The sequence below is a fragment of the Vibrio sp. CAU 1672 genome, assembly GCF_029223195.1.
Classification (GTDB): Bacteria; Pseudomonadota; Gammaproteobacteria; order Enterobacterales; family Vibrionaceae; genus Vibrio.
On sequence record NZ_JARHUF010000008.1, the window covers coordinates 57672 to 115342 of the forward strand.

A 57671-nucleotide genomic window follows, 5' to 3' on the forward strand; every position below is an offset into this window, starting at 1 on the left:
ATCCAGGTCTGCCGGGGTGGAGCCAGCCTTGAGCGGGTCAGTTTTGAGGCGGGTTTCATCGCTGTCTGACCAGCCGTCATTATCGTCATCCAGGTCGACGTGGTTACCGATACCGTCACCATCGGTATCGATGCTTTCCGCCTGGTTGTCCGGGAACGCGTCGCGATCGTTCGCCACTCCATCGCCGTCACGGTCGTCATCTTCGCTGTCGGCGATGTGGTCACCGTCTAAGTCTGTCGGCTTAGAAGCTGCCTTGAGCGGATCGCTGTTCAAGCGGGTTTCATCGCTGTCTGACCAGCCGTCATTATCGTCATCCAGGTCGACGTGGTTACCGATACCGTCACCATCGGTATCGATGCTTTCCGCCTGGTTGTCCGGGAACGCGTCGCGATCGTTCGCCACTCCATCGCCGTCACGGTCGTCATCTTCGCTGTCGGCGATGTGGTCACCGTCTAAGTCTGTCGGCTTAGAGCCTGCCTTGAGCGGGTCAGTCTTGAGGCGGCTTTCTTCGCTGTCTGACCAGCCGTCATTATCGTCATCCGTATCGGCGTGGTTACCGATACCGTCACCATCGGTATCGAGGCTTTCCGCCTGGTTATCCGGGAAAGCGTCGCGATCGTTCGCCACACCATCACCGTCACGGTCATCATCTTCACTGTCGGCGATGTGGTCGCCATCCAGATCGGCTGGCTTGGAACCTGCCTTGAGCGGATCGCTGTTCAGGCGCACTTCGTCGCTGTCTGACCAACCGTCGTTATCATCATCGCTATCAGCGTTATTACCGATACCGTCGCCATCCGTATCGATACTTTCCGCTTTATCGTCCGGGAAGGCATCCAGATCATCTGCAACACCATCACCATCGCTGTCCTGGGTCAGAGTAACCTGGCCGTCGGTTGTCACAATCACAACCTTATCCAGCGTGACCGGCTGTCCTGATGCCTCCTGCCGGCGAACCTCATTCCCGAGCAGTTCAGCCCCCTGATTGAGCACCTGACTGGCATCCGACACACTCACTTCATCGGCTTCCTCGGGCAACAGTTTTACCAATGCGCGCGCGCTTTCAGCCAACAGTGTATTCCCCGATTCAAGGTAATCACCGGCCAAGTCGGTATCCGGCTGAGCAAGCAACTGACTGACCTCAGTCAATGCATCCGCTTCCCCCTTACCCTCATCCATTTTCATGTTAATAAGCGTGGTCACTGGGGTAACAACGTCCGTCCCCGGGGGCGCAGACATCAGGTAACCACGGCTAAGCGTCACGTCCGGGTTATCCTCGTCAATGGTTTGACCGGCGATGGCCTGGGCCACAACTGGATAAGAACTTGGATCACCATCAAGCCCGGTGGTGTCCAGCACAGCTAAACCGCCCTCGCCAGACATAGCAAAAGGTTCACCAGGATCTTTCAGGTAGTTACGATTTAGGTCCAGCCAGACTTGCGCATTACGCAGATAGCCGTCAATGGCTTTAACCTGTAGTGATTGTTGAGGTGGTGGTGGTTTGGTTCCTTCAGTCTGGCTACTGTTGTCGTGACAGCCAGACATTAAAGTCACCAGCGGCATTGTCACCAATGCCAACTTGGAAACTTTAAACTTCATGCGCATACTCCATAAACATCTAAACGCTTCATCTACACACCTAAGTAAGCTCTAGATATTTATGCTGGCGGGGACCTTTTACATCCCGGCGATGCGCGAATTTACAGACGCACAGTTGGTTACTGAGAATCGATAACGCAGCATTGATGTCAACAAAAATCACCCCCTGAGGGTTCATCTTGAGATCACTTGGGTATATTGGCGCAGAGTTTATGAATTATCGATTTCTAAGGGAAATAGGCTTTATTACAGGGGGTATAGATAATTTCTATGGCAGATATAACTTCTGTGACCCATCACTCACAATTATGCTTTTAGAGTAATAATTCAAATTAAACCGCTGCGATATAAGTGTGTAAAAATGTGACGCTGCCTGAGTTTTATGTGAATTACTATCATCATTTCTATCATCATTCCCACTCAACCACCTACTTAACATATGAGGTCAGTCACATTCGGCGACCTAAGAAGGGAATGCCTGTGCTTTGCTCAGCCAGTATATAGTATTGAGTTATCGCATTATGCAGATAAAAAACGCCCCTCAAGGTGAGGAGCGCTGTAACACGATTAAGCCTTCGGCGCAGCTACGCCACCTGTCGCTTTTTTTCAGCCTGTCTTTTCTTCTTGCGATATTTAGGGTGGGTGATCGGGATCGCCGACAGCAGTTTCTTGGTGTAGTCGTTCTGCGGGTTAGCGTAGATCTCTTTCGCGCTGCCCGCCTCGACCACCTTACCAAAGTACATCACGGCCACTTTATCCGACACGTGTTTCACCACCGACAAGTCGTGGGAAATAAAGATGATCGCCAGATTCATTTCCTGCTGCAGTTGCAGCAACAAGTTGAGGATTTGCGCCTGCACCGACACATCAAGTGCCGAAACCGATTCATCACAAATCAGCAGCTTGGGCTTAAGGGCTATCGCGCGGGCAATACCAATACGCTGGCGCTGACCACCAGAGAACTCGTGTGGGTAACGGTTCACCGCCGTTTCAGGCAGGCCGACTTTAACCAGCAGTTCCTTGACCCACTGCTTACGCTCTGCCGGCGTACCGACTTTATGGATCACGAACGGCTCTTCCAGGATCATGCCGATGGTATGGCGCTGGTTGAGCGATTCCATCGGATCCTGAAACACGATCTGCATCTCTTTACGCAGCGCGCGCATCTCTTTGACCGAATAATCGGTAATATCCTTACCCTCAAAGAAAATCTGCCCTTCGGTCGGCTCATAAAGCTTTAAAATCGTCCGCCCCAGGGTACTTTTACCACAGCCGGACTCACCAACCAGGCCAAGGGTTTCCCCTTCACCGACCGATAAAGACACCCCATCGACCGCTTTAATGGTATAGCCTTTCTTAAACAGCCCCTTCCCTGACACAAAGTGCTGCTTAAGATTTTCAATTCTTAATACTTCTTTTGCCATAACATCCTCTTTTATGACGCGTTCACTTTGCCATGGTTAGTTGGCAAACATGCTGGCATCAATCGGCTTAATGTCGATCATCTGCTTCGGTTCATTGTCTAAGCTTGGCATCAGGCCCATCAGACGCTCGGTATAAGGGTGTTTGGGATGATCAAACAGTTCAAAAATTTCTGCATTTTCTACGATCCGCCCACCGTACATCACCGCAACATCATCACACACCTCTGCCACGACACCGAGATCGTGGGTGATGAAAATCATCGCCATCCCGGTTTCTTGCTGAAGTTCATTCATAAGCTCAAGAATAGATGCTTGTACCGTAACATCAAGCGCAGTGGTTGGCTCGTCACAGATCAGAATATCCGGTTTGCACGCCAGGGCCATGGCGATCATCACCCGTTGGCGCATCCCGCCGGACAAATTATGCGGGTATTCATTAAGGCGTTTTTCCGGCATCGGGATTTTGACTTTCGCCAGCATCTCTATCGAATAGGCATCACGCTCTTTCTTGTCCAAATCCGGTCGGTGCAGTTCAAGCACCTCGTTAATTTGACGGCCAATAGTGTGCACCGGGTTCAAGGCCGTCATCGGATCCTGGAAAATGATCGAAATACGGTTACCGCGCATGGCATACATTTCCCGGGCCGGCAGAGACACCAAATCGGTACCGCGATACAGCACCTGGCCATTAACAATGTTACCGTACGGTCTGGGTAACAGCCCCATGATCGACATCGAGGTGACACTTTTACCACTGCCCGACTCGCCCACCAGGCCAAGCGTGCGCCCGGCACGAACATCGAAGTTCACGCCATGCAGGACTTTTACCGGGCCATCATCGGTGGTGAACTCCACCTCAAGATCTCTAACACTAAGAATTACATCGTTTTCCATAACACCGCCTTACAACTTATAGGTGTCGTCGATAACCACGACAGGCTCGAACGTCTTACCTGACTTCATCGCTTTTAGGGTTTCTTTTTTCACATCGGGATCAATCCAGTACAAGCCCAGCCCCGGAGCCACGGAAGAAAACAGCGCTGCCGAACGTTTGGTCATCGCCTGTTTCGGGTATTTCAACCAGCGCCAATGCCCCTCACGGGTATAAGGCACCATGTAACCCGGTACAATCACCGCAGCCTGATTGACGATGGTTTGGATCTGGCGGGAGATAGCGCGTTTCTTATCAAGGTCAAATTCGTGCTTGAACGCCATGATCAGCTTATCCAGCTCAGGGGTGCTGTAGTTGGTGAAGTTATTGGTTTGGGGTTTATTGGCATTCACGGAGTGGAAATAGCCCCAGTACTGCGGCACTTCAAAGGTGCCCATGGTCAGGAACGCCACTTCATGCTTTTTCTCCAGCATGTACTTGAATGCCGATGAGCCATCGACCAGGTTGAGGGTAAACTCCAGTCCGGCCAGCTTGGCCTGCTCTTTCAGGAAGGACATCCGCGGTGTATGCACCGCAAAGCTGTAGGTGATGGCAAAGCTCAGGCGCTGGCCTTGGTCGTTGACCCGGATACCCTCTGCATCCAGCTTATCAAACCCGGCCTTGGCAAAGTATTCAGCCGCTTGCCCGGGATCGAACTTCGGCGGCACCGCATCACTCAGATCATACTCACCATGCCCCACACCCAGCGCATTCGGCTGGCGCACGTAATCCCCGCGGGTGATTTTTTCGATCATGCCGTCAAAGTCGGTGGCCAGGGCGACCCCTTTGCGCACATTCAGATCACTCAATAGTGGATTGGCGGTATTCAGCCACAGGCCACCAGCCCCTTGCGGGTACTGGTTATACCCCCAGAACTTGGCGATATAGCCTTTCTGGTAGGGTTCGCTATTCGACTTGTCGTGCCATAAACTCGGCATCACCAGAGCAAACGAATCCAGTTTGCCTTTCTCAAAATGCTTCATAGCGATGTCGTGATCGCGGATCACGGTCATGCGCACTTTTTCCACATTGTAGCGATGCTGATAGTAGCGGTTACTGTAACCCCACCAGTCCTCACCCACGTGCTTAAAGGTGACACTTTTGCCTTTTTTGACGTCATCCAGGTAATAAGCGAACGTGGTCGGCTCACTCTTAAAATTGTATTTGCGCACAAAGTTATCATCAATGCCGTCGCCATTTTCATCCTTGGAAGGATTGGCATAGAAGTGCGCTGGCCGAGGCGTCAGCCCGCCCAGCGAATAAAGCAAATCATCTTTATTTTTTTCGCTCCCGGCCACAAATGCCAGCGTATGCTGATCAAACTTGATCACATCGGCAACTTGCTTGCTGTAATACTCGTTGTACCAGGGGGCGACGATGTCTTTCGAACGGTAAAACTTGAGCATAAAGACAAAATCATCGGCCGTCACCGGCTTGCCGTCTGACCACTTTGCTTGTGGATTAAGCTTGAAATAGACGGTTTTATTGTCGTCACCAAATGCCCACTCGTTGGCCAGATCAGGGATCCATTCCAGCGTGTTGGGATGCATACTGACCAGGTTCGGTACATCATCGGCAAACCACGAGCGCAAACCGGAATTAGAATCGGGCCCGACACTGCGTAGGGTCTGCGGGAAGCTGGACAAATACGTGCGGTAGGTCCCGCCAAACTGAGCCTGTTCCGAAGCAAACAACGGCGCATCCCAGTTGCTCTGCCATTCCAGATCTGCCGGCAGAGTTGCCGACATAACGCCCATACTGATCGCCGTTAGGGTCGATGCCAACAGTAATCTTTTCATAAAATTCCCTTTTTATTGTTCGCTCACAGTGACTGTGTATTAAACATAGCGCGTGAACTTTTTCGGGTCGAATGCCGCCCGAATCGCTTCACCGATAAAGGTCACCATCACCAGGACCAACACGATAGAAGAAACCACCGATGCCACGATCCACGGCGAGTCGAGGTTCGACTTACCCTGTTGCAACAATTCCCCCCAACTAGGGGTCGGCGGCATCAGGCCCAGTCCCAGGTAATCCAGGGCGGTCAGTGCGGTAATGTTGGCTGCGATGGTAAACGGCGCGAGGGTGACGATCATCACCATGGTATTGGGCAGAATATGGTTAAACAGAATGCGCGGAGTGGATGCCCCCAGCGCACGGGCCGCCATCACGTATTCACGCGCGGACTCTTTATAAGTCATGGTGCGCATATACCAGGTCATCCCCATCCAGCCAAACAGCACGTTAATCGCAACAAACAGGCTGAAGGTCGGCTGAACGATTGAGACCAGGATCATGATCACGTACAAGAACGGCACCATCGACCAGATTTCGATCAGGCGCTGGACAAACAGGTCGAACTTACCCCCCCAGAACCCCATCGCACAGCCAACCGCGGTACCGATGGCGTACGAAATCGCCATGGTCATCAAGGCAAAGCCCATCGCGGTACGGAAGCCATACACCAGACGCGCCAGAATGTCGCGGCCAATCACGTCCGTACCCAGATAATGCTGACTTTCGGCACTCGGGGCGGTCGGAGGAAAATCACCGCTGAAATCCTGCTCATACGGATTCCACGGCACGATGGGCAGGATCACGTAGTTATCACCGCCTTCGGCAGCAAATGCCTGCTGGAGCTGGCGGTAATCTGCCTCACTGGATGACGCCTGACCAAACTCACTGCCAAGACGCACGTCACTGACTACCGGGAAAAAATATTCGCCTTCGTATTTCACCACCAGCGCTTTGCTGTTGATCAGCAACTCGGCGAACAAAGAGAGCACCAACATGGTGGTCAGAATAATAAACGACCAGTAACCACGTTTGATCTCTTTGAAGTGACGGAATTTCTTTTGCGTTAACGGGCTGACTTTGATCATGTTACGCTCCAAACTTCACTCGTGGGTCGACTAAAGCGACACAGATGTCAGAAATGATGTTACCTATCAGCAGCAACATCGCATTGATTGCGACAATGCCCATCACCACCGGATAATCCCGCTCCATAATCGACTCATAGCCCAGCAGGCCTATCCCGTCGATATTAAAAATCACCTCAATCAGAAACGCACCGGTCATAAAGAACAGCAGTGAGTTACCAAAGTGGCTGGCAATCGGGATCAGGCTGTTACGCAACGCGTGCTTGCGTACCGCTTTTTTAAACGGCAGGCCTTTGGCGATCGCGGTGCGGATATAATCGGATGACAGGTTTTCCATCAGGTTGTTCTTCATCGTCATCGTCAGCGTGGCGAAATCGCCGATCAGATAACAGATCAACGGCAATACCGCATGCCACATGATGTCCTTCACCTGCTCAAACAGGGTTTCAAAATCATCAAAGTCATCCCCGACAAAGCCCCCCATCGGGAACCACTCAAGGTGATAGCTGAACAACGTGATCAGCAACACCCCAACCACATAGCCTGGCAGGGCGTAACCGACAAAAATCAGGATCGAGGACGCCGAATCAAACACCGAGCCATGTTTAAGCGCCTTGTAATACCCCAGCGGGATCGAGATAAAATAGCTGATGAAAAAAGTCATGCCGCCATAAAACAGCGACACCGGTAATCGCTCGGCAATCATATCCGAGACCGGCTCGTAGTAACGGGTCGACTCACCGAAATCGAGCACCACCAGGCGGCTTAGCCAGTCGATGTACGCTTCGGTCACCGGCTTGTCCAGACCATAAAACGCATTCAGTTCGGCAATCTGGTCTTCAGACAGCGCCGTGTTCCCTCCCGCCGACGTCATGGCCGCCGCACCATCGCCTTGCGACTGCATTTGCGACAGCATACGTTCAACCGGGCCACCGGGTACAAAACGGGTAATGGCGAAGATCAGGATGGTAATCCCCAAGAAGGTGGGTACGACCAACGCGAGTCGGCGTAAAAAATATGACAGCATATACAACTTACTCCATGTCCACTGTCCATTTATCAGGCAGATTGAGAGGATAATTTCCGGCCTAAAATGGCGCATACTTATACAGCGGTAACCAAAGCTATTGAAACGCGCTCCCTTCGCTTCAGTACGCAGTTTTTTCTACTACCGCAATAATCTCAGCGTCATATTTATCTCGAAACTCGATTTGCTTCAAGTATTTGCTGCCAAAACATGACAAACTCCCTCCGACATAAAAAAAAATGGAACTTTTATAAAAAAAGATAAAAACCCGCAAAAACCATTCATACAGCAGATCAATCTGGGCATATTAGAGTCAAAGGCCTAAATAAAAATGCAATATGGCAACATATTTAGACACCTCCAGTGTCGGCAATTTGGACACTAAAACGCCAATGAGCCCTTTAAGCACAAAGGGTATCAATATCTGATACCAACAGACAAAACTGGGTTAACATGCGCTGCATGGATGAAAAAAACCACCTCAGAACTTTATGCTAATAATTTCCTATTTTACAGAGGCGTCCCCCCCATTGGAAAGCAGACACAATATAAGTCATTAAACTTTACAACAAACACAAAATACGGTGTTTTATTAAGATTTGATCTCGATTAAGCAATAGATTTCAGAAAATTATTCTATGATTCAGGTCACATTTGGTCATTTACATCTTTTTTACATTTCTTTATCTCTGTTTACCACTGGTTTGACTTCCTCTTTTCTTCTCAGGTATACATTGCCGCAGCGTTAACGAAATATTAACGTCACAAACGGTCAATTAATGACCGCGCATAGGAAATAATAATAATCGGAGCAACAAGGATGTATAAAAACACAACCGCTTTATCTGTTGCGATCAGCCTGGCATTGGGCACGGTAGCAGTGGCACCATTCGCAGCTCAGGCAGAAGAGCAACAAGTCGAAAAACTCCAGAAGATGAAAGTAACCGGTTCGCGTATCTCAACGACGGACATGGAAGGGCCTTCCCCTGTTACCGTAATCAACAGCAAAGATATTGAATCAAAAGGTTTCAATAGTGCGCAGGATATCTTAAACAGTTTGACTCAGAACACCGGTGGTGTAATGGCGCAAACGAACTCCTTCTCATTTACTCCTGCGGCGCAATCGGTCAACCTCCGTGGCCTGGGTGCATCCCGTACCCTAATTTTGATTGATGGCCGTCGTCTTCCTCAATACCCACTGGCAGCAGGTGGCACGTCTAACTTCCAAGATATTGGTCAGATTCCGGTCGCGGCGATCGAGCGCGTAGAAGTGATGACTGACTCTGGTTCTGCGATCTACGGTTCTGATGCAATCGGTGGTGTCGTTAACTTCATCCTGAAAAAAGACTTTGATGGCGTGTCTGTTAAAGTTCGTGCCGGTGATGCGACCGATGGCGGTTATAAAAATGGCCGACTAGACATCGTTGCGGGTAAAGACTACGACGACAAACGCATTTTGTTCGTTGGTCAGTTCGCTGGCAACGAAATGCTTAAGCAAAGCGACCGTGACTGGGCGGGGAATGACAACTCAAACCGTTCACACATCAGCGGTTACTCTAGCTACGGTGCGAACTTCTATGGTCAAGACGGATCGCATTTAACCCCAGCGGATGAAGGCTCTTCCTGTAAAGAGGTCGTGGGTGAACACGGCGTAGACCGCGCTGATGGCAAATGTGGGTTCAACCGCTCGGCATACCGCACGCTGAAACCTGAAAACAAACAATTTGATTTATTGCTTCGTGGTGAAATGGACGTTAATGACGATCTCACGGCGATGGCAGAAGCACGTTTGGGCTACAAATCAACTGAGTCAGAGTTCGAACCAAATCCGTACAACGTCGAAGTAGATGAAAACCATTTCCGTGGTGCGGGTGAATACACACGTCGTATGGTGGAGTTTGGCCCACGAGAAAGCAACACTGAAGCAAACTCATTTGGCCTGACGGTTGGTTTGAACGGCCTGTTGGCTGATGCCTACGACTGGGATCTGTATGCGAGCTACTCAGAGCAAAATGTTGACACGGATAATCCGGCTATCTACAACACGCTAGACCAGGCAGTACAAGATGGTGATGTAGATCTACTGGGGCCAATTTCTCAAGAAACCGTTGATAAATATACGGGTAAATCTGAAAAAGAGGCTTACTCTAAACTTTACTCACTGAATGGCTCTATCGCTGGTGACCTTGTTGAACTTCCTGCCGGCACTTCAGGCTTCGCGGTTTACGGTGAGTGGAACCGTACGGATTACAACGAAAGCATTGATGCAACCACAGCGGCGGGCGGTTTCTCTGGCCTGGGCGGCACCTCTGGTGGTGGTGAGCGTGATCAGATTGGTCTTGGTGCGGAAGCGCTAATCCCGATCATCGAAGATCTAGAAATGACAATCGCTGGCCGTTACGACCACTACTTCGATGACTCAGCCACAGGTGGTGCATTTACACCGAAGGTGTCTCTAGCCTACCGTCCAACCGATACTTTACTACTGCGTGGTAGTTACGGCCTGGGCTTCCGTGCCCCAGACTTGAAGCGTCTGTTTGGTCAAGAGACACGAGGCTTTGGCTCAGGTTTCGACCCGGTACTGTGTGCTCAAGCTGGCGGTAGTGGCCCACAAGATGCGGATCAATACCCAGAGTGTGATACCCAATACTTTGACACGGTCAACGGCCCTAACTCAGAGCTGAAAGAAGAAACAAGTGAAAACATCAACTTAGGTATTGCATGGGAGCCTGTTGATGATCTTGGCGTGACGGTTGACTGGTACCACATCAAGATGGAAGACGTGGTAACCGCACCTAGCTACCAAGACGTTATCAATGATCCAGGTAAATACCCAGGTACGGAAGTGGTACGTAACGCAGACGGTACGATTAAATCTGTCTCTTACGGTCCGGTAAACCAATCGTTTGAAAAACGTTCTGGTATTGACCTGGCTGTACGTTACGCATACGACACCAACTCGATGGGTTCATTCAGCTCTCGTCTGGCTGTAACCAAAGTCCTAATTGCGGAATATCAAGAAAATGATCGTGAACCAGTTATCGACGAAACAGACTTCATGCCTGAATACACCGCAACACTAAACCTGGGCTGGGTATACGAAGACGTATCTCTGAACCTGTTCGGTAAATACCGTGACCGCATGTGTTCTAGCTACGCTAACCAATACTACTTTGACAACTGTCAAGAAGCCAAAGATGCAGGTTACCGCGCTGAAATCGCCAGCATGACGACTTGGAACCTAACCGCGTCTTACCAGTTCAATGAAAGTGGTCGTGTAACGCTTGGTGCCATCAACCTGTTTGATAAAGCGCCACCAGCAGATCCACTTAACGATACTTCACCATTCTACGCTGACGAGTACGACGATCCAGTCGGCCGCCAGGTATACATCGAAGCAGCATACGACTTCTAATAATAACTTTGGCGCGGAAATTTCCGCGCCCTTTTCGACTGACTTAAACACTGACAAGGATGCAACATGAAATTCAAGGAATTTGGCCTTAGTGCTATCGCCGCAGCATTGCTCTCTATCAGCAGTGCTTCTATTGCGGCAGACTCAGGTACTGTTGTCTCAAAGCAAGCAAAAGCAAACAAGTCTTCTGAAGCATCTCAGCTAAAAATTGATGACTACGCTGAAAGCACCGAAGGCATGCTGGCTGAATACAAAGGCTTACTGCGTCAAATCGACAGCATGAAAGTCTACAATGAGCAAATCAACCGTATGGTTCAATCTCAGCAGGGTGAACTGGACTCATTAAATAACCAGATCGCACAAATCGATCAGACGGCCACTGAGGTGGTACCGCTAACGCTGAAGATGATCGATGCCCTGGATGAGTTCGTCATGCTGGATCTGCCGTTTCAGACTAAAGAGCGTAACAAGCGGGTTGCTGAACTGCGCCGCCTGATGGATCGCGCCGACGTTACCACTTCAGAAAAATTCCGCAAAGTGATGGAAGCGTATCAAATCGAAGAAGGCTTCTCGCGCTCGATCGAGTCTTACAAAGCCAGCCTCGACCGCGATGGTAAGATCGTCACCTACGACTTCCTGCGACTTGGCCGTTCCGCGCTGCTGTTCCAATCTCCGGATGGCAAGGAAACCGGTATGTGGAACCAACAAACCCGTCAATGGGAATCACTACCAGAAAGCTACCGTATCGCTGTACAGCAAGGCATTCGCATCGCTAAGAAACAGGCGCCACCAGCGCTGATCAAATTGCCTGTATTTGCTGGGGAGAAATAAGACATGAAAGGATTCAAAACACTAGCTGCTGGCCTGCTGGCCAGCCTCTTTATGCTTTCCGGCGCACATGCCGAAACACCACAATCGCTGAATGAACTACTGAAAAGCGTCAAATCAGAAAGCATTATTGAATCAAAAGAAAACAAAGCCCGTGAGGCCGAGTTCAGACAAAACCGCAATCAGCAAGCGGCGCTGCTTAAGCAAGCCCGCGCCGAATTGGCAGCCGAGCAAAAACTTGGTGACCAGCTCAAGGCCACCTTTGATGGCAACGATAAAAAGCTGACCGAGCTGACCGAAACCCTGCGTGTGCGCTCCGGCACACTGGGCGAAATGTTTGGTGTGGTTCGCCAGTACGCCAGCGAGTTCAAAGGGCTATTCGCGGCATCGCAAAATGCGGTTCAGTTCCCCGAGCGCGATGCACTGCTGACCAAACTGGCTGAGAGTAAAGAACTGCCTTCGACCCAGGAGCTTGAAGCGTTCTGGCATACGATTCTACAGCAAGTGGTGGCCTCAGGTGAAACCAGCACCACCCAGGCGACGGTTGTCTATGGTGAAGGTAATGAAGCCGTGACTGACGTGACCCTGATCGGTGAGTTCAACGCCATTGCCGATGGCAAATACGTTACTTACGTGCCTCAAACCGCCAAGTTTGAAGAACTGTCGCGCCAGCCATCAAAAAACATTACCCGTCACGTTGCGGGATTCGAAAATGCCTCGGGCACCTATGAGCCTCTGTTCCTTGACCCGTCTCGCGGGGTGATTCTTTCCCTGCTAGTACAAAGCCCGACCGTTCAGGAACGGATTGATCAGGGTGGTATTGTCGGTTACGTGATCCTGAGTATGGGTGCCGTCGGTGCATTGGTTGCCCTGTTCTGTTACCTGCGCCTGCTGGTGATCGGTGGCAAGATGCGCAAACAAGCCAAGAGCGATACGGTTATCCCTGGCAACCCATTGGGTGAAGTGATCCAAGCTTATCAGGATCACAAAGGTGACAACCTGGAGGATCTGGAAGCGAAACTGGATGAGATTATCCTGCGTAACGCCCCAAGCATTGAGCGTTTCATTAGTTCAATCAAACTGTTTGCCTCCGTTGCGCCGCTACTTGGCCTGCTTGGTACGGTAATGGGGATGATCGGCACCTTCCAGGCAATCACCCTGTTTGGTACCGGTGACCCGAAACTGATGGCCGGCGGCATCTCGGAAGCTCTGGTGACGACGATGTTAGGTCTGGTTGTCGCAATTCCTCTGCTGTTCCTGTACACCCTCGTACACAGCAAAGGCCGCCGTTTGGTTCAAACTCTTGAAGAACAGAGTGCAGGTTTCATCGCTCGCTATCAGGAAAAACTGCATAAAGCCGAAAGTTAAGGAGGCGCTATGTGGTGGTTAATTGGAGAACTTGAATCGATTAGACGCTTCTTGGGCATGGGTGGCGAGGTACTCGTCGCCATCTTTATCCTCAGCCTCATGTTATGGGCCGTATTGTTAGAGCGCTGGTTTTACTTTGTGGCCGTTGCGCCCAAAGCAAGAAAAAAAGCCGTGAGCCTCTGGCAGCAGCGACCAGAACACCAAAGCTGGAATGCCAAAATGATCCGACAAGAAATCGTTTCTCGCCAGGACATGGAAAACCGAAAAGGGTTGCCGATCGTGAAAGTACTGATCGCACTTTGCCCGCTCCTTGGCCTGCTCGGCACGGTGGTCGGTATGATCCAGGTGTTTGATATTTTGGCTGTAACCGGAACAGGAAGCCCTCGAGCTATGGCCTCGGGGATCTCAAAGGCAACAATCCCCACGCTTGCGGGAATGGTGGCATCATTATCAGGACTGTTTTTTAGCTCACGTCTTGATCATTTAGCCAAAGTTACCACGCAAAAGCTGGAAGATAAGCTTAAGCACATTGCCTGATGTAAATGGAATTAGAGGTATAGGTCATGAAAAGACGCTATAGCAGCGATAGCAACGACGAAACCGCTATCGACATGACACCGATGCTCGACATCGTATTTATCATGCTGATCTTCTTTATCGTAACAACATCGTTTGTTAAAGAAGCCGGTATTGATGTAAACCGCCCCAGTGCCAGCACCGCACAGACCGTGAAAAAGGGCAACATTATGGTTGCGGTCGGCGCAGCCGGTGACGTATGGGTAGATAAACGCCGCATTGAAGTGGATGCCGTGCGCGCCAACATCGAACGCCTGCGGGCAGAAAGCCCGGATGGCGCTGTGGTTATCCAGGCCGATCAAGAAGCCAATGCCGGTGTCGTCGTCAAGGTGATGGACCAGATCCGAATGGCAGGTGTCCAAAGCATCTCCATTGCCGCTACCAATAAGGATTAAGCCTATGCGGTATCTGGCCTCACTTGCACTGGCGCTCGTTGTCTCTCTCGGATTGTTCTGGGGGATGGACAAGCTGGTAAACAAAGAGCGCCACGAACTCACATCGAATGAAGACCTACGTATGGTGGACTTCATTCGCGTGAAACCGGACGAAAAAGTACAGGAAAAGAAACGCGAACTACCAAAACTGCCACCGCCGAAACGCCCGCCGCCGCCACCGGAAATGAAGGTGACGTCAACGGTCAAACCGGTAATGGAACAAGTTCCGATGGACATGCCTGATTTGGATCTGCCTGTCAACGTTACCGGCGGTTCCGTGCTTGGTCACTACTCTCAGGGTGGAAGCGCACAATTGGCCGGTAACGGAGGTCCAACACCGTTGGCAACCTTCCAACCGCAGATGCCAAGAAAAGCCGCTAAAGCAGGGATTGAAAAAGGCGTTGTCTTACTTGAGTTTACCGTTAATCAGCGGGGTTCTGTGGAAGACATCAAAATCGTCAAAGAAGATCCACGTCGCCTCGGACTGGGTAAAGCCGCCAAAAAAACGGTTTCAAAATGGACCTTTAAACCTAAGCTGGTTGATGGGAAGCCCGTCAGTGCTCGTCTAGCACAAGAGATTGAATTTTCAATCAACTAAGGAGTCACGATGAAAAAGTTATGGAAAAACAGAGTGGCTTCTTTAATTCTCCTTGCAGGTGTGGCGTTAGCCACGCCTGCAATGGCGAAAGAAGCCCCTCAGCTATCAGACCGCACATTTCGTACCGTCAATAAAGTCCAGGAGCTGATTGCAACAGAAAAGTACGCCGCAGCGGCCGAAAAGCTAACCAGCGCCTTGGAAAGTACCACGTCAAAGAAATATGATCGTGCGGTCTTATTACAGCAGATGGGTTTTTTGTACTCTCTGCAAGACAATTACGCCAAGGCATCCCAGTACTTTGCAAAATCGTTAAAGCAAGATGCGCTCCCGGTTCCTGTCGCGCAGCAAGTGCGCTACAGCCTGGCTCAGCTTTACCTGGCGGAAGAGGAGTTCCAGTTATCCGTTGATACCATGAATAAGTGGTTCAAAATAGCTGAAACAACAGACGAGAAACCACAAGCTCACGCTTACATCACCCTGGCCAGTGCCTACGTCCAAATGGAAGATTACAGAAAAGCAATCCCGCCAACCAAAAAGGCGATTGCAATGAGTAAGAATCCAAGTGAATCGTGGTACTTAATTTTAATGGCTTCCCATTATGAATTAGGTCAGTTGAAAAGTGTCGCTAGCGTATTAAAGACATTGACATCGAAATACCCGAGTAAAAAACGTTACTGGATGCAGCTTTCCGGCGTATACATGGAGCTAAACCAGGAACGTAACTCTCTGGCGGCCCTGGAAGTGGTTTACAAAATGGGCAAATTGGAAGGGGAAAAAGAGTATCTTCGCTTCGTGAACTTTTTGGCCTATCAGGGCATTCCATATAAAGCCGCGAAAGTACTGCAACTGGAAATTGCCAACGGAAATATAGAAGCCACGAAGGAGAACTACGAAAGGCTGGCCAGTTTCTGGCAGCAAGCGAAAGAGCTTGACGAGTCTATTGTGGCTTATACAAAAGCCTTTGACTTAAAACCAACAGCCGGAACCCAAATTCAGATTGCACGTTTGATGATTCAAGCCAAAAAGTACTCTGATGCAACGGTGTTTGTCAGTACCTCGGCACCCGACGCCTCAAAAGAGCAAAAAGCAGAGTTAGCGTACATTCGTGGTATGGCTTTCTTTGAGCTAAAACAGCCGAACAGAGCGCTGCAAGCCATGCGAAGTGCCGCTCAGTCTCCGAATATGAAAACGGTCGTCAGACCGTGGATCAATTTCCTGGAGACGCAAGGATAACCTGACTAACTAAGCCGCTGGCTTGATGATGGAAGGTTTAAGTGTGAGTCAGTCGCACGCCTGGGGAAGTGAAAGCTTCCCCTTTTTTCGTGACCACGCAAACGCCCCCGGCAGCAAAAGCGCCAGAAGATCATCTGGCAACCCGGCAAAGATCGTGATACTCTTCGCCTCCATTTTTCTGGCGGGATAATCACCAACCAACCGATCACATCGGGGCGTAGTCCTGGCCAGTTCGAACGTAATTCACCATGTCGGGCATCTCCTTCGACATGCACCAATCCAACCAAAGTGGAACAGTACAATGGGCAAAGGTACTCTCTATATCGTATCTGCACCAAGCGGCGCAGGTAAATCCAGCTTAATCTCAGCGATGTTGGAACGTAACCCGACGTATGCGATGAAAGTGTCAGTATCACACACCACTCGTGATAAACGCCCGGGTGAAGAGAACGGAGTCCACTACCATTTTGTCGCCAAGCATGAGTTTGAAGCTCTGATCGGACAAGGTGACTTCCTGGAATACGCTGAAGTATTTGGTAACTACTACGGCACCTCCCGGGCCTGGATTGAAGAAACGTTAGAAAAAGGCATCGATGTCTTTCTGGACATCGACTGGCAGGGTGCACGCCAGATCCGTACGCAAATGCCACAAGCCAAAAGTATCTTCATCCTGCCACCATCCAATGGTGAACTGGAGCGCCGTCTGAATACCCGCGGCCAGGATAGTGATGAAGTGATTGCCAAACGTATGGCCGAAGCCAAATCGGAAATCTCTCACTATAACGAGTACGACTACGTGATCGTCAATGATGATTTTGATACAGCATTAGTCGACTTTAAAGCCATCCTGCGCGCGGAAAGATTGAAGGAAGAAAAACAGGCTGCCAAATATAAAGGTATGCTTGACGCACTGCTGGCAGACTAGTTCTGGATAGGGGCCGAAATAACCCTGCAGTTGGAAGTTATTTGGCCTCGATACAAATTTTCGCTTCTTTATTCCGCTAAGGAAGCTTATATTGCTTATATAGGTTACATGTCTTATCGCTAGTAAATAACTCGCTGAGACTGTATACTTTCTCGTCATTAAAAATTTAGTTAACTATTTGGAGTCCTCATGGCACGCGTAACTGTTCAAGACGCTGTTGAAAAAGTTGGCAACCGTTTCGACCTAGTACTGATTGCGGCTCGCCGCGCTCGTCAAATGCAAACTGGCGGTAAAGATGCACTAGTGCCAGAAGAGAACGATAAGCCGACGGTTATCGCTCTGCGCGAAATCGAAGAAGGTTTGATCACAAAAGAAGTTCTGGATGCTCGCGAGCGTCAGGAACAGCAAGAGCAAGAAGCAGCAGAATTGGCGGCAGTAAGCAGCATCGCTCACAACCGTTAATTCCGACTTTAGCCATCCACAACTTCCCGGGCCTATAATTTGTATCTATTCGATAGCCTCAAAGACGTTGTCCAAGAATACCTAACAGAGCCTCAAATTGAGGCTCTGCGTCAATCTTATATTGTCGCGCGCGATGCCCATGACGGGCAAACCCGCTCCAGCGGTGAACCTTATATCATCCACCCCGTTGCCGTTGCCCGGATCCTGGCCGAAATGCGCCTGGATATCGAAACGCTGCAAGCGGCGCTGCTGCACGATGTAATCGAAGACTGCGACGTCAGCAAAGAAGACCTTGAAGGCCAGTTTGGTCTCACCGTCGCTGAACTGGTGGACGGTGTGTCTAAGCTGGATAAGCTCAAGTTCCGCGATCGCAAAGAAGCGCAAGCAGAGAACTTTCGCAAAATGGTTCTCGCCATGGTGCAGGACATTCGCGTGATTCTGATCAAACTGGCTGACCGCACGCACAACATGCGTACGCTTGGCGCGTTGCGTCCAGATAAGAAACGCCGTATTGCACGTGAAACGTTAGAAATCTACTCTCCCCTCGCTCACCGCCTTGGTATTCATAACATCAAAACCGAACTGGAAGAGCTTGGCTTTGAGGCCCTCTACCCGAACCGCTACCGAGTACTGAAAGAAGTGGTCCGTACCGCGCGGGGCAACCGTAAAGAGATGATCCAGCGCATCCACAGTGAAATTGAAGGCCGATTGCAAGACTTTGGCCTCAATGCCCGGGTGCTCGGACGGGAGAAAAACCTGTTCTCCATCTATAACAAGATGAAAACCAAAGAGCAGCGCTTTCACACCATCATGGACATCTACGCGTTCCGCGTGGTGGTCGACACCGCCGACAGCTGTTATCGCGTACTAGGGCAAGTGCACAGTTTGTACAAGCCGCGGCCGAGCAGAATGAAAGATTACATTGCGGTACCGAAAGCCAACGGTTATCAGTCACTGCACACCTCGATGGTCGGCCCACATGGCGTTCCGGTTGAAGTTCAGATCCGAACCGAAGACATGGACCAAATGGCCGACAAAGGGGTCGCCGCCCACTGGTCGTATAAAGACAGAGGCGATACCTCCGGTACCACCGCCCAGGTCAAGGCACAGCGCTGGATGCAAAGCCTGCTTGAGTTGCAGCAAAGCGCGGGCAACTCATTTGAATTCATTGAAAACGTCAAATCAGATCTGTTCCCGGATGAGATTTACGTCTTCACACCAAAAGGGCGGATTGTGGAACTGCCGCTCGGCGCGACGGCGGTCGACTTCGCCTATGCGGTACACACCGATGTAGGTAACTCTTGTGTTGGCGCCCGCGTTGACCGCAACCCTTACCCACTGAGTAAAGCGCTGAAAAACGGTCAAACGGTCGAAATCATCAGTGCACCAGGGGCACGGCCGAATGCCGCCTGGCTGAACTATGTCGTCACCTCGCGTGCCCGGACTAAAATCCGTCAGGTGCTGAAGACCATGCGTCGTGAAGAGTCGATCACCTTAGGTCGCCGCCTGCTCAATCACGCGCTCGGCCGCCATAACATTGATTCGATTTACCCGGAAAACATCCAGGAAGTCCTGACGGATCTGCGTTTAGACACGGTTGATGACCTGCTGGCTGCGATCGGGCTGGGTGAACTGATGAGTATCGTGATCGCCCGCCGTCTGCTGGGTGATACCGATGAGCTGACCACCACCAGCTCAATCCCAAGCGACTCAAGCAAGAAGTTGCCGATCCGCGGGTCGGAAGGCCTGCTGCTGACCTTTGCCAATTGCTGCCATCCAATCCCGGATGATCACATCATCGCCCATGTATCTCCAGGGCGTGGCCTGGTCGTACACCGTGAAACCTGCCCGAATGTACGCGGTTACCAGCGAGAACCCGAGAGATACATGGCGGTCGCCTGGTCAAATGAGTACGACAAAGAGTTTATCGCCGAGCTGAAAGTCGACATGCTCAACCACCAGGGTGCGCTGGCAGAACTGACCAACGTAATTTCCAAAACCGGGTCAAACATCCATGGCCTGTCGACCGAAGAACGTGATGGCCGTTTGTACACGGTAACCGTGTTGCTGACCACCAAAGACCGTGTCCATCTTGCTGGCATCATGCGTAAGATTAAAGCAATGCCGCATGCGATCCGAGTCCGGCGCAGAAAGAACTAACCCGCCTCTCGCCACCCAATCACATTGGGTGGCGATTTTTTTGTTTGCTTGATAATTGTTATGAACCTAGAACGCTACCACCGTATTCACCACGTCCTGGCAGCTCGCCAGCCCGATCTCACCCTGTGCCTCGAAGAAGTACATAAACCAAATAACGTCTCTGCTGTCGTGCGTACCGCCGACGCTACCGGCCTGCATAGAATTCATGCCATCTGGCCTGACAAAATGCGCACCCTGGGCCATACATCGGCTGGCGCACGCAATTGGGTAGAAGTGGAAACCCATGAGACCATTGACGCTGCAATTAGTGAGCTGAAAGCGCAAGGCATGCAGGTACTGGTAACCAATTTGTCAGAGACCGCAGTGGATTTTCGCCAAATCGACTACACCAAGCCAACTGCAATCATTCTCGGCAGCGAAAAAACCGGCGCTTCTGAGCAGGCGAAAAAACTGGCCGATCAGGACATCATCATTCCGATGATAGGCATGGTGCAGTCGCTGAACGTATCGGTCGCCAGTGCAGTGATCCTGTATGAAGCGCAGCGTCAGCGCGAGGCTGCAGGCATGTACGATCGCACCGAAAGTGCCCTGCCGGCAGAGACTATCCAGCGCATTCTGTTTGAGCGCGGCCACCCGGTGCTGGCCAAAGTCGCCAAACGCAAAGGGCTGGCTTACCCACAACTCGATAACGAAGGCCAGATCATCGCCGACGAGGCATGGTGGCAGGAGATGCAAAAAGCCTAGTCCAACCTGACTCGCTTATCTCCTGTTTGCCTTCAGTTTTTCCTGTACAAAAACACAGCTCAATGGTTAACATACTGCTATGTTAACCATTTTCTTGAGCCTGCTATGTCTGCCCAACTGTTGTCTGCTGTCCCTTTAACCTCCCTGTCCGGTGTTGGGGCGAAAGTCGCAGAGAAACTCGCCAAAATCGGCTTACTGTCGGTTCAAGATCTGCTGTTCCACTTACCACTGCGTTACGAAGACCGCACGCGCGTTTACCCGATCGTCAAATTGCATGCCGGTTTATGGGCCGCCGTGCAAGGCAAAGTCATGGCGGTGGACACCATCTTTGGCAAACGTAAAATGCTGACGGTTAAGATCAGCGACGGCAACGGCAGCATTACCCTGCGTTTTTTCAATTTTACCGCAGCAATGAAGAACAATTTTGCCCAGGGTAAGTCAGTACACGCTTACGGGGAAATCAAGCGCGGCAACATGGGGCTGGAAATCGTCCATCCTGACTACAAATTTTACACCAGTGAGCAACAACCCGCGGTAGAACAAAATCTAACCCCGGTTTACCCGACCACTGACGGCCTGCGCCAAATTACCCTGCGTAACCTCACCGAGCAAGCGCTGGGATTACTGGATAAAGCCGCCGTTCAGGAGCTGCTGCCGTCTGGTTTGTATCACCACCAAATCACAATGACGCAGGCACTGCATACCATTCATCGCCCGCCGCCAAGCATCAATCTGGATGAGTTTGATCAGGGTCGTCATCCGGCACAAATCCGCCTGATCATCGAAGAGTTGCTCGCACAAAACCTGTCGATGCTGGCCGTGCGCAGTAAAAGCCAGCAAGATGCAGCCCTGCCATTAGCTCCCTGCGTGAAGCTCAAACAGCAACTTCTGGCCCAGTTGCCTTTTTCCCCCACCGGCGCACAAACTCGCGTGGTAAGCGAAATTGAAACAGATCTCAAAAATCCGCACCCGATGATGCGCCTGGTACAGGGCGACGTCGGCTCAGGAAAAACCCTGGTTGCCGCACTCGCCGCCGTCACAGCGATAGAACATGGCTATCAGGTGGCGCTGATGGCACCAACCGAACTGCTGGCCGAGCAGCACGCAATTAACTTCGCTAACTGGTTTGAAAGCATGGGCATTCAGGTCGGCTGGCTCGCTGGCAAATTAAAGGGTAAAGCCAAAGAGGCTCAACTCGCGCGCATCGCCAACGGTGAAGCACAGATGGTAGTGGGTACTCACGCCTTGTTTCAGGAACACGTCTCTTTTCACCATCTGGCATTAGTGATCATTGATGAACAACACCGCTTTGGCGTCCACCAGCGGTTAGAGCTGCGTGAAAAAGGGGCCAGACAAGGTGCATATCCACATCAACTGATCATGACGGCGACCCCAATCCCGCGCACGCTGGCAATGACCGCGTACGCGGATCTGGAAACCTCGGTGATTGATGAACTGCCACCCGGGCGAACCCCGATCCAAACCGTCGCGATTCCCGACACCAAACGCAATGACATTATCGAACGGGTACGCCATGCCTGCCTGAATGAAGGCAAACAGGCCTACTGGGTGTGTACGCTGATTGATGAATCCGAAGTGCTGGAGGCACAAGCGGCCGCCGATACCGCCGAGGAGCTACAGCGCAAGCTGCCGAAGGTCAAGATTGGTCTGGTACATGGCCGGATGAAGCCAGCAGAAAAGCAAGCCGTAATGCAGGACTTCAAAGACAACAAGCTACACCTGTTGGTGGCAACGACCGTCATTGAAGTGGGGGTGGATGTGCCTAACGCCAGTTTAATGATCATTGAAAACCCGGAAAGGCTCGGTCTTGCCCAGCTCCACCAGTTGCGCGGCCGGGTTGGCCGCGGCTCAGTGGCCAGCCACTGTGTGCTGCTGTACCACTCGCCACTGTCCAAAACCGCACAAAAACGCCTTGCGGTGCTGCGCGAAAGTAACGACGGGTTTGTGATCGCCCAGAAAGATCTCGAAATCCGCGGACCGGGAGAATTACTCGGCACCAAGCAAACCGGCCTGGCGGATTTCAAAATCGCCGATCTGGTGCGCGATCAGCGCCTGATCCCCGAAGTGCAGCGCATCGCCCGTCACGTTCACGACAACTACCCGGCCAACGCCAGCGCGATCATCGACCGCTGGCTCGGAGAGCGGGATATTTACTCCAAAGCGTAAATACACGGCGGTTCATGCAATTGTTCGGCTGACGCCGCCACCAATAGCAAACGTTTGCTTTTTAACAAAAACTGTCTATAATGCCGCACAAAATTGATGGTGTGGCCCTTGTCACACTTCACCAACCTGAGCTGACACTGATTAACAGCAATCACAGGTGATGACGTCAGCTCCACCCAGCCCTCCCATTCAGCGAGTTCTGGGACGACTACTATTGCGACTAGCGAGACAAACCATGACAACTTCAAACCGAACTTCGGAACTGGTGTATCAATTACACGATCGTCCACCCCTACCCCAAACCCTGTTTGCCGCCGTACAGCACTTACTGGCGATGTTTGTTGCGGTGATCACCCCGTCGCTGATCATCTGCCAGTCTCTGGGCGTGCCTGCGGATCAAACCAACACCATTATCAGTATGTCACTGTTTGCCTCTGGGGTGTCTTCGTTCATTCAGATTCGCACTTTTGGCCCTGTTGGCTCTGGTTTGCTCTCAGTTCAAGGCACCAGCTTTAACTTTCTTGGCCCGATCATCGGTGCCGGCCTGTCGCTCAAAGCCGGAGGGGCAGATATCAGCAGCATGATGGCGGCGATTTTCGGCACCATTTTGGTGGCGTCTTTTGCCGAGATCCTGCTGTCTCGCGTGCTGGAACATGCCCGCCGGGTGATCACCCCGCTGGTATCAGGCATTGTGGTCACCCTGATCGGTTTAACCCTGATCCAGGTCGGGCTGGTATCAATGGGTGGCGGCTACGCGGCGATGGGGAATGGTACCTTCGGCAGCCTGGAGAATCTGGCGCTGGCCGGTACTGTGCTTGGCCTGATCGTGGTATTGAACCGCTCGAACAACCCTTATATCCGTGTTGCCTCGATAGTGATCGCCATGCTGGTCGGTTATGTGCTGGCGTATTTGCTCGGCATGGTCGACACCAGTCAAATGAATGATACCGCTCTGGTCGCCCTGCCGATCCCGATGCAGTACGGCCTGAGCTTCGACTGGTCACTGTTCATTCCGCTGGTATTGATTTTCCTTATCACCGCACTGGAAGCGATTGGTGACATCACCGCCACATCGGAAGTCTCCGGAGAGCCGGTCAAAGGCCCGGTGTATATGCAGCGGATTAAAGGTGGTGTGTTGGCGGACGGCCTCAACTCAGCGATTGCCGCCGTATTCAACAGCTTCCCCAACTCCACCTTCAGCCAGAATAACGGCATTATCATGCTGACCGGTGTGGCCAGCCGCTACGTCGGTTACTTCATTGCCGCCATGTTAGTGTTATTGGGCCTGTTCCCGGGTGTGGCGGGCTTTGTCCAACTCATTCCTGAGCCGGTCCTGGGCGGTGCAACCTTAGTGATGTTTGGCACCATCGCGGCCGCTGGCATCCGGATCATTTCGCGCGTTGACCTCGACCGCCGTGCTATCCTGATCATGGCACTGTCTTTCTCAATGGGACTGGGGATTGCACAAAAACCGGAAATTCTTCAGTTTATGCCAGAATTTATCAAAAGCATCTTCTCCACCGGCGTAGCCGCTGGGGGCATCACGGCGATTCTCCTCAACCTACTTCTGCCGGAAACCCAGCCAGAGCCTGCAGCAACGCTCCCAGAGCAGGAAGTTGAACCTTCTTAATCACGCCTGCCTCTGCGGCTGAACACTGGTTAACCCAAGCCGGACGCGGAAAACCGCCAAGCCCAACCTTATGGTTGGGCTATATAGGTGATACTCCAGAGCGGATTATTGGGTAGGAAAACTGATCTGTGCTTTAAGCCCGCCTGCGCTGCGGTTGCACACCACCACGGATCCGGAGTGCTGGCTGACAATCCGTTTGACGATCGCCAGCCCGAGGCCGGTGCCTTCACTGCCACGCGCGGTATCTCCCCGGGTAAACGGTTCAAACAGTTTGCCAATCTGGGAGGGCTCAATGCCAGGGCCGTTATCTTCGACACACACCCAGACTAACTGATTGTCAGCGGTCACCCCGGTGCTGACTTTAACCCAGCCATTACCATAACGCAGGGCATTGACCACCAGGTTGGTGACCGCACGCTTGATGGCTATCGGGCTGCCAGAGGCGGCTGGGATATCCGGATGCAGCTCGGCGTCAATTTTGACTTCATAACCTCCCTCCGAGGTCACCACATCACTGGCTATCGCATTGACATCTACCGCCTGAAACGACGCTTTATTGACCGGTTTAAGGTAGTCCATAAACTGGCTGATGATTTCATTGCACTCTTCGGTATCACTGATGATCCCCTCAGCCAGATAACTGTCTTCCGGCGACATCATTTCCGTCGCCAGGCGAATCCGCGTCAGCGGGGTGCGTAAATCGTGACTGATCCCGGCCATCAACAACGCCCGATCTTCTTCCAGTTCCTGAATACCTTGCGCCATCTGGTTAAACGCCCGCGTCACCGAACGGATTTCCGAGGCGCCTTTTTCCGCCAATGGCGGCGGGATCTCACCCCGACCTACCCCTTTGGCCGCCCGCTCTAAAGCCAGCAGCGGGCGATTTTGCAAGCGGATAAACAGCCAACCACCGATGATGATCAGCACGGCCATCAACAAACTGTTACGAAACAGCGGAGCAAAGTCCTCTTCCTGAAGTTCAGACAGCGGAATACGGATAATAGAATCTGGCAACTGGTCAATTTTCATCCACAGGATGTAACTCTCTCTGCCGAGCAATAAACGCACTTCAGTCGGAGAACCAAGCTCCTGGCTCATCTCTTCCGACATCAGGTCGATGCTCATCGCATGGTTGAACTCTTCCATCATCTCACTGCCGGTGCTGTGAACCGTCACGCCGAGCCGCTCCAGTAACTGATGGCGTAGCGGCGCATCAGCTTCCAGTAACCCGTCATCGCCCAGGACCAGATTGAGTTCATGCGCCAGGATCTTGTTGAACTGCTGCAAGCTCGGCATCAGTGCGTAGTTAAACACCGCGTAGTAAGAGAAAACCTGGCTGGCTAACAAAAGGGAGATGAATAGCAGAATGGACTGGGTTAAAGAACTGCGGATTCGCATACAAAGCCTCTGATCACACCTGCCCGCCCCCGCTGGCCATCTGCCTGGCGGGGATGCGGGCGAAAAAACCGGGAAAACTAGGCCTGTTTACCGTCCGGAACAAAGACGTAGCCCAAGCCCCACACCGTCTGAATATAACGTGGCTTACTCGGATCCTCTTCCAGCATCCGGCGCAGACGCGAAATCTGTACATCAATCGAGCGCTCCATGGCCGAATACTCGCGCCCGCGTGCCATGTTCATCAGCTTATCACGCGACATCGGTTCACGTGCATTGGTGACCAGCGCTTTGAGGACCGCAAATTCCCCGGAGGTCAGCGGCATCGGCTCGTCACCACGGAACATCTCGCGCGTACCGAGGTTAAGGCGAAACTCGCCAAACTCGACCACCTTTTCTTCGGTGCTCGGCGCGCCGGGCAACTCGACCGTCTGGCGGCGCAATACCGCTTTGATCCGCGCCAGCAACTCGCGAGGGTTGAACGGCTTGGGCAGGTAATCGTCAGCACCGACTTCCAGCCCGACAATGCGATCGACTTCATCACCCTTGGCAGTCAGCATTAAGATCGGCAGCATGTTGTTGGCATTGCGCAACCGGCGGCAAATCGAAAGACCATCTTCACCCGGCAACATCAAATCCAACACCATCAAATGGAAAGTTTCACGGGTCAGCAAGCGATCCATCTGTTCACCGTTAGCGACACTGCGCACCTGAAACCCCTGCTCAGAAAGGTAACGCTCCAACAGCGCGCGCAAACGAGCATCGTCATCCACCACCAAAATTTTATGATTTTCCTGCATTGAAACACCCTTCATAAGCATCTGTTAACGAAAATGTATCACTGTTTATGCCAACGTGCTTGTGCAAATTGTTACTCTTTTTATCTTCGTCTTAGTTTGATGTGACGTTTGTCCCACCACAAAGGATTTACAGCGCCTTCGGCTCAGCGCTAAACTGCCAAACCTGAACCCACAACGATTTTGCCAGTCACCATGAAAACCAATTTAATCACCCGAGAAGGTTTTAACCGTCTGAAAACCGAACTCGACTTTCTGTGGAAAGAAGAGCGCCCGGAAGTGACCAAAAAAGTGGCCTGGGCGGCCAGCTTAGGCGATCGCAGCGAAAACGCCGATTACCAGTACAACAAAAAGCGCTTACGCGAGATCGACCGGCGGGTCCGCTACTTGCGCAAACGTCTCGAGCAGGTCAAAGTGGTTGACTACTCCCCGCAGCAGCAAGGCAAAGTGTTCTTCGGCGCCTGGGTCGAAATCGAAAACGACGCCGGTGAAGTGAAAAAATTCCGCATTGTCGGCCCGGACGAGATCTACGGAGATGCCAGAGGCTATATCTCGATTGACTCCCCGATGGCGCGCGCCCTGTTGAAAAAACAAGTAGATGACGAGTTTACCGTCAGGACACCGGAAGGCGAAAAAGAGTGGTTCGTCAACAGCATTGACTACCAAACTGACGCCTGAGAAGCAAAAATAAGCCACGCGCTGGCGTGGCTTATGGCTATCACTTACGGCTCGTAATCCGGTTTGTCGGTCAAGATATAGTTGGTTTCGCTGGCCACCAGCGCACCATATTTAAGAAAATTTTTACCCAAAATCATGCTGTAATGGAAATGCCCGCGATCTTGCAGGTTAACCCGGATTTTTTTCTCTAGTTCACCTAATTTGACGTGCATTTCCACCACAGGGCGCGAGTTGGCTTTTTCACCCTGCTTGGCTGTAATGCGCATCGTATCGACCACTTCACGGGTAAAGGTTTTTTCCATTCCCAGATCATTTTGGTAGGTGAAGGTCACCATTGACTTGCCATCCTGAGTGAAGGTTTTGATGTTTTGCGCATTGATGGAGCTGACATCCGCGCCGGTATCGAGTTTCACCGGGAACGCCATCCCCTCGACCTCAGCCAGTTCAATATGCCCGGCTTTAAACAGCGGACGAGGCGCTAACAGGTGTTCGGTGCGGGTGTTGAGTAATACCCCGCCCGAAGCCATCTCCTGGCCGATGACAAACCGGGGCTGAACTTGCCCTTCTGGCAACATATCGATGGCAAACTCCATATTGCGGTTCTGGTTGCCAAAGGTAAACTCCCCTTCTACCACCGGCCGGATCACATCGCCGACCTTGAGCTTTCTGCGTAGCGGTTTGGTCAGCTTTTCTTCCTGTCCTTGCTGATTGAGCAGATAGAAGGTTACCTGTTCCGTATCCTCCTGCTCGCTTACCTCAAAGCCATTCACCCGCAACAGCGGGGTTCTGACGGTAAAGCTCGGGGATGCGGGCAGGACATACCCATCCAGGGTGATCGACTCCTGCGGCGAGACCACCAGGGGCTGCTGTTTCAGCGCCTTAGTATACGAATGCTTGACCCCGCCCAGCAGATTTTCTTTACCGGTATCGATGACAAAATGCTGACTGGCCACCTCTTTGCCTAATCGGATCTGGCTGCTGAAGCGGCTGCGGTCACGCAGGTAGACCAGCCAGTACTGGACTTCCCCCTCTCTGACTGTCACCGGCAGATACACCAGTGGGCGCTCACCCTTACTGGTTCTTAGCATCCGTACCAGCGGCAATCTCATTGGCTGGCGTTTACCATCCTGCCCTTCGAGGATAAACGCCACTTGCTGTTGCTCGTCATCCACCCGGATGTCGAGGGCGTGGACGTTGGTATAGCGGCTGGTGGTCGAGATACTGACCTGATAGGGAATACCCGCCACGTCAACGGCCTCCTTTTTACCGATCAGCTGCGCACTTGGCTGCTGTTGCAGATAATCATAACCCGCCAGCACCCAGGCGTTATTTTCCAAAAAACTTTTACCGATCAGAACCGGCGCGGAAAACTGGCTGCGCTCGGTCAGATTGACGTCGGTATCGACCGTACGTCCGGCAATGGTCAGTGGCAGGTTGACCGTCGGGCGTAAAATCGGCTGGGTGCTGCTGCGACTGCGGATGGCACTGATGCGTTCCAGTTGGTCGGTGATCTCAACCGGCGTGCCGTTGTATGGGTGAGGAAGCGTAAAACGCACGCTGACCTGATACGGCTTGAACGTGTCTGCATCCCACTTCGCCTTGGTCCCGCCTAGATCATCGACAATCGCCCACAGCAATTTATCATCCTGCAGGTGTTGGTAATCAGGATGAGCACTGCTGACGTGGATGTTTTCAGCGTGCATCGATGTGGTATCGGCACCGGTATCGATCTTACCCGGGAAAGGCACGCCTTTCAGCGCTGGGATGCCATGGTAATAAACACTTTCCAGACGCCCCAGCACCAGTTTGTTGTCCAGCTGATACAAGGGAGCCTGGGTGGTGGCAGAAAGCGGGACCGACCACGCCGACGGGACGACTAATAAGGCCCAGACTAATGCCCAGGCCAAGGAGAGTTTTTTCATACTAAGTATTCCGAGTCAGCTGAGATAGTAAAATTAGATAACGTTCAAACACATAAGTTTCGAATTTAATTACAGTTTTGACATAAATCTGACCAATGTCCACCAGGCAAAGGTAATTTAAGCGCAATTTTTCGGGCGCATTGGGTAAAACATTGCAAATGGCATCAACAACCCCAATGTTCTATACATCACTCATATCAAGATCCAATGAAGAGAACCCACGGATGAGCCAAGCTATCTGTCAACTGATTGCTCAGGAACTGAATGTTCGCCCCGAGCAAGTCAACGCTGCTGTCACCCTGATTGATGATGGTAACACAGTGCCATTTATCGCCCGTTACCGGAAAGAAGTCACCGGAGGGTTAGACGATACCCAACTGCGCACACTGGACAGCCGCCTGGCTTACCTGCGAGAACTGGATGACCGCCGCCAAACGATCCTCAAATCGATTCAGGAGCAAGGCAAACTGACCGCAGAACTGGCACAAGCCATTGAACAGGCGGATAGCAAAACACGTCTGGAAGATTTGTACCTGCCGTACAAGCCCAAACGCCGCACCAAAGGCCAGATCGCCATCGAGGCGGGCCTGGAGCCACTGGCAGACACCCTGTGGCAACAGCCTGAGACCGAACCGGACAACGAAGCCGCCAAGTATATCGATAGTGATAAAGGGGTGGCCGATGTCAAAGCGGCGCTGGATGGTGCCCGGGCGATCATCATGGAGCGCATTGCCGAAGACGCCAATTTGCTGGAAAAAATCCGTGCTCACCTCAGCCGCCATGCGGTGTTATCCGCCCGGGTTGTCGAAGGCAAAGAACAGGCCGGAGAGAAGTTTAAAGACTACTTCGACCATAATGAGCCATTAAGCAAAGTGCCGTCCCACCGTGCCCTGGCCATGCTGCGCGGACGCAATGAAGGCTTTTTAACCCTGTCAATGAATGCCGATCCTGAGCAGGAAGCCGGTGTTCGCCAGTCTTACTGTGAAACCATTATCGCTGACCACTACGGGGTGACGCTCAGCAACGCCCCTGCAGACGGGTGGCGCAAACAGGTGATCAGCTGGGCCTGGCGGATCAAGGTCTCGATGCATATGGAAACCGAACTGATGGGCGCCATGAAAGAGCGCGCAGAAATCGAAGCGATTGATGTGTTCGCCACCAACCTGAAAGATCTGTTGATGGCCGCCCCGGCCGGTCCTCGCGCCACCCTCGGCCTGGATCCGGGTTTGCGTACCGGTTCGAAAATCGCCGTCGTGGACTCTACCGGCAAAGTGCTGGCCACCGAGACCATTTACCCGCACCCACCACAGAAACAGTACGATAAGTCGGCGCAAGTCGTAGACCAGTTGGTGCGCAAGTACCATGTCGACTTGATTGCCATTGGTAACGGCACCGCTTCACGTGAAACAGACAGTTTTGTCGCCGAGGTCATCAAACGTGGCAATCTGAAAGTACAGAAGATCATGGTCAGTGAAGCCGGGGCATCGGTGTACTCGGCATCAGAGCTGGCCGCGAAAGAGTTCCCCGATATGGATGTCTCGCTGCGTGGCGCGGTGTCGATTGCACGCCGCCTGCAGGATCCCCTCGCCGAGCTGGTTAAAATCGATCCCAAATCGATCGGTGTCGGCCAGTACCAGCACGATGTCAGCCAGCCGATGCTGGCCAAACGGCTCGACGCCGTGGTCGAGGACTGTGTTAACGCCGTCGGTGTGGATGTCAACACCGCCTCCGCGGCATTACTGACCCGGGTGGCGGGCCTGTCGACCACCATCGCACAGAATATTGTCAGCTACCGCGATGAAAATGGCCGCTTTAACGCGCGCACCACGCTGAAAAAAGTGCCTCGTTTAGGGCCAAAAGCCTTTGAGCAGTGTGCCGGCTTCCTGCGGATCATGGATGGAAAAAACCCATTGGATGCTTCGGCGGTACACCCGGAAGCGTACCCGGTCGTCAAAGCCATCTCGGAGAAAAACCACAAAGACATCAAAGCGCTGATTGGTGATTCGGCTTTCCTTAAAGGCCTGCACGCCCTGGATTACACCGACGACAACTTTGGTGTACCGACCGTGACGGACATCATTAAAGAGCTCGATAAACCAGGACGTGACCCCCGACCTGAATTCAAAACGGCCACCTTTGCTGACGGGGTAAACTCGGTTTCTGATCTGGAGCCGGGCATGGTGCTGGAAGGCGTGGTATCAAACGTGGCCAACTTTGGCGCATTTGTCGATATCGGCGTACACCAGGACGGCCTGGTGCATATTTCTGCCCTGACCGATCGCTTTGTCTCTGATCCGCGCGAGGTGGTCAAAGCAGGCGATATCGTCAAAGTCAAAGTGATGGAAGTGGACGTGCAACGTAAACGCATCGCGTTATCGATGCGCTTGAACGATGAACCGGGCCAGGATAACCACAGCCAGCGCAGTGGCTCGCCTCGCTCTCAGCAGCGCCAGGCCCCGCAGCAGAAAGCAGGCCAGCGTCGCCGTGAAGCACCACAAAACAGTGCGATGGGCGGGGCATTTGCGGCGGCGTTTGCCAAAGCCAAAAAATAACCTCCGTCACCCACGCAAATAAAAACGCGCCACCAAGCAAAGCTCAGTGGCGCGTTGTTATTAAGGCAGGATATTGATTCGTCATAATACTGCTATCACTTCTGACGGTGTATGGGGAGCCACCGAATGGCCATAGTGAAACTTAATGACCATTCTGCGCTTTTCCATCAATCCCTCTTTGACCACAGCATCCAAAATGCGCTTAGGTAAACGAAACCGGATCGCATAACCTCTTCCCTGCGCTTCACTGTAAGAGTCTAAAGCCAGCAAACCAAACAGACGCGCCAGCGTGTCCTTGGGTGCCTCGTGATAGCGGGCGTCAATCTCATGTTCGCTCTCCATCTCGTAACCAGGGTGGTCGGATGGATCCCAAGAGGATTGGCGACGCCGTTTTTCATCACTTTTGACTTTTCGTTCAGCATTGGTTTTGGCCAGTGCGACAGTAGGTGTAACAGGCTCACGCGCTCGGTTTTCACGCGCAGCCTGCTCCGTTTGCACATTCACAGATGGGGCGATCAGTGGCACACTCACATTGGTCGGTGACACAATCATTGCGAATCCTCCTCAAAGAATCGCCCTACTCGTCAATATGGCTGAATGGCCGGCGGTGATGCTACCTGTCGACTTCAGCTGCCTTTATATCGGCCAATTTTTCACCAACTTTAGTGCTTTATGCACCGGAAGGCGATTACGCGGCAAACAGCCGGACTTGTTGGCAAAACGCTTCATGTTCCGTCATAAACGGGGCATGGGAAGAGTGAGGAAAGACAAACTGCTCGGTATCCGGCAACAGGCTGTCGAGATCTTGGGCAACTTTGAGCGGAACCAACCCATCTAAGCGGCCATACAGGCGCAGCATCGGCATTTTCAGCTCCGCCAGTTGCGCGCGCAGATCCGCTTGTGCCAGGATCTTCAACCCCACCAGTAACGAATCTGGGTTGGGCTGTGGCCGCGACAATACCGCTCGCTTAAGCTGCTTAACATCCTGGCGTGCCGAAGGACTGCCCATTGCCTGCAGGGCCATAAACCGCTCCACTGTCTGCGCAAAGTCATCCATCAGCTGTTCGGTGAAGGTGTTCAGGACATCAGGCTGGATACCACGCCAGGGGCGCTCAGCGGCGAATTTCGGCGAGCTGGCGACGGTGATCAGCTTGGTGACCCGCTGCGGAGCATGCAGTGCGATCTGCGTCGCAACCAGGCCACCCAGCGACCAGCCAAGCCACACCGCTTGCTGCGGCGCGCCCTCCAGCACCAGTTCCGCAATATGAGCCAAATCTTCACCATGAAGCTCCGCACTGAAACCATAACCGGGCAAGTCAACAATATGCAGGCGAAACTGAGCCTGCAACGAATCCACCGTTTGTTGCCAAACCGCACCATTCATCCCCCAGCCATGGAGTAACACCAAATCCGGTCCCTGGCCAAACGACTGCCAGTGCAAACTTGTGCTCATGCTCTCAATTTCTCCCACTTATTTTATGCCCGCTCTCGCTACCTGCCGGGTAGTCTAACCGAATCCTCCACTCAGGAATGGCTGTATGTTATCTCATCAGTGGCAAAACATCATGCACCAATTGTTCAGCAGTCAGTGCGGCCTGTGCCACTTCCCGTTGCCGGCCAAAGCCACACCATCCAACCCGCTGCGCTGGTGCCGCAGCTGTTATGCCTTGCTCGCTCCTCAGCCGCGCTGCATACGCTGCGGCATCGCCCTGCCCGGCACAGTAAGCCCCCAGACCTGTTGTGGTGGGTGCCTGACCAGCCCGCCGCCCTGGCAGAGGCTATATACCCTGGGTGATTACCGCTTCCCCCTCGCCAATGAGGTGCAACGTTTGAAAGACAGCGGCCATCTGTGGCATGTACCGGCATTGGCCCAGCTACTGGCCAGCCGGATCCCCGCCCCCGCCCCGCTGCTCACCTGTGTACCGCTGCATTGGCGGCGCTACTTAACCCGCGGTTTTAACCAGAGTGACCTGCTCGCCAGGCATCTGGCCCGCCGGCTTGGCAGCACTTATGACCATCGGCTGTTCCGGCGCTCCCTTCACACCACCGCTCAGCGCGGGCAGGACAAAAACCAGCGGATGCACAACCTCGCCCACGCCTTTTCCCTGCGGCATCAGCCCCGGGGGCGCCATCTTGCGATTGTCGATGATGTGGTCACCACAGGCAGCACCGTCCGACAATTATGTCATTTACTGCTTGAAGCCGGGGTAGAAAGCATTGATATTTACTGCATCTGCCGGACTCCTGAGCCAAATGCTGACTGAAGCATTGGGTTATGTCTTAATAGCAAAAAGACTAGACCATGGCGTAAACTGGGGTAGAATAGCAGCAATAGCCTACAAAATTACTCAGGTATTCGTCGTGTCAAATATTACTATTACAGAAGCAGCGCAAAACCACTTTGCCAACCTGTTGGGCCAGCAGCCCGAAGGAACCAACATCCGAGTTTTCGTCGTCAATCCAGGTACGCCTAACGCAGAATGTGGCGTTTCTTACTGCCCGCCAGAAGCCGTAGAAGCAACCGATACGGAGATCCCGTACAACGGCTTTTCGGCTTATGTGGATGAGCTCAGCCTGCCATTCCTGGAAGATGCGGAAATTGACTACGTCACTGACAAAATGGGTTCTCAACTGACGCTGAAAGCACCGAACGCCAAAATGCGCAAAGTTGCCGACGATGCCCCGCTGGTTGAACGGGTCGAGTATGTGATTCAAACTCAGGTTAACCCGCAACTTGCCGGTCACGGCGGACATGTCAACTTAGTCGAAATCACCGAACAAGGGGTCGCAATCGTGGCCTTTGGTGGCGGCTGTAACGGTTGTTCCATGGTTGATGTCACCCTGAAAGAAGGCATTGAGAAAGAACTGCTTAACCAGTTCTCCGGTGAACTGACGGCCGTACGCGATGCCACTGAGCATGATCGGGGCGATCACTCTTACTACTGATGGCAGGCATGACAGGATAAAAGCAAAATGGGAGGCGCTTTTCGCCTCCCATTTTTTATATTCTGAACATCAATTGATAGAAGTCGCGTTTCGATGCTAGAAACTCAGCCGCTCTTCTCATATATTAGGAAATCTTATCCTCCTCAACGGGCGAACCAGACTAAGGAGCCAGCGTTATGCCAAAAAGGACCCCGCCAGAGATTCTTGCCTGCAAGACAGTCGCACAATCAAAACTGTTCTCTGTGGAAGCCCTCGACTTGCGCTTCTCTAACGGGGAACACCGCACCTATGAACGCATGAAACCCAGCGGTCGTGATGCGGTATTGGTGGTACCGGTGACTGAACAGGGCGATTTACTGCTGATTCGCGAATATGCGGCCGGCACCGAGCGTTATGAGCTAGGCTTTCCCAAAGGGTTGATTGATCCCGGAGAAACCGCCGCTCAAGCTGCGGATCGGGAACTCAAAGAGGAAATCGGTTTTGGTGCCAGCTCTCTGACTCCGTTAAAACGGGTGGTTTTGGCCCCTTCGTACTTCTCGAGCAAAATGACGCTGTTTTTAGGCCAGGCCCTGTACCCTGAAACGCTGCAAGGGGATGAGCCTGAACCGCTGGAAGTCGTGCGCTGGCCACTCGCACAGGCCGAAGAGCTGCTGACCCACCTCGATTTCTGTGAAGCAAGAAGCATCACCGCATTGATGCTTGCCCTGAGACATTTAAATAATGCGACTCACAGCGACAATCAATAACGACCATCAGGTCACAGCATCAATGTGAGTAAGGACCATCACCGATGACAATGACAAAAGATCTCTCTCACCTACTGCCCCAAGTGATCGAAATCGCCCGTAGCGCCGGGCAATTGATTCTGGATATCTACGAAAAAAAGCAGTATGACGCGTTTACCAAAAGTGACGAAACCCCGGTCACCAGCGCCGACATCGCCGCACATAAACTGATCACCCAGCGACTGCGCGAACTGACCCCCGATATTCCGGTGCTCTCGGAAGAAGATGCGGACATCAGCCTGGAACAACGCGCCCAGTGGCAACGCTACTGGCTGGTTGACCCGCTCGACGGCACGCAGGAATTTATTGCCCGCAGTGGCGATTTTGCCACCATCATCGCCCTGGTCGACCACCACCAGCCCACCATGGGCGTGGTATATGCGCCGGTTTCCGGAGTCACCTATTATGCCTACCAGGGAAAAGGGGCATGGAAAATCCCGGACATGTCGGACAGCGTGAAAATCTGTACCCACAAACATGAACACCCCGGGCAGAGCATTGCCATCGCCATCAGTCGCCGGCAAGACATCAACCGTATCACCAGCCGGATGAGCAGTGCCTGGAATTATGATCTGGTTCCACTCGGCTCGGCCGCACTGAAAGCCTGCTTAGTGGCGGAGGGCGCTGTCGACTGCTATCTGCGCCTCGGCCCGACAGGTGAATGGGACACAGCCGCCACTCAGTGCATCGTCGAAGAGGCGGGCGGACGCATTCTCAGCACCCAGCTCGAGCCACTGTCTTATAACCAGCGTGAGACGCTGGAGAACCCTAACTTCATCGTATTGGGGGATAACGAGTTACCCTGGGACTGTATTTTGCAAATCAAAGACTGACCCGTCAGAACCAGAGAAAGCCCCGCGGGGCCGCACTGCCAAATCACGGAGTGATTCAGGTCTTTTGCTACAATTCAAAAAAAGAGCGGCACTCTCGCCGCTCTTTTTATTCATCAGCGCTTAAAAACGCCCTTTATAATCAAACTCATATTGTCCCTGCGTGTTGGGCTTACCCAACCATTTGAGCTGTTCACTCATACTGGAGGGAAACTCCGCGCCCGGCTTAAACCACGCCTTGGCCGAATAACGCTGATTGGGCTTCACCTCAGCGGAAAACGCTGACGACACTTGGCTGCTTTGCTGCTCTCCCGAAGCGGTAAGGATGCTGTCCTGGCAGTTCACTTCTGCAATAACCGGCCCCAGAGCCAGGCTCCCTACCGGGCTTTGGATCCCACTGGCGCTCCACACCAGGGTACCGTCACCACTCTGACACCATGGCGAAGCATACACTGCATGGTGAATATTTAACTCAAGTTGCCCTTCCACCGCGATTGGAACCGGAAGGCGTGCCTGCTCGACCGCTTTGGCCGCCGGCATAGAGGCAACCAGGTTCTCCGCATAAGCTCCGGCAGACAGGCTATAACCCACCACTCCGCGACCGCGGATCTGCATCTCGCTGCCACGGCCGAAACGAATGGCATAAGCGGCGTTACCACTGAGCAAGGATGCCCACTGAAAATCCCAGGCAACATGACCCAAACTCTGGCCTTGCCAGCTCACCTCACCGGCCTGGCCTTGCCACACTGAGCCCTGTGGATCTGAAATCACCAAACCTCGCACACTCGGCGCTTGTTGTAATGCCCATGAGGCCGGAAGTCCCATAATCAGGCTGATTGAAAAACCAGCCATAAAAATCAAGACATACAGAAAGACTCGTTTCACCTTACCCTCGCTTGAACTGCAACCGGTTAATTTCAACCATACCCATCTGCTCGGCCCGGTCGATGTCCAAAAACTCCACGTCAATACCCTGTTGTTCTTTCAGGTAACGCAGCCAGTCGACAAACTGACTGAATGCCAGTGGCTTAATCCACACTTGCACGCTGTCATTGCGCGGCTGCATGCGGATCAACTCGACTTTATATCGTCGTGCTGATGATGAGACGATCTGGTTAAGCGGCTGGTTAGAGTACGTCGCACCAGTACTTTTTCTTAACGCGACAATACTGTCAGCTTTGTCGCTCACCCAGGCAAGCAGCTGCTTTTCATTCTGGATACGTGTCTGCGCCTGCTCTGCCCGCTGGCTGAGCGGCCGAAGAAGGCCCCAATAAAGCATGCCAAGTACGACCAGGGCTCCGCAGCCCATCAGTAAGCGTTGCTCACGCTGTGAGATGCCATCCCACCAACTCTGAATCTGAGTCATTACCTTGTTCATTGTCACCTCACATACGCTTTAACACAAAGCTGCCCATCACCACATCGCCGTTGCGGTTGAGCTGGCCCTGCTGCACATCAAACTTCTCCGCCAGCTTGACGCGTGCCTGTTCAAAATGCTGGAAGTTAGAGCTACGGGCGTGCACACGCACCTCTTTGCGCTGACCATCGTACTTAAAGCTGGTGATCTCCAGATCTTTCACCTGGCCTAATGTAGCCGGCAATGCCCCCAACCAAGTGAGCATGGTTTCCTCGCCCGCACCTCCCGCCAAGCGGCGCTCTTCGTCGGTCATCTGACGCTTGAGGTAGCTCACAGTCGGGATCTTACGTTTACCGGGAAAAACCTGGCGGAAGATACGTTCACTCTCAGCACGGTACGCTTGTGCCTGTGCCTCGGCCTGCTGCACCTGCAACAACTGCTGGCCGACCAAAACCACGAGTAACACGCCGGCGGCAATCGTTGCCTTTTGCCACACTTTCCAGTATTTGCCCCATGAGGACTTAGGCTTGAACTCACCAGAGAGTAAGTTACATGGGGTGTCTGCGACCCCTTTAGCCAACAGGGCCATGGTCATTTCTGCCGGTTGTGCATGCCAGATGGCCTCATGCTGGCTGGCGGGCAGGGAACTGTAGCTTTCCAGCTTTAGATCATCATGGCTCTGCTGATACGCGGTCAGATATAAATCCAGCCACGCACTATCAACTGCCACCCCGAGAAACTCACCGTGGCGCAGTAACCAGTGCTCACCCAGTTGTGCTGCGGTGCTTGCGTCATCACTCTGCGGCATTGCCAGTACATCAGGCAGGACGCGCTTGACAATCAGTCCCTGGGCGGCAAAACGGTGCAGAATACTCTGCAGGAACGCGCGCTCGACCCCACATACCTGCGCTTTATCGGCTTGTTTGTGCAATACGGTAAAATGCAGGCTATCGACATCCTGCGCTACTTCTTCTTCAACTAAATACGGCAACATAGTGTCGAACTGACGCGCCGCACCCGGTGGAATATTCACCTCGCTCAGCACCACGTCACTGCTGGCCAGCAAAACGATCACCGGGCGTGAGTTGGCGTAAGCCACCAGATCTTCCAGATGCTCCCAGCCCGCCAGCTCACCGCTGGCGATCACTTCTTGCTGTTGCGTCGACCAAACCAGCCAAGGAATGGGACTTTGTTGTTCGCTACTCAGCCGAACGGTCAGAAACTCGCTCACTGATTCCTCCAAAACGACGGCGTATGACCGTCATTGTTTCTCTGTTGGTGCTTTGTAAAAGGCTACGGATACGCACTCTCGACTCATCCACCAAAACCTGCGCATCCAGTTCAAAAAAGGCACTATCGACCCCTAGGTAACCTTTGGCTTTTTTCTTTATATCTTCACTGATGCCAGCTATCTCTGACTCAGCTAAAAATTCGTCCACACTGTCCCAGCCGTCAAATGGCCGCTTCTCAATCAGTTGCCTGGCTTCACTGCTGCCGAGGCGGGGCGAGAACATCGCCACTAATATCGGTGCCTGTTCTGGCAGGAGAGTATTCACATTCAGGCGCCAGTCATCACTGGGAATGGCGCACACCAGTGGTGCGACTTTTTGATACACCTCACCACTGACCTGATGCACTGAACGCAGTTCACTGCTGTCGGCCATCCTGCCATTGGCAGCCAGATATGCTGGCTGCATCGCCTCATAGGTACTGTCTTCCACCCCACTCGTCGAGCGCACCGAGTCATCCGTGTCGATGTATTCCCAGGTTGAATCGGCGATCACCTCTGCCTGGTAGGGATCGACATCCATCTCCTCCAGCAGGTGCAACCAAACCTGGACGAGATAAGGGCGCGTCGTTTGCTCGCCCGTCGGCTGGACCCGGGCCAGCGCATTAAGATTGAAGCAGGCCTGCATATCACGGATTTGCCCGGACGCCTGACCGTAATCCAGCGGATACACCTGCTCCTTAATCGCCCACGGCTGGCTGAGGTTGATGGTATCGCTGTCTTTATAACTTTGCTCTATCCCGATCACTGCTAACGCTTCCACACCCAAGCTATACCAATAAGCTTGCTGGTAATGCAGCTGATTTGCACCACGCTGGAACTGAAGAAACAGCCGTTCAGACATCGAAGCCGCTACCGTTGCCATGATCGCCAGCAACATCAGTACGATGACCAGGGCAACACCACGCTGACGTCTAGCCATTGTCGTTGCCCCCTGAATCCTGTCCATCTTGCGCCTGAAGCTCGCCCTGCGGGGTCAAATAGGTGCGCTTAATTTCACCGTAGTCTTTTAGTGTCAGTATAACGGAAACCGCTTGGGGCAGGCGCTTCTCCTCGCTCCACTCTTTTTTCCACTGTTTGCCGTCATAAAACTGCACCTCGAAGCTGTCGAGCTTGGTCAGCAGCGGGGTCACCAGCGCTTCCTGACCAACCGGCGTATCCGGATAGCGCCACCAGATCCGTTGCAGGGTATTCTCTTTGAGCCGATACCCCACCTTGGTCACTTCACCACGCGGAAACTGCTGCTGTGGGTTATGCCAGCCCAAACGCGCAAACATCAAACCTTTGGCGTCCGAATCAAGCAGGTAATCTGACCAGAAAATCAGGCGTGATGCCGGCGCTTCGCCATTGGTTCGGGTTTGACGCGCGGCCATTTGGCGAAAATCATTGTCCATCATAACCATTGCACGTTGCAGTTCATTCAACCGCTGTGTCCGTTCCAAAGACAAACTGTTGCTGCGCTGTACCTGGCTGACCACCTGATAGGCCGCGACACTCAAGCTGGCAAAAATCGCGATGGACACCAGTACTTCAATCAAAGTGAAGCCGCTTTGCCGGCGTAAAGGCCGCACTGCGGTTGCAGCCAGATTACTTCGCCACATAACTTCTTACCGTCACAATCGGGCTGGCCTCTTGGCTGGCGGCCACACTAACATCAAATGCCTGTAGCAATGGCTGCGTGGTTGCGATTGGGGTCACCTGCCAGAACCAGGTCCGGCCGGCGAGTTCTTCGCTGCCTTTTTTCGCTTTCAGTTCGCCGCGGTTTATCATCACATTGGCCATCTGATTATCCACAACCATAGCGGCAAACATTTTCTCTTCCAAATAACTCACCGTGTTAAGGTGCTGACTCACCGAGCGAATTACACTGATGGCAGCCGTAGCAAAAATCGCCAGAGCCACTAACACCTCCAGTAACGTCATCCCGCGACTGGCAGCCCGGGAGGCTGAGTGGTGGTGATGATCAAAACTGCGCACTGTCAGCTTCATCCATTTCTTCTCCGGGTTCCAGTAGCAGGATCTCGCCGGTTTCTTTGCCGATCACCCGCCAGCCATCATTCAAAGTATCGCCCTCTTCCGGATAGAATGACAAGGTAAATGGTGTCAGTTCAGCACTGGAAAAAACGAACACCTGGGGGGGCTTAACCTGCTCTCGCTTCTCTTCCTCAGCAAACATCTCCTCATCAAACAACGAGCCGGGTTCAAACAGGCGATCGTCGTTATCCCACGCCCCACCACCTAGCTTCAGTTGCAGCGCCACATCGTCCTCCAGCTTGGTTTCTGCCGGGATCTGCTTAAGCTTGAGCGGTTGCCAGCCTTCTTCCGTCAGGCTTAGCAATACATAACGGGACTTGACCTCGTCGATACGAACGCCAAAGTCTTTACCGCTCAGCACGGCCTCTTCATTAAGCAACTGCAGGCGCTGATAAAAGCTTTGCGCATATTGTTTGGTGAGATCTTTCTGGTTGGTGGGAAGCGTGGTTACCACTGCTACCGCAGTGAGGGATAGCAGAACCAGCACCAATAGAATTTCTATCAATGTAAAGCCGTGATGTCTTGGCGTTGTATTCATTAGTGCTGGCGTCAATAAAGGGTTATTGGAAATCCTGGATGTTCCAGTTACCGATATCCGCGCTTGGGCCTTCACCCCCTTCCTGGCCATCGGCACCTAGGGTGAAGATATCGATGGTACCGTTGTCACCTGGGCTCAGGTATTGGTACTCATAACCCCATGGGTCTTTTGGCAAACGCTTAATGTAGCCTCCATCACGGTAATTGCGTGGCTCCGGATTAGAAGGCTTGCTCACCAATGCCTCCAGCCCCTGGTCCGTGGTTGGGTAAACGCTGTTATCCAGCTTATACATGTCCAGAGCGTTCTCCAGCGCCACAATGTCTGTCACGGCTTTCTGTTGGTCTGCTTTTTCTTTGTTACCCAGTAGATTAGGGACAACAAAACTAGCCAGAATACCCAAAATAACCACAACGACCATCACCTCTAACAGGGTGAAGCCGCGCTGTTTACTGCTGTTAAATTTCATTGTTTTCTCCAAAAAGTTAGATTCAAGCGATGTGTTATCTAGACAGCGCTTAAGCCTGAATTATCCGCTCATTAAATTATTCATTTCCAACATTGGCATCAAGGTCGCCATCACGATAAACAGAACCAGACCCGCCATCAGGGCAATCAAGGCGGGGGTAAAAATCCCCAATGCGATATTTACCGTCGATTCAAAGTTTTGATCCTGATTGTCCGCCGCCCGCGTCAGCATGCTCTCCAACTCGCCACTCTGCTCACCACTGGCGATCATGTGCAGCATCATCGGCGGAAACAGGCGGGTTTGATCCAATGCCTTGCGTAAACTGGCCCCTTCGCGCACGTTGTCTGCGGCCATCAGGACCTGTTGCTTCACATAGCGGTTTGACATCACATCCACCGCCACGCGCATCCCTTCCAGGATCGGGATGGCGCTGGAGGTACAAATTGACAGCGTACGGGCAAAACGCGCTGTGTTCAGGCCTTTGGATATTTTGCCCAGCAACGGCAGGCTGAGGATCTTACGGTCCCAGGCCAAACGGAAGTTTGGTTGTTGCAACGCCAGTTTAAGCCCGTAGAACAGCACAACCAGCACACCAAAGATGAGCAGCCCCCACGCCTGGACAAACTCACTGGCAGCGAGCAATATTTGCGTGGATTGTGGCAACTCCTGGCCCATCTGGATGATAGGTTCAATGATTTTTGGTACCACGGTGGCCAAAAGAAACGAGACAATCCCCACGGCAAATACCACCAGCACCACCGGATAAATCATTGCCTGCAGCAGTTTGCTGCGCATCCGCTGGCGATTTTCGACATAATCCGCCAAGCGTTCTAATACTGTATCCAGATGGCCCGATTTTTCCCCGGCTGCAACCATGGAGCGGAACAACTCATCAAATACATACGGGTAGTCGCCCAAGCTGTCCGCCAAAGGATAGCCTTCGGTGACTTTCGCCCGCACAGCGGCCAGCATGGTACGAATACGCGGCTTCTCAGCTTGCTCCGAAACCGCCTTTAAACACTCCTCAAGCGGCATGCCGGATTGCACCAAGGTTGACAGCTGACGGGTGATCAAGGCCAGTTCGGCGGTTTTGATCCCACGCTTAAAGCCAACCGACGCGCTCGATTTGGCCGCTTTGGCTTTTGCTTCTATTACTTCTACCGGGATCAAGCCCTGCTCTTTGAGGCGTTGTCGCACCTGGCGGGCGTTATCGCCTTCGATGGTGCCTTTTTTCTGCTTGCCCTTGGCATCCAGCGCCTTATATTCAAATGCGGCCATTACACTTCCTTCGTTACCCGCATCACTTCTTCAAGAGAGGTAATACCCCGGCGCACTTTACTCAAACCATCACTGCGGATACTCGGTGTGTGCGATCGGATCGCTTTCTCAATTTCCTGTTCACCCGCTTCACTGTGGATCAGTTCCTGGACTTTCTCATCCACCATCAGCAACTCATGAATACCGGTCCGGCCACGATAGCCTTTTTGGTTACACGCATCACAACCGACAGCGCGGTGCAGGGTCAGTGCATCGTGCTCACCCAGACCAAACAGTTTCTTCTGCTCTTTATCCGCCGGATACGGCGCTTTGCATTCATGGCACAAAGTACGCACCAGGCGCTGGGCCAGCACACCAAGCAGCGAGGAGGAGATCAGAAACGGTTCAATCCCCATATCACGCAGACGGGTCACCGCACCCACTGCGGTGTTGGTGTGCAGTGTTGACATCACCAGGTGACCGGTTAAGGAAGCCTGAACCGCTATTTGCGCGGTTTCCAGATCACGGATCTCACCGACCATCACCACATCCGGGTCCTGGCGCAAGATCGCCCGCAAGCCACGGGCAAAAGTCATGTCGACTTTTGGGTTAACCTGAGTCTGGCCGATACCATCAATATCAAACTCAATCGGGTCTTCAACCGTCAGGATATTGCGTTCATTGCTGTTGATCTCTTGCAGGCCGGCGTACAGAGTGGTCGACTTACCTGAACCGGTCGGGCCGGTGACCAGGATAATGCCATGCGGACGCTGAATCAGATGACGGAAACCGTTATGGCAACTCTCTGTCATGCCCAGGCTGTGCAAATCCAACCGGGTTGCGTTCTTGTCCAGTAAACGCATCACCACCCGCTCACCATGGGATGAGGGCATGGTGGAAACACGCACATCAACCGCCCGACCACCAATACGCAGCGAGATACGCCCATCCTGCGGCACACGTTTCTCTGCAATATCTAATTTAGCCATGACTTTAACCCGCGACACCAGCAGCGGTGCCAGTTTGCGGCTTGGGGTCAACACTTCACGCAGCACCCCATCTACCCGGAAGCGGATCGACAGGGTTTTCTCAAACGTTTCAATGTGAATATCAGAGGCGCTCTCTTTGATCGCCTCACCGAGCATCGCGTTGATCAGTTTAATGATCGGTGCGTCGTCTTCGGATTCAAGCAAATCCTCATCATGAGGCAACTCTTCCGCCAGAGAGAAAAAGTCATCGTCGGCCCCAATGTCTTCCATCAGCTGGCGCGCTTCAGAAGAATCACGCTGATACGCTTCGGTGAGCTTTTTATCAAATGCCTCTTTCTCCATCGCCTGCGGGATGAAGGTTTGTTTGATGACGCGACGGACTTCAACCAGAGCCGCCGGGTTAAGCGGCTCAACATAATACAGTATGGGTGGACGCTCCGGATGCTCCGTCTCCAGCACCAGCTGAAAACGATTGGCGAAGCTGAACGGCAGACGTCGCACACTCGGCGCTGTGTCTAGCAAATCAACCATCACTTACCTTCCATCTGATCTAAAAAGGCTTGTATTTCTGCCGGATGCTGGCGCTCCTGGCCAAACTCAGGCATGACAGGGACTTTTTCATCCGCCATCAGTTTCAGTCCCTGGTCGGCTTTATACAGCTGCTCGGCACGCATGTAGTTGTACTTACGCTGGGTAATGCCATCGGCGGTCATGCCATCACGGATAATGGTCGGCTTAATAAACACCATCAGATTACGTTTTTCGGTCTGGGTATTGGTCGACTTAAACAGGTGACCCAATACCGGAATATCCCCCAGCAGCGGCACTTTGGATTCACTTTCCAGTGCGCGCTCATCGACCAAGCCGCCCAGTACCAGCATCTGGCCATCCTGGATCATCACCGAGGTATTGAGCTGACGCTTGGCAAACCGTACATCCACCGCACCACTGGCACCGAGCACGTTAGAGACTTCCTGCTCAATGTTGAGCTGCACCGAGTCCCCTTCATTGATTTGTGGCACCACTTTCAGTTTGATGCCGACCTCTTTACGTTCGACGGTCTGGAACGGGTTGTCATTATTCGAGCCGGCGGTCGATCCGGTGATCACCGGCACCTCTTCACCCACAATAAATGACGCCTCGCCATTGTCCATCACGGTAATGCTCGGCGATGAAAGAATGTTGGAGTTGGAGTCTGACGCCACGGCACTGATCAGCGCGGTCCAGTCGCCCATCACGATGCTCATCGCCGCCCCATTGACGCCGCCTAACGCCGCCGCTAGGGTGGAGTAGTCACCTTCTTCGGTGTATTCACGCGTCTGCCATTTATTGTTCTCGCTATCCCAGTAACTTTCCGTTTTGGTCACGTCTTCGGCTTCTTCCAAACCGACCATCACCTGGCCAATCGGTGCACCGGTGTTGCCATACTGGATCACCGCACCAGTCTCAAGCGAGCCCCACTGCACCCCGAGGTTAATCCCGTCACCTTCCGACATTTCCACGATCAGCGCTTCAATCAGCACCTGCGCGCGGCGAATATCCAGCTGGGCAATCACATCCTGCAGTGCCAGCATAATATCCGGCGGCGCCGTCAATACCAGCGCGTTGGTTTCCGGATGGGCGGCAATCACCACATCACCGCGCTTAGACGCAGCGGAACCTTTCTGGCCTGATGCCTTCTCTGCCTGCAGGTTATCAGACACGCCTTTAAGCACATCCACCAGATCTTCGGCCTTGGCATACTTAAGGTACAGCACGCGGTTATTGCCTTTAGTCGCCATTTCGACATCCAGTTGGCGAATCAGGCGTTTAAGCCGGGCACGCACTTTCGGGTCACCGGAAATCAGGATCGAATTAGTCCGCTCATCAGCGACAATCTTCGGCTCCAGAAACTCAGGCGTGCTCTTCTGATTAGTGGATTTATTCAGCGCCTCAACAATTCGCACCATCTCGGCAGCAGAAGCGTTTTCTAACTCGACCAGTTCAATTTCTTTGTCGCCGGCCTGATCCACCCGCTTGATGATTTCCGCCAGACGGTTGACCACCGCAGCACGGCCGGTGATCAGGATGATGTTCGCCGGATCATAGTGGACCACGTTGCCCGCCCCGGCATTATCAATCAACTGCCGCAATAAAGGCGAAAGTTCTCGTACCGAGACATTGCGCACCGCCACCACCCGGGTGATCACGCTGTCGCCCTTGGCGCTGTCATCTCCGACTACCGGCACCGCAGAGGTTTTCGAGTCTTTGGCCTTGACGACCTTCAGTATCCCATTGTCCATTTCAACCACGGCGTAGCCGTACACTTCCAGGACATTCAAAAAGAAGCTGTAGTATTGCTCTTCGTTAAGTACGTCATAACTGCGTACATCTATTTTGCCGCGTACGGAAGGATCAACAATGATGGTCTTCTCAAGGTTACGACCAACCACGCTGATAAACTCCTGAATATCCGTGCCTTTAAAACTGGCACTGAACTCGTTTGCCATCGCACCGGTGGTGCAGAGCAAACTCCCCGCTAATAGCCAAGCGCTTTTGCTGAACCAATGTTTCACGTATGTCTCCCTGAACTTACGCTGGTTGCCTAAGTATTATAATTGGATATAAATATCGTACTGCTGGCCGTCTCGCTCAACAGTTAAGTTCAATTCCTGCGGATCACTCATCACCTCCATGATTTGCACTGAAGATGACGGATCACTTAAATCTATGCCGTTTAGCTGTACTGCAATGTCACCGGCTTTAAGGCCGACGTCATTAAACAGAGCTGAATCTCGCCCGGGTGCAACCCGGTAACCAACAATGTCACCGTCTTTTTTCACTGGTGATATATTGATGTACTTAAATACGCTTTGTGGATTCTGGGTGATTTCTTCGCGGATTTGCTCAAGCTTATCACTGACAGCAGCATTCGGCTCCGACTCCGAAGAAAGCGGCAAGCGCTGCTCAGTTTCGGACAATTTTTTATATTCCAGCCCTTGCAGCATCAAAGTTTCATCGCGGCCCTGATTATCAATGATCACCCGATCAATCAATACTACTTTCAATTTCGCGCGTGTACCGTCGATTTCTTCGCCGATACCGTAGGTGTTCTGCTTGCCGCGGTTAGCGATCACTGCCAGGCTGGTACCAGCCCGGCTACTGGCCACCGCACCGACCAGGGTCAAATTAAGGCGAGTTTTTGGCGCATCCTGAACAACCGGCTGCTTCACAACAACGGGTTTGTTTTCGGTATACTTACCAAACAAATTGGCATTGTGAAGAGCGGTGAAATCGATGGTTTCTTCTTGGCGGCCGGATAGACTGGTCGTGTTAGTTGGTTGCCATTTAGCGAGATCCGACGATTGCGGTACTGCCAACCACACCACTTGACCTAACAACCAGCCTGTCAGCGCGATAAACAGACAGGTCAAGATCAAACTGAGTTTAGTTTGGATTGCCAGATGGTTAGATTTGATCTGAGCCAGTAGCGGGCTACCTGATAATCCTGCACTTAGCTCTAAACGCTTCACTGCATTGATTCCTTTATTCTCACGTCGATCGTCCTCCAGAGTCATAACAAGAGGCGACTCTACACTGCATAGATGCAATAAAATTACTACTCAACAAAGAGCAGTGAACTATATCACAACCTGCCTTTTTTACTCTTTTCTTATCCAGATTTTGCCAACTCACTTGAAAAAAAAATGCTCTGACTCCATTTGTAGGTGAATAATCCACCAATCACTGACGAATTTCCGCGGTGATTAGATAGCGCAGAATAATATGAGTTCCGTGAATGAAGCCGTAAGGCTAGACAAATGGCTTTGGGCCGCCCGATTTTACAAAACCCGCTCGATTGCCCGGAATATGGTCGATGGGGGTAAAGTCCACTATAATGGCCAACGAAGCAAACCGAGTAAAATCGTCGAGGTCGGCGCCGAGATTCGTCTTCGTCAAGGTAATGAAGAGAAAGTCGTTATCATTGAGAAAATCTCTGATCAACGCAAAGGCGCCCCTATCGCTCAAACGCTATACCGCGAAACTAATGAAAGTATAGCGAAACGTGAGGAGCATGCACGACAACGTAAGCTCAATGCCCACAACCCAAGCCCGGAACGCCGCCCAGATAAAAAGCAGCGCCGGGATATAATCAAATTCAAGCATCAATAAAAGCCGGAAACACCAACGAGGAAAGCACTCCATGGCAACTAATGTTTTAAATCGCTACCTGTTCGAAGATCTTTCAGTGCGTGGCGAGTTGGTACAATTGGACGACGCGTACCAGCATATTATCTCCAGCAAGGACTATCCGGCAGCACTGCAAAAACTGTTGGGTGAGCTGCTCGTTTCCACCACTCTGCTGACCGCCACCCTTAAGTTTGAAGGTTCGATCACCATTCAATTGCAAGGCGACGGTCCGGTGTCACTGGCGGTGATTAACGGTGACCACGATCAGAAGATCCGTGGTGTCGCGCGCTGGGAAGGCGACATCGCCGACGATGCCAGCCTGCATGACATGATGGGTAAAGGTCACCTGGTGATCACCATCGATCCGAAGAAAGGCGAACGCTACCAAGGCGTGGTCGGCCTGGAAGGGGAAACACTGGCGGATGTCATCGAAGGTTACTTTGCCAACTCTGAACAGCTGAAAACCTGCCTGTGGATCCGCACTGGTGAGCATGAGGGCAAAGCCCATGCGGCAGGCATGCTAATCCAGGTAATGCCTGACGGCACCGGTTCACCTGACGATTTTGAACACTTAGAGCAGTTAACCAGCACTGTCAAAGACGAAGAACTGTTTACTCTGGAAGCCAACGAGCTGCTGTATCGCTTGTACAACCAGGAAAAAGTCCGCCTTTATGACCCACAGCCAGTAGAGTTTCATTGTGGCTGTTCGCGCGATCGCAGCGCTTCCGCTATCGTCACTGTTGAGAAAACTGAAATTTATGACATTCTGGCCCAGCACGGCTCGCTCTCTTTACATTGTGATTACTGCGGCGCAACATACACCTTTGATGAAAGCGAAGTGAGCGACCTGTTTGCTCAGCCAGGTTCTGACAGCCAAACGGTGCATTAATTTTCATAATTTAACAAGCACGTAATTTACCCTTCAAAAGGCCAGCACCCCGCTGGCCTTTTTGTGATCAAAGCCCCGTAAACCCTAGACTTAGCTGTAATAAACCAACCTCTTAATTTTAATAAATTAATAATCAATTTGATCTAGCGCAAAGCTTTGCGTGCACGATAAACTAACCCAGCCAATATGTGACGGGTCACCTAAATCCCCAAGAAAATCATGGATGTTTTTTGAACTATCTCCCTGTTTTCTCTCTGTCCCGTTGCTAGCATGGTGAGCAGACAAAAATTAAAACATTCTTACAAAATCCCTACAAAATCCTTATAAGGAGCACCTATGACCGTTATGGAACATACTAAGGCTGCAACACTTGATCTGACCAAGCACGGACTTCACAACGTAAAAGAGGTTGTTCGCAACCCAAGCTACGAAATGTTGTTCGAGGAAGAGACCCGTACAGATTTGGAAGGCTATGAGCGCGGTATCGTCACCGAGCTTGGTGCGGTTGCGGTGGACACTGGTATTTTTACTGGCCGCTCACCAAAAGATAAATACATCGTAAAAGATGCCACCACAGAAGAGCACATGTGGTGGACTTCAGATGCAGTGAAAAACGACAACAAGCCGATCAACCAGGAAGTATGGGACGACCTGAAAGAGTTAGTGACCAGCCAGCTTTCTGGCAAACGTTTGTTTGTGATTGACGGTTATTGTGGTGCAAACCCTGATACACGCTTGAGCATTCGTGTGATCACTGAGGTGGCATGGCAGGCTCACTTCGTGAAAAACATGTTCATCCGTCCAACCGAAGAAGAACTGGCAACGTTTGAACCTGATTTTGTCGTGATGAACGGTGCAAAATGCACCAACCAGAAATGGGAAGAACATGGCCTGAACTCAGAGAACTTCACCGTATTTAACCTGACTGAGCGCATGCAGTTGATCGGCGGTACCTGGTACGGCGGTGAAATGAAGAAAGGCATGTTCGCGATGATGAACTACTTCCTACCGCTGAAAGACATCGCATCAATGCACTGTAGTGCCAACATGGGTGAAGAAGGCGACGTCGCAATCTTCTTCGGCCTGTCCGGTACCGGCAAAACTACCCTGTCAACTGACCCTAAACGTGCCCTGATCGGTGATGATGAGCACGGTTGGGACGACGACGGCGTGTTCAACTTTGAAGGCGGCTGTTACGCGAAAACCATCAAACTATCGAAAGAGGCAGAACCTGACATCTACAACGCAATCCGTCGTGATGCGCTACTAGAGAACGTCACGGTCCGCAATGATGGTTCGATTGACTTTGATGATGGCTCTAAGACAGAGAACACTCGCGTGTCTTACCCACTGCATCACATCGACAACATCGTTAAGCCGGTATCGAAAGGCGGTCACGCCAACAAAGTGATCTTCCTCTCGGCAGACGCGTTTGGCGTGCTTCCTCCGGTGTCTAAACTGACGCCTGAGCAAACCAAGTACCACTTCCTGTCTGGCTTTACTGCGAAGCTGGCTGGTACAGAACGTGGCATCACTGAACCAACCCCAACCTTCTCGGCATGTTTCGGTGCGGCATTCCTGACCCTGCACCCAACCAAGTACGCAGAAGTACTGGTGAAACGAATGGAAGCGGCAGGTGCAGAAGCTTACCTGGTCAATACTGGCTGGAACGGCAGCGGCAAACGTATCTCTATCCAGGATACACGCGGTATCATCGATGCCATCCTTGATGGTTCAATTGAAGAAGCGAAAACTAAGCACATTCCGATCTTTAACCTGGAAGTACCGACTTCACTACCGGGCGTGGATCCTAGCATCCTTGACCCACGTGATACCTACGTTGACCCACTACAATGGGAAAGCAAAGCCAAAGATCTGGCAGAGCGCTTCATCAATAACTTTGATAAGTACACTGACAACGATGAAGGCAAAGCCCTGATCAGTGCCGGCCCTCAGATCGACTAAGCGGAACAGTGACCCAGCTACAATAATACTACTTAAGCCCCTCATTTGAGGGGCTTTTTGTTGAATCCCTCACCAGATTGCGCCAAGCTATCACCTGATACCAGTCAAGGAACGTCGCAAACGGCACAGAAAATATCGTTCCGGACAAAACATTGCCAGCAACACGAGCGACAGCTCAAGGCTGACCAACAGCGACGACCAAATGGTATGACTGACCCATTGGTGATTTCACATTTCAATTAAGGTGCATTCAGGGATGAAGGCTGTTCGGCGGATTCTGCTCTTGGTTTTGCTGTTAGTGGTGATAGTACCCGTGATGTTACTGGTACTGCTTACCAGCCCCTACGCCACCCAGACCTGGAACACCATCACTCAGCGTCTCAACCTGCCAGTACAGGCCGAACAGGTTACCTACGAGTTCCCTTACCACCTGCAACTGCAAGGCGTCACAACCCCCGCAGTGGGTTATATTGAACGCGCCGACCTGTGGCTCAACCCTGATCTTCGCCGTGACGGCCGGTGGATCGTCGATAGCCTGTTACTCGACGGAATAAACTTACCCGATGGATTGGCTCCAGTGACGCTCAGCAAACAGGTTTACTTCCACCAAATTGCACTGAAAAACATCGATTATGCTGACGACGCCTATGCCCTGCGAGGACTTAACCTGCAGATCCAGCAGCCGCAGTGGCTGGCTGACCAACAAACCGTACCGTTTGGGGCAATACAAGTATCAGCTGAACAGTTGTACTGGCAAGGTGAAGCGTTCAACCAATTACTGCTTGATCTCAATTACCAGCCTAAAGACAGCACAGTATACGGCGCTTCATTTGAGTGGCGAGGCAGTCAGATATCGGGACAAGCAGAACAGTATGGCCAACACTGGTCATTGGTTAATGTCACGCTCGATAAGCTGCGTCTCAACCAGGCTCAAATTACCTCGCTGGCAGGCAAACCCTGGCCAGACTTACTGTCATCGATCAACCATATCAACAGCTTGGATTTACTCAATGCCGAAATTCAATATGGCCCTTGGCACTGGCAGAACCTCGACCTGTCGCTGGAGGATGCAGAGTGGCCACTGACCCTGTGGCAAAGCCGCGCCACTTTATCACTGCAGGCCGACAGCGTGCGGTTCGACAGTCAGGTTGCGATCGAGCCACGCCTGCAAGCCAGACTTCTGCCAGATCACATTCAGCTGCCGGAACTGAGCTTAGAGTGGCAACAAGGCGCTCTGCAGTTGTCGGGGCAACTGGAACCACATCGATGGACGTTTAACAGGGCCAGACTCAGCGGCCTGAAATGGACGATTGAAGCGCCGGAGCTTGGTACCTGGTGGCACGCACTGGGTGAGCAAGTGCAGGAGATCCATATTGACCAACTGGAGGTAACGCACAGCCAAATCATCCAACTGGCCAGCACGCCTTACTGGCAACTGTCCGGACTGAACCTAGATGGCCAGTCCCTGTCGCTGACATCACACCACCAGCGCTGGGGCATGTGGCAGGGCAAGCTGGAAGCCAGTGTCATCAATGCCAGCTACGCGAAAACCTTAACCTCTCACGCAGCACTGGCCATGACCAGCAACGATGGGTTTTGGCAGCTGACCCGCCTGTTTGTGCCGTTAGAGCAGGGTTACCTCGAAGGCAGCGCTCAGATTGACTTAAATACCACCGGCCAACCCTGGTCACTCCGCCTTGATGGCGATGGTCTGCCCGTTAGCCTGTTAGGGCCTTATTTACCGGCGGCACTGCAATTCACCGGCCATTCCGATCTAAGTTTGCAACTGCAGGGGCTGGCGGGAGACCAAAGTATGCTGGCCTACAGCCTGAGCGGCACGTTAGAGGCAAATTTCCGCGATACCTCACTCCGTTCAACTGACCAAGCGACATTCCAGCCCGTGAACCTCTCGCCCCTGCGTCTGCAGGCGAATCGCGGTGAGATCGCTATCCAGCCAATGACTATTCGCGGCAAGGCACTGCGGGGCAGCATCACCGGGCAGTTCGACCTGGCTAATGATCCGCGAAGCGGCATCCAGTATCAGCTCGATTATTCCTGTGGCCGGCTAGCGGGCGATCTGCTCAGTGGCGAGGTGCAAACACCCCGGTGTATGGACAAAAAAACCGAGCTGGAGACTTCCCCGGCCCGGTATCAGAATCTGGATTTAGAGGTAATCGAAGAGGAGTGGCCAGAGCCGGTCTATCTCGAAGAAGAGGAAACCATCGGCGACACCCCAGTAACCGAAAAGTTAATCACTGCTGAGTAGCTTAGAGTAATTCGGCAGCAACATATAAGTGCCGACAAACTCCACCGCCGCCACCTCACCGCTGTATATCACCACGTGGATAACGATCCGCGCTTTACGGCCGGAGGCAAGGCGATCAAGATCACCGCTGATACCATCCAGTGAGGTACTGGCGACCGGATTTTGCTCCACTGGATGACGGTAACGAATAGAGCTGTCGGCCAGCACTATGTCACCATGCAAGCCACGTTCTTTGAGCAGCAACCAGCTCATGCCCCACCCGGTCAGCGTTGCCAGGGTAAATGCCGAGCCGGCAAACATAGTGTTATGAGGATTCAGATTCGGATTGAGCTGTGCACAACACTCAAACTGATAACCGGTATACTGGTTGATTTTTATGCCCATCTTATCACTGATCGGGATCTGATCTTCCCAGCGCTGTTGCAGCTCCGTACACCACTCCGGTTTGCGCAAGACGTTGGCCATCGGATCCAGCGGTTTAACCATTTGCTGATGGCGGATCGGACCGCGCTCATCGGTCAACTCACCACGCCGCTCAAAACCATTTTTTTCGTAAAAGGCAATCGCATCTTCGCGCGCGTTACACACCAGCCGCTTAGCCCCTTCCTGGCGGGCCAGTGACTCCAGCGCCACCATCACCAGCGATCCCATCCCTTTGCTGCGCCGGTTGTTTTTCACCGCCATATAGCGGATTTGGCCTTCATTATCCGGAGAAATGTACAGCCGCCCGATCGCTATCGGCCGGCCACGGCCATCGACGATCATCCGGTGATGGCTCATCGAATCATATTCATCGCGCTCGGAGCCAACCGGCATACGCCATGGCTCCCGCAGCATCTGCCAACGAAAATGATAGTACTTGTTAAGCTGATTGTCGGTTTTCGGGGTGATCAGTTTGAACATATCAATCCTTTGAGAGTACACATCAAGTCTAATCAGATGGGGCCGGGGTCAACCGGACTCCACCGAAGGAGGCTATACCTGCAGCCAGAAGGTCACCGGACCGTCATTAACCAGCGACACTTTCATATCAGCGGCAAAGCTACCGCGTTCGGTCGGCAGCACCTGCTGACACAAATCGGAGAAATGATCGTACAAGCGCTCGGCGTCGGCTGGGTGTGCTCCGCGGGAAAAACCAGCCCGCGTGCCCTTCTTGGTATCGGCCGGCAATGTAAATTGAGACACCACCAATAGCTTTCCGTTCACCTGCTGCACGTTGAGGTTCATTTTACCCTGTCCATCTTCAAACACGCGGTAGGTGGTTACGCGCTCCATCAAACGCTTGGCTTTGGCTTCATCATCACCCTTCTCTACCCCAAGCAGGACAAGTAGACCCTGGTCGATTTCACCGACCACTTCACCGTCGACGCGCACCGCTGCTTCACTGACTCGTTGGATTAGCGCTATCACTACTCTCGCTTCCTTCATTTGCTAATTGAGATTCAGCGCTTGAGTGTATCATTTCTAGGTTATCACTCCAGTGCTCTCTCTCACCTAATGCAGCGGTCACTTCAGCACCGATCAACACAATCAACCAGCACAAGTAGACCCAGACAAACAGGATCGGAATGGCGGCCAGAGCGCCGTAAATCAACTGATAGGACGGAAACTGGGTGATATACAGCGCAAAGCCCTTTTTACTCAGTTCAAACAGCAGCGCCGCCACCAGTGCACCAACTGCCGCGTGAGCCAGATAGACCTTTTTATTCGGCACCAGCATATACAGCCCCATGAACGCAAAGAACGACAACAACAGCGGCAGCCAACGCAAAAACAGGTTATACATGCCAGTTATCGTCTCGTGTTCAATCAGTTTTAATGAGGTGACATAAGAGGTCGCTGCAATGCTCGCCCCAACCAGAATCGGCCCTAAGGTCAGCACCATCCAGTACATCGAAAAAGAAAACACCGGGCGGCGCTTTTTTTTCACTTGCCAGATGTAATTGAGGTTTTTATCAATATTGGAAATCAGCATCAGCGCGGCGACAAACAAAAAACCACCACCAACCGCGGTCATCTTACCGGTATTGGCAACAAACTCCTGCAATGCCGTATGTACTGCTTCGCCAGCCGCCGGCACAAAGTTGTCAATAATGTAGCCCTGCAAAACTCCGCCGGCATCGGCAAACACCGCAAACTTCGACAAAATCGACAGCAATACCGTCAGCATCGGCACCAGGGACAACAGGGTAATGTAGGCCAGGTAGCCCGCATTGACATTGACACGGTCATGGGTCATTCGCTTAAACAGATAACGAAAATATGCCATACCTGCGGGCAACAGTTTTCTGAATCTCGCCTTGTAACTCTTTGATAACTGATTCATAGTGCATCCATAGAATGATTAATTAGCGTGCAGGAAATAAGAATGCCTTATTTATTAGCCATTGTACTATCAATTTTCACTTTGACCGGGTGTCAGTCCGCATATTATTCCGCAATGGAGCAAGTGGGTTACCACAAACGCGACATCATGGTCGATCGCGTTGAAGATGCCAAAGAGTCCCAACAAGACGCGCAAGAAGAATTCACCAGTGCATTAGAAGCCCTGTCGGCGCTAACCAATTTTGATGGTGGTGAGCTGGAAAGCGTCTACAACAACATCAACGACAAATACGAAGACAGCGAAAAAGCGGCGCAAGAGGTGCGCGACCGCATTGCGGCGATTGAAGATGTGTCTGATGCCCTGTTTACCGAGTGGCAGGATGAGCTAAAGCTGTACACCAGCGCGAAGCTACGCCGCTCTAGCGAGCAAAAACTGCGTGAGACCAAAGCGTCTTACAAAACCATGCTCAGCGCGATGAAGCGTGCTGAACAAAAAATGACCCCGGTATTGAACACACTGCGCGACAATACGCTGTACCTCAAGCACAACCTGAATGCCAGTGCGATCGGTTCTCTGCAAGGTGAGTTCTCTGACTTAGAAAAAGACATTCAATACGCGATCAAGCAAATGAATGCGGCTATTGCCGAGTCCGATAAGTTCCTGCAAAAGCTCAACCAAAAGTAACTATGCCATACCTCCTCCTCGTGAGGAGGTTTTAGTTTGCAGGTCAGGCCGTTAAGCCTGTCACCAGTCGAACAAACTCAACCCTTTCGTGTACCGTTCCCCATGGCACTTCCACCACCTGGTAACCCAGCTCAGCGTAGATATCGATCAGGGTCTGATGAATGTGTAACGCTTCTTCAAAACTGTGCGGGCGCACCTCATCTTGTACATAAACAGACGCCTCAGGCCGGCATGTCAGCACCTGACGATGGTAGCCGGCGCTTTCCGTCAGGAACGCTTGCTCCACCTCACTACCGCCGACTTGCAGGTACGCGACGATGTCCGGGATCGCGCGATCAACAAAAGCCACCTCATGGCGCATCGCAGCTAGCTTTTGCTTGCCCATCAACTCCAGGCATAAGCTGGCGAACTCAGGCAGATTCGTCCACGGCAAAATGCCGTTTTCCAACTGGCTTTGCTGTTCAATCAGAGTGCGCGAGCCTTCCGCAAAAGTCGCATAGCCTAACGCTCCCAGTGCATTTAACAAGGTGGTTTTACCCGCGCCGGGTCCGCCCGTGATCACAATGGGCTTCATATTCTTATCCTCTCATCGCTCAAATACAAAAAGCCCCGAGCATAACCCGGGGCTTGTCTTAATCGAATCCGTTACAGCAGATTATTTTGCTGAACGTGAAGCACGCTTACGATCGCTTTCCGTCAGGAATTTCTTACGGATACGGATGCTTTCAGGAGTTACTTCTACCAGTTCGTCATCATCGATGAATTCTAGTGCTTGCTCAAGAGTCATCTTGATTGGCGGAGTAAGAACCTGTGCGTCATCTGTACCAGATGCACGAACGTTAGTTAGCTGCTTACCTTTCAGTGCGTTTACTGTCAGGTCGTTGTCGCGGCTGTGAATACCGATAACCATGCCTTCGTAAACTTCAACACCGTGACCGATGAATAGACGACCACGCTCTTGAAGGTTAAACAGTGCGTTGGTTAGTGCTTTACCCATCGCGTTTGCGATTAGTACACCGTTCACACGTTGACCGATGTTACCGCCTTTGTGTGGCGCGTAGCGATCGAAGGTATGGTATAGAAGACCAGAACCAGAAGTCAGTGTCATGAACTC

Annotated in this window: 52 protein-coding genes (2 of these 52 cut by a window edge); 24 read left to right on the forward strand and 28 right to left on the reverse strand. The window is 52.3% G+C overall.

The window, feature by feature from the left end; genetic code table 11:
* The 6 genes from P2G85_RS09580 to P2G85_RS09605 all read right to left on the reverse strand — a co-directional run.
* Positions 1-1599, reverse strand: the 5' end (the start) of a protein-coding gene (locus P2G85_RS09580) for an alpha-amylase (RefSeq protein WP_275863879.1). Its footprint begins 6720 nt before the window's first position; 1599 of the gene's 8319 nt are visible here — the first part of the coding sequence; it begins with the start codon at positions 1597-1599; its stop codon lies beyond the left edge, outside the window.
* Positions 1600-2183: 584 nt separating this feature from the next.
* Positions 2184-3023 carry an ATP-binding cassette domain-containing protein gene (locus tag P2G85_RS09585; RefSeq protein ID WP_275863880.1) on the reverse strand — a complete coding sequence of 280 codons (840 nt, stop codon included), beginning with the start codon at positions 3021-3023 and terminating at the stop codon, positions 2184-2186.
* Between the two features lie 36 nt (positions 3024-3059).
* The gene (locus P2G85_RS09590) at positions 3060-3917 is read right to left on the reverse strand and encodes an ABC transporter ATP-binding protein (RefSeq protein WP_275863881.1); all 858 of its coding nucleotides are present in this window, start codon (positions 3915-3917) and stop codon (positions 3060-3062) included.
* 9 nt (positions 3918-3926) lie between these two features.
* The gene (locus P2G85_RS09595; RefSeq protein WP_275863882.1) at positions 3927-5753 is read right to left on the reverse strand and encodes an extracellular solute-binding protein; all 1827 of its coding nucleotides are present in this window, start codon (positions 5751-5753) and stop codon (positions 3927-3929) included.
* A 39-nt stretch (positions 5754-5792) separates the two neighbouring features.
* Complete coding sequence (locus P2G85_RS09600; protein ID WP_275863883.1) at positions 5793-6836, reverse strand: ABC transporter permease subunit; 1044 nt, start codon at positions 6834-6836, stop codon at positions 5793-5795.
* A 1-nt stretch (position 6837) separates the two neighbouring features.
* A complete protein-coding gene (locus tag P2G85_RS09605; protein ID WP_275863884.1) occupies positions 6838-7863 on the reverse strand; it encodes an ABC transporter permease subunit in 1026 nt (341 codons plus the stop codon).
* A gap of 820 nt (positions 7864-8683) precedes the next feature.
* Between P2G85_RS09605 and P2G85_RS09610 the strand changes: the two genes are divergently transcribed.
* From P2G85_RS09610 to P2G85_RS09670, 13 genes are all read left to right on the forward strand, one after another.
* Positions 8684-11278, forward strand: a complete 2595-nt coding sequence (locus P2G85_RS09610; protein ID WP_275863885.1) for a TonB-dependent receptor — start codon at positions 8684-8686, stop codon at positions 11276-11278.
* A 66-nt stretch (positions 11279-11344) separates the two neighbouring features.
* The gene (locus P2G85_RS09615; RefSeq protein WP_275863886.1) at positions 11345-12109 is read left to right on the forward strand and encodes a DUF3450 domain-containing protein; all 765 of its coding nucleotides are present in this window, start codon (positions 11345-11347) and stop codon (positions 12107-12109) included.
* A 3-nt stretch (positions 12110-12112) separates the two neighbouring features.
* Positions 12113-13474, forward strand: coding sequence for a MotA/TolQ/ExbB proton channel family protein (locus P2G85_RS09620; protein WP_275863887.1), 1362 nt, complete (start codon positions 12113-12115; stop codon positions 13472-13474).
* A gap of 9 nt (positions 13475-13483) precedes the next feature.
* Entirely contained in the window at positions 13484-14011 is a 528-nt protein-coding gene (locus tag P2G85_RS09625; RefSeq protein WP_275863888.1) for a MotA/TolQ/ExbB proton channel family protein, read from the forward strand.
* A 26-nt stretch (positions 14012-14037) separates the two neighbouring features.
* Positions 14038-14445 carry a biopolymer transporter ExbD gene (locus tag P2G85_RS09630; protein ID WP_275863889.1) on the forward strand — a complete coding sequence of 136 codons (408 nt, stop codon included), beginning with the start codon at positions 14038-14040 and terminating at the stop codon, positions 14443-14445.
* Between the two features lie 4 nt (positions 14446-14449).
* Positions 14450-15082 carry an energy transducer TonB gene (locus P2G85_RS09635; RefSeq protein ID WP_275863890.1) on the forward strand — a complete coding sequence of 211 codons (633 nt, stop codon included), beginning with the start codon at positions 14450-14452 and terminating at the stop codon, positions 15080-15082.
* A 9-nt stretch (positions 15083-15091) separates the two neighbouring features.
* On the forward strand, positions 15092-16315 hold the full coding sequence (locus tag P2G85_RS09640; RefSeq protein ID WP_275863891.1) for a hypothetical protein: 1224 nt from the start codon (positions 15092-15094) through the stop codon (positions 16313-16315).
* Between the two features lie 301 nt (positions 16316-16616).
* On the forward strand, positions 16617-17240 hold the full coding sequence (gene gmk, locus P2G85_RS09645) for a guanylate kinase (RefSeq protein WP_275863892.1): 624 nt from the start codon (positions 16617-16619) through the stop codon (positions 17238-17240).
* 189 nt (positions 17241-17429) lie between these two features.
* Positions 17430-17702: a DNA-directed RNA polymerase subunit omega gene (gene rpoZ / locus P2G85_RS09650; protein ID WP_005379346.1), complete on the forward strand. Its 273-nt coding sequence runs from the start codon at positions 17430-17432 to the stop codon at positions 17700-17702.
* 39 nt (positions 17703-17741) lie between these two features.
* Positions 17742-19862 (forward strand): bifunctional GTP diphosphokinase/guanosine-3',5'-bis pyrophosphate 3'-pyrophosphohydrolase, encoded by a 2121-nt coding sequence (spoT, locus tag P2G85_RS09655; protein WP_275863893.1) that lies wholly within the window; start codon positions 17742-17744, stop codon positions 19860-19862.
* Between the two features lie 60 nt (positions 19863-19922).
* Positions 19923-20606: a tRNA (guanosine(18)-2'-O)-methyltransferase TrmH gene (gene trmH / locus P2G85_RS09660; protein ID WP_275863894.1), complete on the forward strand. Its 684-nt coding sequence runs from the start codon at positions 19923-19925 to the stop codon at positions 20604-20606.
* Positions 20607-20711: 105 nt separating this feature from the next.
* Entirely contained in the window at positions 20712-22793 is a 2082-nt protein-coding gene (recG, locus tag P2G85_RS09665) for an ATP-dependent DNA helicase RecG (protein WP_275863895.1), read from the forward strand.
* A 235-nt stretch (positions 22794-23028) separates the two neighbouring features.
* Positions 23029-24423, forward strand: coding sequence for a uracil-xanthine permease family protein (locus P2G85_RS09670; protein WP_275863896.1), 1395 nt, complete (start codon positions 23029-23031; stop codon positions 24421-24423).
* 105 nt (positions 24424-24528) lie between these two features.
* Here the strand turns inward: P2G85_RS09670 and envZ are convergent, their stop codons facing one another.
* Positions 24529-25821, reverse strand: coding sequence for a two-component system sensor histidine kinase EnvZ (envZ, locus tag P2G85_RS09675; RefSeq protein ID WP_275863897.1), 1293 nt, complete (start codon positions 25819-25821; stop codon positions 24529-24531).
* 77 nt (positions 25822-25898) lie between these two features.
* Positions 25899-26618, reverse strand: a complete 720-nt coding sequence (ompR, locus tag P2G85_RS09680; protein WP_275863898.1) for a two-component system response regulator OmpR — start codon at positions 26616-26618, stop codon at positions 25899-25901.
* Between the two features lie 192 nt (positions 26619-26810).
* Between ompR and greB the strand changes: the two genes are divergently transcribed.
* Positions 26811-27293 (forward strand): transcription elongation factor GreB, encoded by a 483-nt coding sequence (gene greB / locus P2G85_RS09685; protein WP_275863899.1) that lies wholly within the window; start codon positions 26811-26813, stop codon positions 27291-27293.
* 44 nt (positions 27294-27337) lie between these two features.
* Here greB and P2G85_RS09690 read toward each other — a convergent pair whose 3' ends face one another.
* Positions 27338-29215 carry a RimK/LysX family protein gene (locus P2G85_RS09690; RefSeq protein WP_275863900.1) on the reverse strand — a complete coding sequence of 626 codons (1878 nt, stop codon included), beginning with the start codon at positions 29213-29215 and terminating at the stop codon, positions 27338-27340.
* A 224-nt stretch (positions 29216-29439) separates the two neighbouring features.
* Here P2G85_RS09690 and P2G85_RS09695 point away from each other — a divergent pair, with 224 nt between their 5' ends.
* Entirely contained in the window at positions 29440-31767 is a 2328-nt protein-coding gene (locus P2G85_RS09695) for a Tex family protein (protein WP_275863901.1), read from the forward strand.
* Between the two features lie 81 nt (positions 31768-31848).
* Here P2G85_RS09695 and P2G85_RS09700 read toward each other — a convergent pair whose 3' ends face one another.
* Together P2G85_RS09700 and bioH are read right to left on the reverse strand one after the other, a co-directional pair.
* On the reverse strand, positions 31849-32319 hold the full coding sequence (locus tag P2G85_RS09700) for an ATP-dependent Lon protease (protein WP_275863902.1): 471 nt from the start codon (positions 32317-32319) through the stop codon (positions 31849-31851).
* A gap of 136 nt (positions 32320-32455) precedes the next feature.
* The gene (gene bioH / locus P2G85_RS09705) at positions 32456-33220 is read right to left on the reverse strand and encodes a pimeloyl-ACP methyl ester esterase BioH (RefSeq protein WP_275863903.1); all 765 of its coding nucleotides are present in this window, start codon (positions 33218-33220) and stop codon (positions 32456-32458) included.
* Between the two features lie 85 nt (positions 33221-33305).
* Between bioH and P2G85_RS09710 the strand changes: the two genes are divergently transcribed.
* The 4 genes from P2G85_RS09710 to cysQ all read left to right on the forward strand — a co-directional run bounded on the left by P2G85_RS09710 (position 33306) and on the right by cysQ (position 36331).
* Positions 33306-34031, forward strand: a complete 726-nt coding sequence (locus P2G85_RS09710; protein WP_275863904.1) for a phosphoribosyltransferase family protein — start codon at positions 33306-33308, stop codon at positions 34029-34031.
* A 97-nt stretch (positions 34032-34128) separates the two neighbouring features.
* On the forward strand, positions 34129-34713 hold the full coding sequence (gene nfuA, locus P2G85_RS09715; RefSeq protein ID WP_275863905.1) for a Fe-S biogenesis protein NfuA: 585 nt from the start codon (positions 34129-34131) through the stop codon (positions 34711-34713).
* A gap of 176 nt (positions 34714-34889) precedes the next feature.
* Entirely contained in the window at positions 34890-35459 is a 570-nt protein-coding gene (gene nudE, locus P2G85_RS09720) for an ADP compounds hydrolase NudE (protein WP_275863906.1), read from the forward strand.
* Between the two features lie 44 nt (positions 35460-35503).
* Complete coding sequence (gene cysQ / locus P2G85_RS09725) at positions 35504-36331, forward strand: 3'(2'),5'-bisphosphate nucleotidase CysQ (protein ID WP_275863907.1); 828 nt, start codon at positions 35504-35506, stop codon at positions 36329-36331.
* A gap of 120 nt (positions 36332-36451) precedes the next feature.
* Here cysQ and P2G85_RS09730 read toward each other — a convergent pair whose 3' ends face one another.
* Genes P2G85_RS09730 through gspC form a run of 12 tightly spaced genes read right to left on the reverse strand, consistent with a single transcriptional unit; the run spans position 36452 to position 47769 of the window.
* Entirely contained in the window at positions 36452-37213 is a 762-nt protein-coding gene (locus P2G85_RS09730) for a type II secretion system protein N (RefSeq protein WP_275863908.1), read from the reverse strand.
* Position 37214: 1 nt separating this feature from the next.
* Positions 37215-37706 carry a type II secretion system protein M gene (locus P2G85_RS09735; protein ID WP_275863909.1) on the reverse strand — a complete coding sequence of 164 codons (492 nt, stop codon included), beginning with the start codon at positions 37704-37706 and terminating at the stop codon, positions 37215-37217.
* 7 nt (positions 37707-37713) lie between these two features.
* Positions 37714-38916 carry a type II secretion system protein GspL gene (gene gspL / locus P2G85_RS09740; RefSeq protein ID WP_275863910.1) on the reverse strand — a complete coding sequence of 401 codons (1203 nt, stop codon included), beginning with the start codon at positions 38914-38916 and terminating at the stop codon, positions 37714-37716.
* Positions 38885-39895 (reverse strand): type II secretion system minor pseudopilin GspK, encoded by a 1011-nt coding sequence (gene gspK / locus P2G85_RS09745; RefSeq protein ID WP_275863911.1) that lies wholly within the window; start codon positions 39893-39895, stop codon positions 38885-38887. Before gspK ends, gspL begins: the two co-directional genes overlap by 32 nt.
* Positions 39888-40574: a type II secretion system minor pseudopilin GspJ gene (gspJ, locus tag P2G85_RS09750; RefSeq protein ID WP_275863912.1), complete on the reverse strand. Its 687-nt coding sequence runs from the start codon at positions 40572-40574 to the stop codon at positions 39888-39890. The genes gspK and gspJ overlap by 8 nt, the downstream gene beginning before the upstream one ends.
* Complete coding sequence (gene gspI, locus P2G85_RS09755) at positions 40561-40962, reverse strand: type II secretion system minor pseudopilin GspI (protein WP_275863913.1); 402 nt, start codon at positions 40960-40962, stop codon at positions 40561-40563. The genes gspJ and gspI overlap by 14 nt, the downstream gene beginning before the upstream one ends.
* The gene (gene gspH / locus P2G85_RS09760) at positions 40937-41545 is read right to left on the reverse strand and encodes a type II secretion system minor pseudopilin GspH (protein ID WP_275863914.1); all 609 of its coding nucleotides are present in this window, start codon (positions 41543-41545) and stop codon (positions 40937-40939) included. The genes gspI and gspH overlap by 26 nt, the downstream gene beginning before the upstream one ends.
* 22 nt (positions 41546-41567) lie before the next feature.
* Positions 41568-42011 (reverse strand): type II secretion system major pseudopilin GspG, encoded by a 444-nt coding sequence (gene gspG / locus P2G85_RS09765; RefSeq protein WP_275863915.1) that lies wholly within the window; start codon positions 42009-42011, stop codon positions 41568-41570.
* 60 nt (positions 42012-42071) lie between these two features.
* Positions 42072-43289, reverse strand: coding sequence for a type II secretion system inner membrane protein GspF (gene gspF / locus P2G85_RS09770; RefSeq protein ID WP_275863916.1), 1218 nt, complete (start codon positions 43287-43289; stop codon positions 42072-42074).
* A complete protein-coding gene (gspE, locus tag P2G85_RS09775) occupies positions 43289-44788 on the reverse strand; it encodes a type II secretion system ATPase GspE (RefSeq protein WP_275863917.1) in 1500 nt (499 codons plus the stop codon). The genes gspF and gspE overlap by 1 nt, the downstream gene beginning before the upstream one ends.
* Entirely contained in the window at positions 44788-46812 is a 2025-nt protein-coding gene (gene gspD, locus P2G85_RS09780; protein ID WP_275863918.1) for a type II secretion system secretin GspD, read from the reverse strand. Before gspD ends, gspE begins: the two co-directional genes overlap by 1 nt.
* Positions 46813-46848: 36 nt before the next feature.
* Positions 46849-47769 (reverse strand): type II secretion system protein GspC, encoded by a 921-nt coding sequence (gspC, locus tag P2G85_RS09785; protein WP_275863919.1) that lies wholly within the window; start codon positions 47767-47769, stop codon positions 46849-46851.
* 253 nt (positions 47770-48022) lie between these two features.
* Here gspC and hslR point away from each other — a divergent pair, with 253 nt between their 5' ends.
* From hslR to P2G85_RS09805, 4 genes are all read left to right on the forward strand, one after another.
* Positions 48023-48409 (forward strand): ribosome-associated heat shock protein Hsp15, encoded by a 387-nt coding sequence (gene hslR, locus P2G85_RS09790; RefSeq protein WP_275863920.1) that lies wholly within the window; start codon positions 48023-48025, stop codon positions 48407-48409.
* A gap of 31 nt (positions 48410-48440) precedes the next feature.
* Positions 48441-49316, forward strand: coding sequence for an Hsp33 family molecular chaperone HslO (gene hslO, locus P2G85_RS09795; protein ID WP_275863921.1), 876 nt, complete (start codon positions 48441-48443; stop codon positions 49314-49316).
* A 336-nt stretch (positions 49317-49652) separates the two neighbouring features.
* Entirely contained in the window at positions 49653-51281 is a 1629-nt protein-coding gene (pckA, locus tag P2G85_RS09800) for a phosphoenolpyruvate carboxykinase (ATP) (RefSeq protein ID WP_275863922.1), read from the forward strand.
* Between the two features lie 256 nt (positions 51282-51537).
* Positions 51538-53547: an AsmA family protein gene (locus tag P2G85_RS09805; RefSeq protein ID WP_275863923.1), complete on the forward strand. Its 2010-nt coding sequence runs from the start codon at positions 51538-51540 to the stop codon at positions 53545-53547.
* On the opposite strand, the gene P2G85_RS09810 is transcribed toward P2G85_RS09805, so the two are convergent.
* The 3 genes from P2G85_RS09810 to P2G85_RS09820 all read right to left on the reverse strand — a co-directional run bounded on the left by P2G85_RS09810 (position 53530) and on the right by P2G85_RS09820 (position 55873).
* Entirely contained in the window at positions 53530-54450 is a 921-nt protein-coding gene (locus tag P2G85_RS09810) for a bifunctional GNAT family N-acetyltransferase/hotdog fold thioesterase (protein ID WP_275863924.1), read from the reverse strand. The genes P2G85_RS09805 and P2G85_RS09810 overlap by 18 nt on opposite strands.
* 72 nt (positions 54451-54522) lie before the next feature.
* Complete coding sequence (dtd, locus tag P2G85_RS09815; RefSeq protein ID WP_275863925.1) at positions 54523-54957, reverse strand: D-aminoacyl-tRNA deacylase; 435 nt, start codon at positions 54955-54957, stop codon at positions 54523-54525.
* A complete protein-coding gene (locus tag P2G85_RS09820) occupies positions 54929-55873 on the reverse strand; it encodes a virulence factor BrkB family protein (RefSeq protein WP_275863926.1) in 945 nt (314 codons plus the stop codon). The genes dtd and P2G85_RS09820 overlap by 29 nt, the downstream gene beginning before the upstream one ends.
* A 42-nt stretch (positions 55874-55915) precedes the next feature.
* Here P2G85_RS09820 and P2G85_RS09825 point away from each other — a divergent pair, with 42 nt between their 5' ends.
* A complete protein-coding gene (locus tag P2G85_RS09825; RefSeq protein WP_275863927.1) occupies positions 55916-56557 on the forward strand; it encodes a DUF2959 domain-containing protein in 642 nt (213 codons plus the stop codon).
* A 43-nt stretch (positions 56558-56600) separates the two neighbouring features.
* Here the strand turns inward: P2G85_RS09825 and P2G85_RS09830 are convergent, their stop codons facing one another.
* A complete protein-coding gene (locus P2G85_RS09830) occupies positions 56601-57131 on the reverse strand; it encodes an AAA family ATPase (RefSeq protein WP_275863928.1) in 531 nt (176 codons plus the stop codon).
* Positions 57132-57212: 81 nt separating this feature from the next.
* Positions 57213-57671 carry the final stretch of a translational GTPase TypA gene (typA, locus tag P2G85_RS09835; RefSeq protein ID WP_010444969.1) on the reverse strand. Its footprint extends 1371 nt past the window's final position, so only the last 459 of its 1830 coding nucleotides appear in the window; its start codon lies beyond the right edge, outside the window; the stop codon is at positions 57213-57215.

Bases quoted from the DNA above. Each gene is read 5' to 3' on its own strand.
- P2G85_RS09585 (WP_275863880.1), bottom strand. From the start codon at position 3,023: ATGGCAAAAGAAGTATTAAGAATTGAAAATCTTAAGCAGCACTTTGTG.
- P2G85_RS09590 (WP_275863881.1), bottom strand. From the start codon at position 3,917: ATGGAAAACGATGTAATTCTTAGTGTTAGAGATCTTGAGGTGGAGTTC.
- P2G85_RS09595 (WP_275863882.1), bottom strand. From the start codon at position 5,753: ATGAAAAGATTACTGTTGGCATCGACCCTAACGGCGATCAGTATGGGC.
- P2G85_RS09600 (WP_275863883.1), bottom strand. From the start codon at position 6,836: ATGATCAAAGTCAGCCCGTTAACGCAAAAGAAATTCCGTCACTTCAAA.
- P2G85_RS09605 (WP_275863884.1), bottom strand. From the start codon at position 7,863: ATGCTGTCATATTTTTTACGCCGACTCGCGTTGGTCGTACCCACCTTC.
- P2G85_RS09610 (WP_275863885.1), top strand. From the start codon at position 8,684: ATGTATAAAAACACAACCGCTTTATCTGTTGCGATCAGCCTGGCATTG.
- P2G85_RS09615 (WP_275863886.1), top strand. From the start codon at position 11,345: ATGAAATTCAAGGAATTTGGCCTTAGTGCTATCGCCGCAGCATTGCTC.
- P2G85_RS09620 (WP_275863887.1), top strand. From the start codon at position 12,113: ATGAAAGGATTCAAAACACTAGCTGCTGGCCTGCTGGCCAGCCTCTTT.
- P2G85_RS09625 (WP_275863888.1), top strand. From the start codon at position 13,484: ATGTGGTGGTTAATTGGAGAACTTGAATCGATTAGACGCTTCTTGGGC.
- P2G85_RS09630 (WP_275863889.1), top strand. From the start codon at position 14,038: ATGAAAAGACGCTATAGCAGCGATAGCAACGACGAAACCGCTATCGAC.
- P2G85_RS09635 (WP_275863890.1), top strand. From the start codon at position 14,450: ATGCGGTATCTGGCCTCACTTGCACTGGCGCTCGTTGTCTCTCTCGGA.
- P2G85_RS09640 (WP_275863891.1), top strand. From the start codon at position 15,092: ATGAAAAAGTTATGGAAAAACAGAGTGGCTTCTTTAATTCTCCTTGCA.
- gmk (WP_275863892.1), top strand. From the start codon at position 16,617: ATGGGCAAAGGTACTCTCTATATCGTATCTGCACCAAGCGGCGCAGGT.
- rpoZ (WP_005379346.1), top strand. From the start codon at position 17,430: ATGGCACGCGTAACTGTTCAAGACGCTGTTGAAAAAGTTGGCAACCGT.
- trmH (WP_275863894.1), top strand. From the start codon at position 19,923: ATGAACCTAGAACGCTACCACCGTATTCACCACGTCCTGGCAGCTCGC.
- recG (WP_275863895.1), top strand. From the start codon at position 20,712: ATGTCTGCCCAACTGTTGTCTGCTGTCCCTTTAACCTCCCTGTCCGGT.
- P2G85_RS09670 (WP_275863896.1), top strand. From the start codon at position 23,029: ATGACAACTTCAAACCGAACTTCGGAACTGGTGTATCAATTACACGAT.
- envZ (WP_275863897.1), bottom strand. From the start codon at position 25,821: ATGCGAATCCGCAGTTCTTTAACCCAGTCCATTCTGCTATTCATCTCC.
- ompR (WP_275863898.1), bottom strand. From the start codon at position 26,618: ATGCAGGAAAATCATAAAATTTTGGTGGTGGATGACGATGCTCGTTTG.
- greB (WP_275863899.1), top strand. From the start codon at position 26,811: ATGAAAACCAATTTAATCACCCGAGAAGGTTTTAACCGTCTGAAAACC.
- P2G85_RS09690 (WP_275863900.1), bottom strand. From the start codon at position 29,215: ATGAAAAAACTCTCCTTGGCCTGGGCATTAGTCTGGGCCTTATTAGTC.
- P2G85_RS09695 (WP_275863901.1), top strand. From the start codon at position 29,440: ATGAGCCAAGCTATCTGTCAACTGATTGCTCAGGAACTGAATGTTCGC.
- P2G85_RS09700 (WP_275863902.1), bottom strand. From the start codon at position 32,319: ATGATTGTGTCACCGACCAATGTGAGTGTGCCACTGATCGCCCCATCT.
- bioH (WP_275863903.1), bottom strand. From the start codon at position 33,220: ATGAGCACAAGTTTGCACTGGCAGTCGTTTGGCCAGGGACCGGATTTG.
- P2G85_RS09710 (WP_275863904.1), top strand. From the start codon at position 33,306: ATGTTATCTCATCAGTGGCAAAACATCATGCACCAATTGTTCAGCAGT.
- nudE (WP_275863906.1), top strand. From the start codon at position 34,890: ATGCCAAAAAGGACCCCGCCAGAGATTCTTGCCTGCAAGACAGTCGCA.
- cysQ (WP_275863907.1), top strand. From the start codon at position 35,504: ATGACAATGACAAAAGATCTCTCTCACCTACTGCCCCAAGTGATCGAA.
- P2G85_RS09735 (WP_275863909.1), bottom strand. From the start codon at position 37,706: ATGAACAAGGTAATGACTCAGATTCAGAGTTGGTGGGATGGCATCTCA.
- gspK (WP_275863911.1), bottom strand. From the start codon at position 39,895: ATGGCTAGACGTCAGCGTGGTGTTGCCCTGGTCATCGTACTGATGTTG.
- gspJ (WP_275863912.1), bottom strand. From the start codon at position 40,574: ATGTGGCGAAGTAATCTGGCTGCAACCGCAGTGCGGCCTTTACGCCGG.
- gspI (WP_275863913.1), bottom strand. From the start codon at position 40,962: ATGAAGCTGACAGTGCGCAGTTTTGATCATCACCACCACTCAGCCTCC.
- gspH (WP_275863914.1), bottom strand. From the start codon at position 41,545: ATGAATACAACGCCAAGACATCACGGCTTTACATTGATAGAAATTCTA.
- gspG (WP_275863915.1), bottom strand. From the start codon at position 42,011: ATGAAATTTAACAGCAGTAAACAGCGCGGCTTCACCCTGTTAGAGGTG.
- gspF (WP_275863916.1), bottom strand. From the start codon at position 43,289: ATGGCCGCATTTGAATATAAGGCGCTGGATGCCAAGGGCAAGCAGAAA.
- gspE (WP_275863917.1), bottom strand. From the start codon at position 44,788: ATGGTTGATTTGCTAGACACAGCGCCGAGTGTGCGACGTCTGCCGTTC.
- hslR (WP_275863920.1), top strand. From the start codon at position 48,023: ATGAGTTCCGTGAATGAAGCCGTAAGGCTAGACAAATGGCTTTGGGCC.
- hslO (WP_275863921.1), top strand. From the start codon at position 48,441: ATGGCAACTAATGTTTTAAATCGCTACCTGTTCGAAGATCTTTCAGTG.
- pckA (WP_275863922.1), top strand. From the start codon at position 49,653: ATGACCGTTATGGAACATACTAAGGCTGCAACACTTGATCTGACCAAG.
- P2G85_RS09805 (WP_275863923.1), top strand. From the start codon at position 51,538: ATGAAGGCTGTTCGGCGGATTCTGCTCTTGGTTTTGCTGTTAGTGGTG.
- P2G85_RS09810 (WP_275863924.1), bottom strand. From the start codon at position 54,450: ATGTTCAAACTGATCACCCCGAAAACCGACAATCAGCTTAACAAGTAC.
- P2G85_RS09820 (WP_275863926.1), bottom strand. From the start codon at position 55,873: ATGAATCAGTTATCAAAGAGTTACAAGGCGAGATTCAGAAAACTGTTG.
- P2G85_RS09825 (WP_275863927.1), top strand. From the start codon at position 55,916: ATGCCTTATTTATTAGCCATTGTACTATCAATTTTCACTTTGACCGGG.
- P2G85_RS09830 (WP_275863928.1), bottom strand. From the start codon at position 57,131: ATGAAGCCCATTGTGATCACGGGCGGACCCGGCGCGGGTAAAACCACC.